Origin of the sequence: Arthrobacter sp. N199823 (assembly GCF_002929705.1) — a bacterium.
GTDB lineage: Bacteria > Actinomycetota > Actinomycetes > Actinomycetales > Micrococcaceae > Specibacter.
Genome location: NZ_PJIN01000003.1, coordinates 168,750 through 223,419, shown reverse-complemented (window position 1 = coordinate 223,419; position 54,670 = coordinate 168,750). Strand labels below are relative to the sequence as shown.

At 61.2% G+C, this 54,670-nt stretch carries 58 protein-coding genes, 1 tRNA gene, 1 other RNA gene and 1 riboswitch (2 of these 61 only partly in view); of the genes, 23 read left to right on the top strand and 37 right to left on the bottom strand.

The features are described from left to right. Positions 1 to 557, bottom strand: partial view of a LytR C-terminal domain-containing protein gene (locus tag CXQ93_RS08270; RefSeq protein WP_181036094.1) — the 5' portion only. Its footprint begins 343 nt before the window's first position; 557 of the gene's 900 nt are visible here — the first part of the coding sequence; it begins with the start codon at positions 555 to 557; its stop codon lies off the left edge, out of view. A 124-nt stretch (positions 558 to 681) separates the two neighbouring features. After that, on the bottom strand, positions 682 to 981 hold the full coding sequence (locus tag CXQ93_RS08265; protein WP_104109972.1) for a type II toxin-antitoxin system VapB family antitoxin: 300 nt from the start codon (positions 979 to 981) through the stop codon (positions 682 to 684). 119 nt (positions 982 to 1,100) lie between these two features. On the opposite strand from CXQ93_RS08265, the gene CXQ93_RS08260 reads away from it, so the two are divergent. Next, positions 1,101 to 1,988 carry a hypothetical protein gene (locus tag CXQ93_RS08260; protein WP_104109971.1) on the top strand — a complete coding sequence of 296 codons (888 nt, stop codon included), beginning with the start codon at positions 1,101 to 1,103 and terminating at the stop codon, positions 1,986 to 1,988. 45 nt (positions 1,989 to 2,033) lie between these two features. Here CXQ93_RS08260 and CXQ93_RS08255 read toward each other — a convergent pair whose 3' ends face one another. The 3 genes from CXQ93_RS08255 to CXQ93_RS08245 form a co-directional block, all read right to left on the bottom strand. Next, entirely contained in the window at positions 2,034 to 2,513 is a 480-nt protein-coding gene (locus CXQ93_RS08255) for a glutathione peroxidase (RefSeq protein ID WP_104109970.1), read from the bottom strand. 385 nt (positions 2,514 to 2,898) lie between these two features. Beyond that, positions 2,899 to 2,986 (bottom strand) — tRNA-Ser (locus tag CXQ93_RS08250). Between the two features lie 383 nt (positions 2,987 to 3,369). Further along, entirely contained in the window at positions 3,370 to 3,627 is a 258-nt protein-coding gene (locus CXQ93_RS08245) for a hypothetical protein (RefSeq protein WP_146073195.1), read from the bottom strand. A gap of 129 nt (positions 3,628 to 3,756) precedes the next feature. Between CXQ93_RS08245 and ffs the strand changes: the two genes are divergently transcribed. The 3 genes from ffs (at position 3,757) to recR (ending at position 8,151) form a co-directional block, all read left to right on the top strand. Continuing rightward, positions 3,757 to 3,852, top strand: an RNA gene (ffs, locus tag CXQ93_RS08240) — signal recognition particle sRNA small type. A 71-nt stretch (positions 3,853 to 3,923) separates the two neighbouring features. Continuing rightward, positions 3,924 to 7,502, top strand: coding sequence for a DNA polymerase III subunit gamma and tau (locus CXQ93_RS08235; protein WP_258068758.1), 3,579 nt, complete (start codon positions 3,924 to 3,926; stop codon positions 7,500 to 7,502). Positions 7,503 to 7,551: 49 nt separating this feature from the next. Next, complete coding sequence (gene recR / locus CXQ93_RS08230; RefSeq protein ID WP_104109967.1) at positions 7,552 to 8,151, top strand: recombination mediator RecR; 600 nt, start codon at positions 7,552 to 7,554, stop codon at positions 8,149 to 8,151. Between the two features lie 92 nt (positions 8,152 to 8,243). On the opposite strand, the gene CXQ93_RS08225 is transcribed toward recR, so the two are convergent. Then, a complete protein-coding gene (locus CXQ93_RS08225; protein ID WP_104109966.1) occupies positions 8,244 to 9,077 on the bottom strand; it encodes a helix-turn-helix transcriptional regulator in 834 nt (277 codons plus the stop codon). Between the two features lie 79 nt (positions 9,078 to 9,156). Here CXQ93_RS08225 and ilvD point away from each other — a divergent pair, with 79 nt between their 5' ends. Then, positions 9,157 to 11,052 (top strand): dihydroxy-acid dehydratase, encoded by a 1,896-nt coding sequence (gene ilvD / locus CXQ93_RS08220; protein WP_104109965.1) that lies wholly within the window; start codon positions 9,157 to 9,159, stop codon positions 11,050 to 11,052. Between the two features lie 72 nt (positions 11,053 to 11,124). On the opposite strand, the gene CXQ93_RS08215 is transcribed toward ilvD, so the two are convergent. Beyond that, a complete protein-coding gene (locus CXQ93_RS08215) occupies positions 11,125 to 12,339 on the bottom strand; it encodes an ABC transporter permease (RefSeq protein WP_104109964.1) in 1,215 nt (404 codons plus the stop codon). Next, positions 12,336 to 13,325 carry an ABC transporter ATP-binding protein gene (locus CXQ93_RS08210; RefSeq protein ID WP_104109963.1) on the bottom strand — a complete coding sequence of 330 codons (990 nt, stop codon included), beginning with the start codon at positions 13,323 to 13,325 and terminating at the stop codon, positions 12,336 to 12,338. Before CXQ93_RS08210 ends, CXQ93_RS08215 begins: the two co-directional genes overlap by 4 nt. 331 nt (positions 13,326 to 13,656) lie before the next feature. Between CXQ93_RS08210 and CXQ93_RS08205 the strand changes: the two genes are divergently transcribed. Further along, the gene (locus CXQ93_RS08205; RefSeq protein ID WP_104109962.1) at positions 13,657 to 14,943 is read left to right on the top strand and encodes an aspartate kinase; all 1,287 of its coding nucleotides are present in this window, start codon (positions 13,657 to 13,659) and stop codon (positions 14,941 to 14,943) included. 207 nt (positions 14,944 to 15,150) lie between these two features. Here CXQ93_RS08205 and CXQ93_RS08200 read toward each other — a convergent pair whose 3' ends face one another. Beyond that, complete coding sequence (locus CXQ93_RS08200; protein WP_308470612.1) at positions 15,151 to 15,381, bottom strand: hypothetical protein; 231 nt, start codon at positions 15,379 to 15,381, stop codon at positions 15,151 to 15,153. Positions 15,382 to 15,487: 106 nt separating this feature from the next. Beyond that, positions 15,488 to 15,712 (bottom strand): hypothetical protein, encoded by a 225-nt coding sequence (locus tag CXQ93_RS08195; RefSeq protein ID WP_104109961.1) that lies wholly within the window; start codon positions 15,710 to 15,712, stop codon positions 15,488 to 15,490. 100 nt (positions 15,713 to 15,812) lie between these two features. On the opposite strand from CXQ93_RS08195, the gene CXQ93_RS08190 reads away from it, so the two are divergent. Together CXQ93_RS08190 and CXQ93_RS08185 are read left to right on the top strand one after the other, a co-directional pair. Beyond that, positions 15,813 to 16,340, top strand: coding sequence for a MarR family winged helix-turn-helix transcriptional regulator (locus CXQ93_RS08190; RefSeq protein WP_104109960.1), 528 nt, complete (start codon positions 15,813 to 15,815; stop codon positions 16,338 to 16,340). Between the two features lie 4 nt (positions 16,341 to 16,344). Next, positions 16,345 to 17,256: a 3-methyladenine DNA glycosylase gene (locus tag CXQ93_RS08185; protein ID WP_104109959.1), complete on the top strand. Its 912-nt coding sequence runs from the start codon at positions 16,345 to 16,347 to the stop codon at positions 17,254 to 17,256. A gap of 191 nt (positions 17,257 to 17,447) precedes the next feature. Here CXQ93_RS08185 and CXQ93_RS08180 read toward each other — a convergent pair whose 3' ends face one another. Next, complete coding sequence (locus CXQ93_RS08180) at positions 17,448 to 18,428, bottom strand: GDSL-type esterase/lipase family protein (protein ID WP_104109958.1); 981 nt, start codon at positions 18,426 to 18,428, stop codon at positions 17,448 to 17,450. A 111-nt stretch (positions 18,429 to 18,539) separates the two neighbouring features. After that, on the bottom strand, positions 18,540 to 21,209 hold the full coding sequence (locus CXQ93_RS08175) for an exo-alpha-sialidase (protein WP_104109957.1): 2,670 nt from the start codon (positions 21,207 to 21,209) through the stop codon (positions 18,540 to 18,542). 352 nt (positions 21,210 to 21,561) lie between these two features. On the opposite strand from CXQ93_RS08175, the gene purS reads away from it, so the two are divergent. The 3 genes from purS to purL are packed head-to-tail and all read left to right on the top strand — an operon-like array spanning position 21,562 to position 24,887. Beyond that, positions 21,562 to 21,813, top strand: coding sequence for a phosphoribosylformylglycinamidine synthase subunit PurS (purS, locus tag CXQ93_RS08170; RefSeq protein WP_038465086.1), 252 nt, complete (start codon positions 21,562 to 21,564; stop codon positions 21,811 to 21,813). A 2-nt stretch (positions 21,814 to 21,815) separates the two neighbouring features. Next, complete coding sequence (gene purQ / locus CXQ93_RS08165) at positions 21,816 to 22,568, top strand: phosphoribosylformylglycinamidine synthase subunit PurQ (protein WP_104109956.1); 753 nt, start codon at positions 21,816 to 21,818, stop codon at positions 22,566 to 22,568. Between the two features lie 9 nt (positions 22,569 to 22,577). After that, the gene (gene purL / locus CXQ93_RS08160; protein WP_104110294.1) at positions 22,578 to 24,887 is read left to right on the top strand and encodes a phosphoribosylformylglycinamidine synthase subunit PurL; all 2,310 of its coding nucleotides are present in this window, start codon (positions 22,578 to 22,580) and stop codon (positions 24,885 to 24,887) included. Positions 24,888 to 25,066: 179 nt separating this feature from the next. Here the strand turns inward: purL and CXQ93_RS08155 are convergent, their stop codons facing one another. The 5 genes from CXQ93_RS08155 to CXQ93_RS08135 all read right to left on the bottom strand — a co-directional run bounded on the left by CXQ93_RS08155 (position 25,067) and on the right by CXQ93_RS08135 (position 28,123). After that, positions 25,067 to 25,645, bottom strand: coding sequence for a DUF1990 family protein (locus CXQ93_RS08155; protein ID WP_104109955.1), 579 nt, complete (start codon positions 25,643 to 25,645; stop codon positions 25,067 to 25,069). Continuing rightward, entirely contained in the window at positions 25,629 to 26,039 is a 411-nt protein-coding gene (locus tag CXQ93_RS08150; protein ID WP_104109954.1) for an MmcQ/YjbR family DNA-binding protein, read from the bottom strand. The genes CXQ93_RS08155 and CXQ93_RS08150 overlap by 17 nt, the downstream gene beginning before the upstream one ends. Continuing rightward, the gene (locus tag CXQ93_RS08145; RefSeq protein ID WP_104109953.1) at positions 26,036 to 26,629 is read right to left on the bottom strand and encodes a dihydrofolate reductase family protein; all 594 of its coding nucleotides are present in this window, start codon (positions 26,627 to 26,629) and stop codon (positions 26,036 to 26,038) included. The genes CXQ93_RS08150 and CXQ93_RS08145 overlap by 4 nt, the downstream gene beginning before the upstream one ends. Positions 26,630 to 26,689: 60 nt before the next feature. Further along, a complete protein-coding gene (locus tag CXQ93_RS21070) occupies positions 26,690 to 27,580 on the bottom strand; it encodes a polysaccharide deacetylase family protein (RefSeq protein WP_258068750.1) in 891 nt (296 codons plus the stop codon). Positions 27,581 to 27,706: 126 nt separating this feature from the next. Next, positions 27,707 to 28,123 carry a CoA-binding protein gene (locus tag CXQ93_RS08135; RefSeq protein WP_104109952.1) on the bottom strand — a complete coding sequence of 139 codons (417 nt, stop codon included), beginning with the start codon at positions 28,121 to 28,123 and terminating at the stop codon, positions 27,707 to 27,709. Between the two features lie 135 nt (positions 28,124 to 28,258). After that, positions 28,259 to 28,371, top strand: a riboswitch (SAM riboswitch). Positions 28,372 to 28,377: 6 nt separating this feature from the next. Between CXQ93_RS08135 and CXQ93_RS08130 the strand changes: the two genes are divergently transcribed. From CXQ93_RS08130 to CXQ93_RS08120, 3 genes are all read left to right on the top strand, one after another. After that, on the top strand, positions 28,378 to 29,223 hold the full coding sequence (locus CXQ93_RS08130; RefSeq protein WP_104109951.1) for an ABC transporter ATP-binding protein: 846 nt from the start codon (positions 28,378 to 28,380) through the stop codon (positions 29,221 to 29,223). Between the two features lie 62 nt (positions 29,224 to 29,285). Beyond that, positions 29,286 to 30,323 carry an aliphatic sulfonate ABC transporter substrate-binding protein gene (locus CXQ93_RS08125; RefSeq protein ID WP_104109950.1) on the top strand — a complete coding sequence of 346 codons (1,038 nt, stop codon included), beginning with the start codon at positions 29,286 to 29,288 and terminating at the stop codon, positions 30,321 to 30,323. Then, on the top strand, positions 30,323 to 31,231 hold the full coding sequence (locus tag CXQ93_RS08120) for an ABC transporter permease (RefSeq protein WP_104109949.1): 909 nt from the start codon (positions 30,323 to 30,325) through the stop codon (positions 31,229 to 31,231). The genes CXQ93_RS08125 and CXQ93_RS08120 overlap by 1 nt, the downstream gene beginning before the upstream one ends. A 40-nt stretch (positions 31,232 to 31,271) precedes the next feature. Here the strand turns inward: CXQ93_RS08120 and CXQ93_RS08115 are convergent, their stop codons facing one another. From CXQ93_RS08115 to CXQ93_RS08105, 3 genes are all read right to left on the bottom strand, one after another. Further along, positions 31,272 to 31,820 carry an SUKH-4 family immunity protein gene (locus CXQ93_RS08115; protein ID WP_146073194.1) on the bottom strand — a complete coding sequence of 183 codons (549 nt, stop codon included), beginning with the start codon at positions 31,818 to 31,820 and terminating at the stop codon, positions 31,272 to 31,274. 40 nt (positions 31,821 to 31,860) lie between these two features. Continuing rightward, the gene (locus tag CXQ93_RS08110; protein ID WP_104109947.1) at positions 31,861 to 32,667 is read right to left on the bottom strand and encodes a carbon-nitrogen hydrolase family protein; all 807 of its coding nucleotides are present in this window, start codon (positions 32,665 to 32,667) and stop codon (positions 31,861 to 31,863) included. 157 nt (positions 32,668 to 32,824) lie between these two features. After that, positions 32,825 to 34,117: an adenylosuccinate synthase gene (locus CXQ93_RS08105; protein WP_104109946.1), complete on the bottom strand. Its 1,293-nt coding sequence runs from the start codon at positions 34,115 to 34,117 to the stop codon at positions 32,825 to 32,827. Between the two features lie 387 nt (positions 34,118 to 34,504). On the opposite strand from CXQ93_RS08105, the gene CXQ93_RS08100 reads away from it, so the two are divergent. Together CXQ93_RS08100 and CXQ93_RS08095 are read left to right on the top strand one after the other, a co-directional pair. Next, positions 34,505 to 34,999, top strand: coding sequence for a MarR family winged helix-turn-helix transcriptional regulator (locus CXQ93_RS08100; protein WP_104109945.1), 495 nt, complete (start codon positions 34,505 to 34,507; stop codon positions 34,997 to 34,999). Between the two features lie 34 nt (positions 35,000 to 35,033). Then, positions 35,034 to 35,834: an SDR family oxidoreductase gene (locus CXQ93_RS08095; protein ID WP_104109944.1), complete on the top strand. Its 801-nt coding sequence runs from the start codon at positions 35,034 to 35,036 to the stop codon at positions 35,832 to 35,834. A gap of 87 nt (positions 35,835 to 35,921) precedes the next feature. On the opposite strand, the gene CXQ93_RS08090 is transcribed toward CXQ93_RS08095, so the two are convergent. Further along, positions 35,922 to 36,647, bottom strand: coding sequence for a metalloregulator ArsR/SmtB family transcription factor (locus CXQ93_RS08090; RefSeq protein WP_181036093.1), 726 nt, complete (start codon positions 36,645 to 36,647; stop codon positions 35,922 to 35,924). Positions 36,648 to 36,920: 273 nt separating this feature from the next. Between CXQ93_RS08090 and CXQ93_RS08085 the strand changes: the two genes are divergently transcribed. Both CXQ93_RS08085 and CXQ93_RS08080 read left to right on the top strand, forming a co-directional pair. Then, complete coding sequence (locus CXQ93_RS08085; protein WP_104109942.1) at positions 36,921 to 37,106, top strand: CsbD family protein; 186 nt, start codon at positions 36,921 to 36,923, stop codon at positions 37,104 to 37,106. An 81-nt stretch (positions 37,107 to 37,187) separates the two neighbouring features. After that, positions 37,188 to 37,448: a GlsB/YeaQ/YmgE family stress response membrane protein gene (locus CXQ93_RS08080; RefSeq protein WP_104109941.1), complete on the top strand. Its 261-nt coding sequence runs from the start codon at positions 37,188 to 37,190 to the stop codon at positions 37,446 to 37,448. Positions 37,449 to 37,619: 171 nt separating this feature from the next. On the opposite strand, the gene CXQ93_RS08075 is transcribed toward CXQ93_RS08080, so the two are convergent. The 3 genes from CXQ93_RS08075 to CXQ93_RS08065 form a co-directional block, all read right to left on the bottom strand. After that, complete coding sequence (locus tag CXQ93_RS08075; protein WP_181036092.1) at positions 37,620 to 38,312, bottom strand: sigma-70 family RNA polymerase sigma factor; 693 nt, start codon at positions 38,310 to 38,312, stop codon at positions 37,620 to 37,622. Positions 38,313 to 38,533: 221 nt separating this feature from the next. After that, positions 38,534 to 38,839 carry a hypothetical protein gene (locus CXQ93_RS08070; protein ID WP_146073192.1) on the bottom strand — a complete coding sequence of 102 codons (306 nt, stop codon included), beginning with the start codon at positions 38,837 to 38,839 and terminating at the stop codon, positions 38,534 to 38,536. After that, complete coding sequence (locus tag CXQ93_RS08065) at positions 38,839 to 39,111, bottom strand: hypothetical protein (protein WP_146073191.1); 273 nt, start codon at positions 39,109 to 39,111, stop codon at positions 38,839 to 38,841. Before CXQ93_RS08065 ends, CXQ93_RS08070 begins: the two co-directional genes overlap by 1 nt. A gap of 85 nt (positions 39,112 to 39,196) precedes the next feature. Here CXQ93_RS08065 and CXQ93_RS08060 point away from each other — a divergent pair, with 85 nt between their 5' ends. Continuing rightward, on the top strand, positions 39,197 to 39,841 hold the full coding sequence (locus CXQ93_RS08060; RefSeq protein WP_104109937.1) for a response regulator transcription factor: 645 nt from the start codon (positions 39,197 to 39,199) through the stop codon (positions 39,839 to 39,841). A 674-nt stretch (positions 39,842 to 40,515) separates the two neighbouring features. Here CXQ93_RS08060 and CXQ93_RS08055 read toward each other — a convergent pair. The 5 genes from CXQ93_RS08055 to CXQ93_RS08035 form a co-directional block, all read right to left on the bottom strand. Beyond that, positions 40,516 to 40,752, bottom strand: a complete 237-nt coding sequence (locus CXQ93_RS08055) for a hypothetical protein (protein ID WP_104109936.1) — start codon at positions 40,750 to 40,752, stop codon at positions 40,516 to 40,518. A gap of 488 nt (positions 40,753 to 41,240) precedes the next feature. After that, entirely contained in the window at positions 41,241 to 41,666 is a 426-nt protein-coding gene (locus CXQ93_RS08050; RefSeq protein WP_104109935.1) for a DUF3151 domain-containing protein, read from the bottom strand. Further along, positions 41,667 to 42,689: a class II fructose-bisphosphate aldolase gene (gene fbaA, locus CXQ93_RS08045; RefSeq protein ID WP_104109934.1), complete on the bottom strand. Its 1,023-nt coding sequence runs from the start codon at positions 42,687 to 42,689 to the stop codon at positions 41,667 to 41,669. 169 nt (positions 42,690 to 42,858) lie between these two features. Next, positions 42,859 to 43,572 (bottom strand): dTMP kinase, encoded by a 714-nt coding sequence (locus tag CXQ93_RS08040; protein ID WP_104109933.1) that lies wholly within the window; start codon positions 43,570 to 43,572, stop codon positions 42,859 to 42,861. 204 nt (positions 43,573 to 43,776) lie between these two features. Continuing rightward, positions 43,777 to 44,481, bottom strand: coding sequence for an RNA methyltransferase (locus CXQ93_RS08035; protein ID WP_104109932.1), 705 nt, complete (start codon positions 44,479 to 44,481; stop codon positions 43,777 to 43,779). Positions 44,482 to 44,578: 97 nt separating this feature from the next. On the opposite strand from CXQ93_RS08035, the gene CXQ93_RS08030 reads away from it, so the two are divergent. Beyond that, entirely contained in the window at positions 44,579 to 45,373 is a 795-nt protein-coding gene (locus CXQ93_RS08030) for an HAD-IIA family hydrolase (protein ID WP_104109931.1), read from the top strand. Between the two features lie 87 nt (positions 45,374 to 45,460). On the opposite strand, the gene CXQ93_RS08025 is transcribed toward CXQ93_RS08030, so the two are convergent. The 3 genes from CXQ93_RS08025 to pyrE all read right to left on the bottom strand — a co-directional run bounded on the left by CXQ93_RS08025 (position 45,461) and on the right by pyrE (position 47,759). Then, a complete protein-coding gene (locus tag CXQ93_RS08025) occupies positions 45,461 to 46,333 on the bottom strand; it encodes a hypothetical protein (protein ID WP_104109930.1) in 873 nt (290 codons plus the stop codon). Positions 46,334 to 46,430: 97 nt separating this feature from the next. After that, on the bottom strand, positions 46,431 to 47,057 hold the full coding sequence (locus CXQ93_RS08020) for a thymidine kinase (RefSeq protein ID WP_104110292.1): 627 nt from the start codon (positions 47,055 to 47,057) through the stop codon (positions 46,431 to 46,433). Positions 47,058 to 47,192: 135 nt separating this feature from the next. After that, positions 47,193 to 47,759, bottom strand: coding sequence for an orotate phosphoribosyltransferase (gene pyrE, locus CXQ93_RS08015; RefSeq protein WP_104109929.1), 567 nt, complete (start codon positions 47,757 to 47,759; stop codon positions 47,193 to 47,195). A 62-nt stretch (positions 47,760 to 47,821) separates the two neighbouring features. Between pyrE and nadE the strand changes: the two genes are divergently transcribed. Continuing rightward, on the top strand, positions 47,822 to 48,643 hold the full coding sequence (nadE, locus tag CXQ93_RS08010) for an ammonia-dependent NAD(+) synthetase (protein ID WP_104110291.1): 822 nt from the start codon (positions 47,822 to 47,824) through the stop codon (positions 48,641 to 48,643). A gap of 117 nt (positions 48,644 to 48,760) precedes the next feature. Here the strand turns inward: nadE and CXQ93_RS08005 are convergent, their stop codons facing one another. The 3 genes from CXQ93_RS08005 to CXQ93_RS07995 all read right to left on the bottom strand — a co-directional run bounded on the left by CXQ93_RS08005 (position 48,761) and on the right by CXQ93_RS07995 (position 51,855). Continuing rightward, entirely contained in the window at positions 48,761 to 49,651 is an 891-nt protein-coding gene (locus CXQ93_RS08005; protein WP_104109928.1) for a glycine betaine ABC transporter substrate-binding protein, read from the bottom strand. A gap of 84 nt (positions 49,652 to 49,735) precedes the next feature. After that, positions 49,736 to 50,587, bottom strand: a complete 852-nt coding sequence (locus CXQ93_RS08000) for a proline/glycine betaine ABC transporter permease (RefSeq protein WP_104109927.1) — start codon at positions 50,585 to 50,587, stop codon at positions 49,736 to 49,738. Continuing rightward, positions 50,587 to 51,855, bottom strand: a complete 1,269-nt coding sequence (locus tag CXQ93_RS07995) for a glycine betaine/L-proline ABC transporter ATP-binding protein (RefSeq protein ID WP_373418327.1) — start codon at positions 51,853 to 51,855, stop codon at positions 50,587 to 50,589. Before CXQ93_RS07995 ends, CXQ93_RS08000 begins: the two co-directional genes overlap by 1 nt. Positions 51,856 to 52,485: 630 nt before the next feature. On the opposite strand from CXQ93_RS07995, the gene CXQ93_RS07990 reads away from it, so the two are divergent. After that, the gene (locus tag CXQ93_RS07990; RefSeq protein ID WP_104109926.1) at positions 52,486 to 53,289 is read left to right on the top strand and encodes an exodeoxyribonuclease III; all 804 of its coding nucleotides are present in this window, start codon (positions 52,486 to 52,488) and stop codon (positions 53,287 to 53,289) included. Between the two features lie 3 nt (positions 53,290 to 53,292). Further along, positions 53,293 to 54,135: a hypothetical protein gene (locus tag CXQ93_RS07985; protein WP_146073190.1), complete on the top strand. Its 843-nt coding sequence runs from the start codon at positions 53,293 to 53,295 to the stop codon at positions 54,133 to 54,135. Positions 54,136 to 54,205: 70 nt separating this feature from the next. Here the strand turns inward: CXQ93_RS07985 and CXQ93_RS07980 are convergent, their stop codons facing one another. Together CXQ93_RS07980 and CXQ93_RS07975 are read right to left on the bottom strand one after the other, a co-directional pair. After that, the gene (locus tag CXQ93_RS07980) at positions 54,206 to 54,532 is read right to left on the bottom strand and encodes a hypothetical protein (protein WP_181036091.1); all 327 of its coding nucleotides are present in this window, start codon (positions 54,530 to 54,532) and stop codon (positions 54,206 to 54,208) included. A 69-nt stretch (positions 54,533 to 54,601) separates the two neighbouring features. Next, positions 54,602 to 54,670 carry the end of a hypothetical protein gene (locus CXQ93_RS07975; protein WP_104109923.1) on the bottom strand. 552 nt of this gene lie beyond the right edge of the window, so the window shows 69 of its 621 coding nt (coding positions 553-621); its start codon lies off the right edge, out of view; the stop codon is at positions 54,602 to 54,604.

Sequence of the window (54,670 nt, the reverse complement as noted above, 5' to 3'; positions counted from 1 at the left end):
CCAGCGGCACCCTCGACGCTGCTGCCATTGTAAACATTGACCACGACAGTCTTGTTGGCTGGGTACTTCAACATTTCAGCGGGGCAGGACAGGGGTGTTGGGCTGGGCTTTCCGGCACCTAATTTCAGCTCCAGCTCGCCCCTCTGGACCATGCCGACTAAGACCACCCCTGCCACGACGAGTGCCAACAGCAGCACCAGCACCACTGCGTGTGTGATGCGCCGGTTCACGGTGCTTGGCAATAGTTCAGGGGTCTCTGGTTCCGGGAATGCCTCCGCCAAGCCACGGCTGTCCACGATATGGTGGCCCCGCCAGGTGGTGCCATCCTTGGCCTTCTTACGCTGCCTGCGCAGCTCGTAGGCTTCATCCTTGGCCTGACGGCGCTCTTCACGCTCGGCACGGCGACGCTGGCGGGTGGTGAGCAGAACATCATCGTCTGCTGCCTCGTCCACCGGAGCATCACCGTCAGCCGCCTCATCTTCTGCAGCATCCTCTAACGCGGGTTGCGTCGACGACGGGCGCGGCGGCGCAACGCCATGCGGCGGCTGGCTGGGCATGCCCGGCACCTGGGCTGGCGTCTCCGGCGTCGTGCTTCCTACGGGAGAACTTCCCGGAGCAGCAAAAGGTGGTGTTGCATCGGGATCATCTGCGGGATTACCCAAGGGCGGACCCGCAGGCGTCCTAGTCATCTATCACCAAGACTCGGGCGTGCAAGATAGTGCGCTGATGCAACGCTGTGCGCACGGCGCGGTGCAGGCCGTCCTCGAGGTAGAGCTCGCCCCGCCACTGGACCACATGGGGGAACAAATCGCCAAAGAAGGTGGAATCCTCAGCCAGCAGCGCCTCCAAGTCCAATTTCGCCTTGGTGGTGACCAGTTCAGCCAGGCGGACCTGGCGCGGCGCTACGGACGCCCAGTCCTTGGGCGTGATGTAGCCATGGTCCGGGTAAGGGCGATTGTCGCCAACAGCTTTGAAGATCACTTCCCCAGACTAGGGACAAGTGGGTGTGAAAGGAACTGTGCCACCCCCAGCGGCCCGGCGTGTTGCGAAATGGTTACCTAAAGTGGGTCATCTTTGGCCCTTACTGAGAACATGGGGACATGACAATCGCGCATCCTCCCCTTGCCCTGCTCCTCGATGTTGACGGCCCGCTGGCCAGCCCCGTCACCCGCCGGGTCTCCCCCGGCATCATCAGCAACTTGATCGAATTGGTGCGTCTGGGTATCCCCGTGGTTTTCAATACCGGCCGATCCGACGCCTTCATTGCCGAGCAGCTGATGGTCCCCATGCTCCAGGCCGGCCTGCCCGAGGGCTCCATTGTCCACGCCATCTGCGAGAAGGGTGCCGTCTGGTTCAGCTTCACACCTGAGGGCCCAGGCACCGTCCACGTCGACAAGTCGTTGGCCATGCCCGCCGGTTTTGGCGAGGACATCCGCAATCTTGTGGCCGATTCCTACGCCGAGCACATGTTCTTTGACGAGACCAAGCGCGCCATGGTCTCCGTGGAACAGCACATTGAGGTGGAGAGCAGTGTCTACCTGGGCGAGCAGGAAAAGTTCGACGCCGATGCGTTGACTTTGCTGGCCATCCACGACTTAGGTGCCGTGCGCCTTGAGCACCGGGCCCCCGGGTCAGCGGGCCGCATCGACTACCGGGTTGACCCCTCCATCATTTCCACCGACATTGAATCGGTGCGCTTGGGCAAGGATTTGGGCGCCAGCCGGGCCGTGGAGCTGCTGGCCGCCCAGGGAATTGTTCCGGAGGCCTGGCGCACCGTGGGCGATTCCCGCACCGACTACGCCATGGCTGACTGGCTCTTCCACCAGGGCCACGCCGTGAAGCACATCGATGTCCGCCCGGCCGAAGGCGTCCCGGAAAAGCCCTACCCGGTGAAGACCGCCGCGGATCTGGAACTGGGCGACGATGTTGTCAATGACTTCGCTGGCGCAGCATTCCTGCAGTTCTGGCTGGACGGTTTGGCCAAGTAGCTCCCAGCCGGGAGCCAGCCTGTGGCTCCCGGCGGCCAGCCATCCTTAGACGAGGGCAGCTTCTACGGCCGCTACCAGCTCGGCTGAGTCAGGCGTAACAGCAGATTCAAAGCGGGCCTGCACGGCGCCGTCGTGCGTGATGAGGAACTTCTCAAAGTTCCACTTGATGGGCTCGGCGCCGTCACCGGTGAGCAGGGCGTAGATGGGGTTGGCGTCGGGTCCATTGACCTCGGTCTTCACGGCAAGGGGGAACGTCACGCCGAAGTTCTTGCGGCAGAACTCAACGATTTCTTCTTCAGTGCCGGGCTCCTGGCCGCCAAACTGGTTACAGGGAACGCCAACAACACTCAGACCCTGGTCGCGGTATTTGGCGTGCAGGGCTTCGAGGGCGTCGTACTGCTTCGTGAAGCCGCATTTGGAGGCCACATTAACGAGCAGAACAGCTTTGGGAGCCAGCTCGGGCAGCGTTGCAGCAGTACCGTCGCTGAGGGTGAGGGGGATGATGTTTAAGGTTTGCGTAGTCACAGGGTGAGTCTAGCGCCGGGCGGGGCGCTGCAGCGATCACTGGGAAACAAGTCGACTTCTGCTCGACTTGTGCTCGCGGGCTCTTGGATTCGGGGGTAGAAGTTACCATTCGCGGCCGGTACGGACACGCTCCTCGTGCCCGGGGGTAGTTATTACCTTTCGCGCACGGCCAGCCAGGCGCGAAAGGTAATAACTACCCCCGGACCTCGGGTGAGCCCCGCAAACCGGCCCGCGAACCCCCGAAAGTGGAAGAAGCCACTGACATGCCCGGGCTGTACACACATTTTGGCCGCTAACCCCGACTTGTGGTCGACGGCTGGTCGCCACGGCGCCCTAGTGATTAACGAGAAAAGACCCGGAATCTTGTGCGATTCCGGGTCTTTCTTGGCGGAGGATGGGGGATTTGAACCCCCGAGGGCGTTAACCCAACACGCGTTCCAGGCGTGCGCCATAGGCCGCTAGGCGAATCCTCCAGCTTGCCGTGCGAAACACGGCAGGTTCAAGAGTACCTGACAAAGTACCGAAGTCACGAATCGTGGTTTCCCCCGACTCCCGACAGAGTGACTCAGGAAGGCTTTTGGGCAGAAAATAGGGGCAGCGTGGCCCCGTTCAAGCCCCACTACCCCTATGTCTCATGCGGTTCATTCCGGAAGGCAGTCCTCGCATAAAGGTGAGGCGCACAAGGCGCCAGCGCCACAATCAGGCATTCCTGCCACGCTGCGGCACCCTGCCAACTTTACAACATTTGTCATACGAGGTGACGTTCCTCACCTCAGGTGCGTGTCGCGGTGATCTGCCGGGAAATTAACCCCACATCGGGGCCACATCGGAGCCCGATCCTTCTCCGCAGGGTCCATCACATGGTGGCGCGCATGGCCATGACCGCTGTGACAAAGCCGCACACAGCAAAAACCACCGCCAGAATAATCAAGAGCGATTGCTGACCGGCGTGCCGATGCGTCCGTTGAGATGAGTGAGAGGAGAGGACTTCACTGCGCATGAGCACCAAAAGTCCTGTTCCAATGGCCAGCACCCAGAAAACCCATTCGAATAGTCCGTAGCTAAACATGACTACCTCTTCCTTGGCGGCCCGGGCAACGCAGGGCGAAATCATTGCGGGACCTGCATAAAAATGGCCTTGCGCCCTGTATGTGGCGAACGTACCACCGTCGGTCGAAAATTGATATGCCCACCATGAGAACCGCCGGATTCGCACGCACCGCCCCTGTCAGGTAAGCTGTTTGACGGCCCCTCATGTGGCGTCACCCTGTGAACTCCCCCAGGACCGGAAGGTAGCAAGGGTAAGCGGGCTCTGGCGGGTGCATGGGGGGTCTTTATTTATCCCCAGATGCCCCCAATATGCGCGCATCGTGCGGCAATTTGTCAGGCGGATTAGATAGGGTTTCATTTGTGAGTGCACCAACAGCCCTGTATCGCCGGTACCGTCCCGATTCCTTCGCCACTGTCATTGGCCAAGAACATGTCACCGCCCCGCTGATGACTGCCCTGGACAAGAACCGCGTCAACCACGCCTATCTCTTCTCCGGCCCCCGCGGCTGCGGAAAAACCACCTCGGCTCGCATCCTTGCCCGGTGCCTGAACTGCGCCAAGGGCCCCACTTCTCATCCGTGCGGGGAGTGTGACAGCTGTGTTGAACTGGCCCGCGGCGGCGCCGGCTCCCTGGATGTCATTGAAATTGACGCCGCCAGCCACGGTGGTGTTGACGATGCCCGCGATCTCCGTGAACGCGCCACTTTTGCTCCCATTCGTGACCGCTACAAGATCTTCATCATTGACGAGGCCCACATGGTCACCTCGGCAGGCTTTAACGCGCTGCTGAAGATTGTTGAAGAGCCTCCGGAACACATCAAGTTCATCTTTGCCACCACTGAACCCGACAAGGTCATTGGCACCATCCGCTCCCGTACGCACCATTACCCCTTCCGGCTGGTGCCCCCGGAGCCGCTCATGGCCTATTTGGCACAATTGTGCGAGCAGGAAAACGTTGCCGTTGCTCCCGGCGTTCTGTCCCTTGTAGTACGTGCCGGTGGCGGTTCCGTGCGCGATTCCCTCTCGGTCCTTGACCAGTTGATGGCCGGCGCCGCTGCGACAGGCCTGGATTACGATCTAGCCGTGGATCTGCTGGGCTACACCCACTCCTCCCTCTTGGACGACATCGTTGAGGCGCTGGCTGCCAGTGACTCCGCCACGGTTTTCAAGTCCGTGGACCGGGTCATTCAGACAGGACATGATCCCCGCCGCTTCGTCGAGGATCTGCTGGAGCGCTTCCGCGACCTCATCATCGTTCAGGCCATGCCGGAAAGTGCCCACGCAATCCTGCGCGGCACCCCGGATGAACTCATTGCCCGCATGCAGACTCAGGCAGCCCAGCTCGGTGCCGCCGAGCTCTCCCGTGCAGCGGACATCACCAACGCAGCCTTCAACGAGATGACAGGCGCAACCTCTCCGCGCCTGCACCTTGAACTGCTGGGGGCCCGCCTCCTGCTGCCGGGGGCTGACGCCTCCAGCCGCGGCATGGCCACCAGGCTCGACCAACTTGAACGCCGCATCAACTACGCCGGCACCCCGCTGGCCGCCCCCTCGGCTGAGGCCCCCGCCGCGGTTCCCGCCCAGGGAATGCCTTCCCAGAATTTCCCCGCCCCAAGTGCTGCGCCGGACTCGTACGATTCCGCTCCTGTCACCTCCGGCAGTGCTGGTTCCGGCGGCGGTGCTAGTGGCGGATTGGCCGCTGTCAGGGCTCAGCTGGCCCGCGCTAAGGAAGCCGCCGGCGCCGAAGTCGCGGCCCGCCAAACCCACGATGCCAGCCCCGCAACGGCACAGGTAGCTCCGGCGGCACAGCCGTCAGCCTCTTCGTCGACGCCTCAGTCAGCTCAAGCGGTTCAGCCAGTTCAATCCGCTCCGGCAGCTCCGCACGTTGAGACTACCCAGCAGGGCCAACCAGTTCAGCCAGTTCAGTTTGCTGACACAGCTCAGCCTGCCGACACAGCTTCGCCGCAACAGGTGCCTCGCCCTGCCCGCACCTGGGACGATCTGCCCACGCCTACTGGTGATGCTGCTTTTGTTGCCCACCAGCACGAAGCCCCGGCCGCTACAACCACTACAAACACGGCCCCTGCTCAGGCTCAACCGCAGGCTCAGCCAGACCAGCCAGCACCAACACAGCCCACACCGCCTGACGCTGCCGTAAACTCCGGCGGCGCTCCCGCTGCGGGTACGTCTGCGGGCACCTCAGCCGGTGGCACCTCCGGCATTGAAGTCATCCGTCGAGCGTGGCCGGAAATCATCGGTGCACTGCGCAATATCCGCATGGCCTCGTGGGTTATTGTCAACCAAAACGTGGTGCCGCAAACATTTGACGGACAAGAACTGCGCGTCGGACTTCCCTCCACCGGCCTCATTGCAGCCTTCAGTAATGGCGGGCACCTGGCGAACCTCCAGCAGGCCATCAACCAGGTTCTGGGCCTTAACGTCCAGATCCTCCCCGTCGACGGCGAAGCCCCGAAGGCGAGCTCTGAACCAAACCCAAAAGTTCAAACCGGTAACCCTTCACCACAGGGTGGAGGGCCTGGCAACAATGCCACCCCGAGGGCAGAAAGTGTCACCAGCCAAGGCCAGATGACTGCCCCCGCGCAGGCTGCCCCGGCTCCCGTTTCTGCTCAGCCACAGGCACAGGTTCAGACACAGAGGCCGGCGTCCTCCCCAGCATCAGCCCCGATTCAAGCATCCGTTCAGCCAGCAGCTCCGGCCGCGGTTCAAGCATCGGCGCCCTCATCAGCCCCGGTTCAAGCATCGGGCCAAGCGGCAGCGCCCGTTCAGGCACAGAATTGGCAGCAGGGCGCCCCCTCACAGGGGCAGCCTGCCGCCGCCGTTTTGCACGATTCTTGGGGACTGCCCGTGGAGCCGGTTTCAGCGCCCGCACCAGAGGCGCCGTCACCCGGCCCTGCAACGCAACAGCAGGCTGCGCCCTCCTCCGCTGCTGTTCCCTCCTCCGAATCAGCGGCGACCACAGCACCCACAGCCGCTGTACCCTCCCCTGCAGTCACGTCCGCTATGGAGTCAGCTCCCTGGGATGGTCCACTGGAACCCAGCGATCCTTGGGATGAACCCCACGCCGAGTTCGTTCCTCCGGCGGATCCCTACGATTCAGGCTCGGCGTACCCGCCGCAAGACTCGTACCTTCCCAGCGACGCTACCCCGGCCACTAGCCCGGCTTCCGCCCCGGCCCCGGCGTACACACCGCCCAAGATTTCACCCATTGCGGCGTGGACCACGGGCTGGGACACACCTGCGGTTCAGGAGCCCGTAGCCGCACCGGCCTTGCCCGAGACACCGCGCCGCAGTGAACTGCTCGCCCAACAGGTGGCGCAACAGTCCACCCAACAAGCTCCCGCAGACTCCGCTCAGGACTGGGGAGTTTCGCTGGGCCAGGCCCGTCGATCCGATGTGGCCGATCCCGGTTGGGGTGACGTGTCTGCCGCACCCGATTGGGCTCAGCCGGGTACGGCAGATTCGGGAACTGCAGGACCCATCGACTCAGAATCCAGCCCAGCTGGTTCTGGCACAGCTCATTCCACAGCCCCGCTATCCCCTGCTCCCACGGCAGAACCGGCCGCACCTGCGGCAAGCCCCGAGCCGACACCGGCACCGGTCAGCACCGTCGCACAAGCGCCACGTCCCCCCAGCCAGGGCGAACCCTCGGTGACGGCTCCAGCTCAGGAGGATCCGGCGTCGAACGGGCCAGAGGCCGGGGAGAAGCTGAGCATGTATCAGCGCCTGGCCAACAGTCCAGCGGCTCAGGCAGCGCGCGTCCAGACACCGGCCGCCGCGGCCAACACTCCGTACGTGGAAGACGTCCCCAGCCCGGACGATGTCACCATCGAAGAATCCGGCGTGGTGGGACAAGCCGCCGTCGAGCGTATTCTTGGCGGAGTACTCATCGAGGAACGCCCGCTCAATAATTCACATTGAGCTAGCCCCACCACCATTTTGAAATAACCAGCAATAGACAAGAGGCAGTGTGTACGAGGGAGCAGTTCAGGAGCTCATTGACGAGTTGGGGCGCCTGCCAGGGATCGGCCCGAAATCGGCTCAGCGGCTCGCCTTCCACATCCTTGAAGCCGATAAGGATGACATGGTGCGTCTGGTGAGCGCAATCACCACTGTCAAGGAACGCGTCAAGTTTTGCACGGTCTGCTTCAACGTCACGGAGGCGGAACTGTGCAATATCTGCCGCGATGAACGCCGTGACCCCACCATCATTTGCGTGGTGGAAGAGTCCAAAGACGTCCTCGCCGTGGAGCGCACCCGTGCTTTCCGCGGCCGCTATCACGTGCTGGGCGGCTCCATTAATCCGATCGCCGGGATTGGCCCCGATCAGCTGCGCATCCGCGAACTGCTCACACGCCTCAACGATGCTCAGATCCAAGAGATTATCATCGCCACCGACCCCAACCTCGAAGGCGAAGCGACAGCAACATACCTCTCACGCATGCTGAAAACTCTGGGCATTGCCGTGACGCGCCTGGCATCAGGTCTGCCGGTGGGCGGCGATTTGGAATACGCCGACGAGGTCACCCTGGGCCGCGCCTTCGAAGGCCGCCGCAACGCGCTGACGTAGAGCCCTCCGCGAAATCGAGGTGACACTTTATGTTGATGTTGCTGCTCAACATCAACATAAAGTGTCACCTCGATGAGCAGGGGCCGCGTTATTTACGCTCCGCCCGCCGCGATCTGCGCCAATCGCTCCTTGGTGGGCGTCCCTGCCGTGGGCACGTACATGACAAAGTGCAGGTTCGGGACATCGGCGGGCACCAGCCGTTGCTGCTCAAACGTCAGCTCCCCCACGATCGGATGAACAAAAACGCGCCGTCGGGAGGAAAAGTTCAGCACTACGTGCTCAGCCCAGATGCTCGCGAACTCCACGCTGGCGCCTTGAAGTTTCGCAACTAGGGCCGTGTGGGACGCTGATCCCAGCCGGGAGCCGGACTCGGCCCGGAATTCCGCCACAAAGTTCCGTGAGGTGATGTCCCAATCGGGCAACATTTGGCGCAGCACCGGGTCGGTAAAGACAAGCCACAACAGGTTGCGTTCGGCCGGTGACACCTCAGCAATGTGTGAATACAGCGCCTGGTAGGCGCTGTTCCAGCCCGCAATCCCCCAGTCCGGAGACACCGCAAACGCCGGAAAGTCCACGGCATCGAGCAGTGCTTGCAGGTGCGCCGGGACCGATTCAATGGCAACCACACCTGGCGCCGGGACAGCTCCGTGGCCACCCAACGCCAGCACATAGGACTGTTCTGCCGGGCTGAGCCGTAACACCCGACCAATGGATTCCAATACTTGGCGGGAAGCGTTGATGTCCCGACCCTGTTCCAGCCACGTGTACCAGGTGACGCTGACGGCGGCGAAGGCTGCAACCTCTTCACGGCGCAGCCCCATAATCCGGCTGCGGCCAATGGGCGGCAAGCCGTGTTCCGCCCGAAGCAGCCCAGCCCTGCGGTCACGGAGAAACTGGCCCAGCTCACGCCGTCGTTCTTCATTCATTTCACCAAATCTAGCACTGCCACTACTAGTATTAGCGCCGTCTTCCAGAACTGCACCGAATGCTGGTTAACTGGGTGTCATGCCTCCATTACGTTCACGCACAGTCACCCACGGCCGCAATATGGCCGGCGCCCGCGCCCTCATGATGGCCTCCGGCGTTGCCAAGTCAGACATTGGCAAGCCGATCGTCGCCGTCGCCAACTCCTTCACCGAGTTCGTCCCGGGCCACACGCACCTTGCTCCCGTAGGCCGGATCGTCTCCGACGCGATCCACAAGGCTGGCGCCATCGCCCGCGAATTCAATACCATCGCCGTGGATGACGGCATCGCCATGGGCCACGGTGGCATGCTCTACTCGCTGCCTTCCCGCGACCTGATTGCCGATTCCGTCGAGTACATGGTCAACGCGCATTGCGCCGACGTGCTGGTCTGTATCTCCAACTGTGACAAGATCACCCCCGGCATGCTCATGGCCGCGCTGCGCCTGAACATCCCCACCGTGTTTGTCTCCGGCGGCCCCATGGAAGCTGGCCGCGTCACCATGACCGACGGTTCCATCCGCTCGCTGGATCTGGTTAACGCCATCTCCGACGCCGTGGACGCTACCGTCTCCGACGAAGACATCGAGCTCATCGAAGACAACGCCTGCCCCACGTGCGGCTCCTGCTCCGGCATGTTCACGGCCAACTCCATGAATTGCCTCACCGAAGCCATCGGCCTGTCACTGCCGGGCAACGGTTCGCTGTTGGCCACGCACACTGCCCGCAAGGAACTCTACGAGCGCGCCGGTGCCACAGCCGTCGAGATCGCTAAGCGTTACTACGAGGACGACGACGCCTCCGTGCTGCCGCGCTCGATCGCCTCCTTCGAGGCGTTCGATAACGCCATGGCCCTGGATATCGCCATGGGCGGTTCCACCAACACGATCTTGCACCTGCTTGCCGCAGCGCAGGAAGCCGGCCTCAAGTACGATCTCGAGGACATTGACGCCAAGTCCCGCCAGGTGCCGTGCCTGGCCAAGGTGGCCCCAAACGTTGCCGGCAAGAAGACCTTCTACATGGAGGACGTGCACCGCGCCGGCGGCATCCCCGCCCTGCTGGGTGAGCTCAACCGTGGCGGCCTGCTCCACACCAACGTCAAGTCGGTCCACTCTGAGGGCCTCACCGATTGGCTTGACGACTGGGATATCCGCGGCGGCAAGGCTACTGACGAGGCTCAGGCTCTGTGGACCGCCGCCCCCGGTGGCCAGCGCTCTTCCACCGCCTTCTCACAGTCGGCCGAGTGGACCTCGCTGGACACCGACGCGGCCGAAGGTTGCCTGCGCGATGTGACCCATGCGTTCTCCAAGGACGGCGGCCTGGGTGTGTTGCGCGGCAACATCGCGCTCGACGGCGCCGTGGTCAAGACCGCTGGCGTGGACGAGTCCATCTGGACATTCGAGGGCCCGGCCGTGGTCTGCGAATCCCAGGACGAAGCCGTTGAAAAGATCCTGTCCAAAACGGTGAAGGCTGGAGACGTGGTGGTCATCCGCTACGAGGGCCCCCGCGGTGGCCCCGGCATGCAGGAAATGCTCTACCCCACCTCATTCCTGAAGGGTCTGGGTTTGGGCAAGGTCTGTGCACTGATCACGGATGGCCGTTTCTCCGGCGGAACCTCCGGCTTGTCCATTGGCCACGTCTCCCCCGAGGCGGCTGCCGGTGGAACCATCGCGTTGGTTCAGGACGGAGACCGCATCCGCATCGACATCCCCAACCGGTCCATGGAACTGCTGGTGAGTGAATCCGAGCTGGATGAGCGCCGGGAACTGCTCGAGTCAACCACGGGTTACCGTCCGGTGGGCCGCGTGCGCGAAGTTTCCGCAGCTCTGCGCGCCTACGCCTCCATGGCCACCAGCGCCGACAAGGGTGCCATCCGTCAGGTTCCGGCCGATGAGGTCCTGATGAAGGCCCCGCGCGCTCAGGTTCCCGTCGCGTAACTCCCTGTAAATGTCCGACGGCGTCCGGCCCACCTAGGTGAGCCGGACGCCGTCGTGCGTTAAGGAAGAGGGTTAAGCCACCCGGGTTCCCTTGGGCAGCTTGCCAGCCGGGGTGCGCAGCGCCCGCCAGCCGAGGGCCAGGATTGCCCCCGCCACCAGCAATTGCAGCCCCAAGCCCAACGGCCAGAGCGGCACCTGCTGGTCAAACCGCGACGCCGTGACCTTGCCTCCCGCGCACTGGAACGTAGCATCTGGCCCCGCTTGGGCGTACCGGGCACCCTGGCTGATGTTCTCAAACACGCCGTTCACACCGTAGGACTGCTCTTGGGTGGTCCGCGCTGGGTAGGGAATAGCGTCGGCCACCACCACGAACGGGTTCATGGCCAGCAGCCACGCCACCCGTTCGGTCCGGCTCACCGATTGCGGCTGCAACGGCCCGTAGCACGCGTATTCGTCGTTTTGATCCGTGACGTCCGTAGGAAGCGGCACCGGTGGATAAATCTCCGTGTCCTGAGCCGGGGCCTGCTCATCCGGGTACATCTCCATGCCCTTATAGAAGGGCTGATTAGCCTCCACCGTGCCGTTGCTGACGGCAGCGCCCAGGGCGAAGGCGATCAGCGTTCCAAAGGTCAAAACGGCCACTGTCAAATACGTGACCACAATCGAAAAGAGCGGCCTGTTGGCCAGCGCAGAAATCCCCACGCCCAGGGCACACACCACGCCGAGTTCAAGGGCCAGCATGAGCAGGGCAACCAAAATGTAGCCGACACCCAGACCACCTTGGGCGATGCCGAAAATCAGGAACGGCACACTCACCACCAGAAACGCCAGGCTGACAACCCACGAGGCGAGGAACTTCCCCCACAAGAGCTGCCCCGGACGCAGCAGGGTCACCTGCATGATGGCCAGTGTTCCGGCGGAACGGTCGCCGCTAATCGCATTGGCCGAGAAGGCGGGCGCAACCAGCAGTCCGAACAGCAAGACAAAGGCACACACCGCCTCAAAAATCAGCGGTCCCGGACTCACCCTGCCAAATCCGGGGTCAAAGTTGTAGCCGGACTGCGCTTTCCAACTCATCCAGACCAGAGCCGTCACGAGCCAGATCAGCGCAAACCAGATCCCCAGCATGATGTACCAACCACGCGAGCGCAGCCGCTGGCGTAGTTCCATGCCAATGACAGCGGTGATCCCTTCAAGGTAGCGACCAGCTTTACCGGGAACGCCCTTCGGGTCCACCGTTGGGGACTGTTGATTCTCGGGTGCCTGTTCATCATGGAGCGTTGTCATGGCTGTTCCACCTCCATACTTAGATACGTTTCTTCCAAGGCACCCGTGGCGGGGCCAAAATCGGACACGGGAACACCGGCGGTGATCAGCTCTCGCAGCAAATTGGCTGCGAGAATTTCGGAACCGAGAGTGACCACCACGGCATCGCGCCGACCAAAGCCGGGGACAAAGTCAACACCCAAGGACGCCAGCGCCGCGGACAAAGCGGGGGCATCGAGCGCCGCAATGGAGTACTTGCGTCCTTGCGCCACTGCCTGCTCCACCGATTGCAGCAGCACCGTCCGGCCTTGATTGACAAACACAGCGCCGTCGGCAATTTCATCAAGCTCAGCCAACACATGCGATGAAACCACAATGGCCTTGCCCTCGGCAGCCAGGCCACGCAGGATGCTGCGCAACGCAACACGCGATCCTGGATCCAGCCCGGAGGCCGGTTCATCCAGCAACAACACCTGCGGATCATGAAGCAGCGCCCGCGCCAGACTCAGCCGCTGCTGTTGTCCACGCGAAAGCACCCGTGCTTTTTGGTCCGCGAGTGCCGAAAGATTGACCCGTTCCAGCAGTTCCGTCACCCGGCTGGCAATGGTGGACTTGGGCAGGTGGTAAAAACGGCCCATGGTGGTCAGGATTTCCCGCGCGGTCAGCGCCTCCCAAACGCCCAGGGTGTCAGGCATCCACCCGATCTTGGCCCGCGCCGCGGACGGGTTCTTGACCGGGTCGATCCCCATGATGCTGATCGCTCCGGTGTCCGGGGCCAGCAGCGACGCCAGCATCAGCAACAAGGTGGTTTTGCCGGCCCCATTGGGACCGATGAGGGCTGTAACCTGCCCGGCAGGAGCGTGCAGTGTCATATCTACGACGGCGTGCACTTGACCAAAGCTGCGGGACAGCCCGGTGGCGCTGAGCCCGTGAAAGGGCTCCGGCGGAATGGCTTCAGGCGTCTCGACTTCAACTTCAACAGGCGGCGGTGGCTGGTCTTCGGTCATCGTTACCTCCCTAGGCGCCGCAGTCGCGGTCTTGGGATCAGCCTAGGCCTCGGCAAGCGTCCCGTCATCATCCCGCCGTCGGAGATTTTAGGGGTTCGCTGCAAATCTCTGCACAGCCCTGACATAGCCTTGACGTAAGAGCCATGACTTAATAGACCACCATGTGGACACGACAATTCCACGTTGGCACCCCTCCGCGCTAAACTTGCCTGAACTGCCCTCCGCGCTGACGACGCCGCACTTGGCCCAGCGTAAGGTGCGGCCCGGCGTGAGCGGCAGCAATTTTCCTCTCTCCTAGTGTTGCGTTAGGTAAGTCAATGAGTGTGCACCCATGAGCCTGATTGTTCAAAAGTATGGCGGTTCCTCCGTGTCCGACGCCGAGGGCATTCTTCGCGTCGCCCGCCGGGTTGTTAGCACCCAAGCGGCCGGCAACGAGGTCGTCGTCGTCGTTTCAGCCATGGGTGACACCACCGATGAGCTGCTGGATCTGGCCGCCCAGGTCTCCGAGCATCCCCCGGCCCGCGAGCTGGACATGCTCATGACCGCCGGTGAGCGTATTTCCATGGCCCTGTTGGCCATGGCGATTAGCTCGCAGGGTGGCGTGGCCCAATCCTTCACAGGCAGCCAGGCCGGCATGATTACCGATGGCATTCACGGCAAGGCCCGCATCATCGATGTGGACCCGCACCGCGTGCGCACCGCCCTGGACAAGGGCAAGGTGGCCATTGTTGCCGGTTTCCAGGGCATGAGCCGTACAACCCACGAGATCACCACCATGGGCCGCGGCGGTTCCGACACCACAGCTGTTGCACTGGCCGCCGCCCTGAACGCTGACGTTTGCGAGATCTACACAGACGTCGACGGCGTGTACACGGCCGATCCGCGAGTGGTCCCCAGCGCTCAAAAGATCGACAAGATCTCCAGTGAGGAAATGCTGGAAATGGCCGCCTCGGGCGCCAAGATCCTGCACCTGCGCTGCGTGGAATACGCTCGACGTTTTGGACTGCCCATCCATGTGCGGTCATCCTTTAGCGACAACGAGGGAACCTGGGTTCTGCCCAGCCCCGATGACAAAATCAAAATCTCAGAGGGAGTTGCCTTGGAGCAGCCAATCATCTCCGGCGTGGCGCACGACCGGTCCGAAGCCAAAGTAACAGTTGTTGGCGTGCCGGACATCCCCGGCAAGGCCGCCATGATCTTCGGCATCATTGCCGGGGCACACAGCAACATTGACATGATCGTGCAGAACATTTCCACCCACGGTTCCGGCAAGACGGATATCTCCTTCACGCTGCCCATGGTTGAGGGCGAGGACGCGCTGGCTGCCCTGCGCGCCCGCCAAGAAGACGTTGGCTTTGAGGACCTGATCTACGACGACAAGATTGGCAAGTTGTCACTGATTGGTGCCGGCATGCGCTCCAACCCGGGCGTCTCCTACAGCTTCTTCAAGGCCCTGTCCGACGCCGGCGTGAACATCGATTTGATCTCCACCTCCGAGATTCGCATCTCCGTCGTGACCCGTGCGGACCTGCTGGATACGGCAGTTCGCGCCGTTCATAAGGCTTTTGGCCTGGACACTGACGACGAGGCAACGGTCTACGGCGGCACTGGCCGCTAGGCCCCACCGGCTCCCCCTGCTCGCAAGCTCGCAGCGGGTCCCTCGCCGTCGTGGGCCCAACCTCGCCATCCCAAATCGCTGACGCGATTTCCTAGGAACCTGATGAGCGTGGGCCCAATCGGCCCCTCGCCGGCGTGGGCCCATCACTATGGCCCAACGCCAAGAAGCTGAGCTGCAGAATTCTGCAGCTCAGCTTCTTATTTGGCGCTAATGTTCTTCGGCTGGTTCTTCGTCCTTGCGGATTGCGTAATGGTGGCCTTCTGAATCTGTCCGCTCTTCGAAGTGAGACAACTGCTCTTCGCTGTTGTCCTCGAATTCGTCATGGCGATGTACCACAGGGGAATCCATGTCGCCCTGGTCAGCAGCCCCATAGACCTTCTTGAACTTCTCGGTGGCATGCATGAATTTATCCACGAACCTTTCGCCGTTTGTCATCATCAACACCCCCCTCCACAAGAGAACCTTAGTGCGCAAGATCCCTCCAGTTTACGCCTCAGGGCGCCAATGGCACACATGAATGTACTGCTGCGCACACAGAGGCGAGCTAGCGAAGGGACTGATCCTCCGGGTCACGTGGCACCAAATACGTGCTGCCATCGGGCCTGGTTGCGGTGATGAACGCTTGGGACGCGGCCTTCTGGGATGCCAACAGCGCCTTGTTCTCAGGCGTCATTTCATGATCCAGCGGGCTGCTTACTGCAGGGCCAAAAATAAAGCGCAGACGGCCCGTGAAGCGCATCATTCTATGAACAAAAGGAGTCTTGGGCATAGCTGGCAGTCCTTGCGGTGAGGGGTTGTAAGCATGCTTTCAACCCGATCGGTTGTGGCGACAGTATCCATAGTACTCTGATACTTAGTGCACTAACTAAATGAGGAGCAACACCGTGACTGCCGTCGAGAATGATCTGCTGCTGGAGCGCCAGCTGTGCTTTGGCCTCAGCGTGGCCTCCCGCAGCGTGATTACCGCCTACAAGCCAGTCCTCGCCGAACTCCAGTTGACCCACCCGCAGTACCTGGTGATGCTTGCCCTGTGGGAGCAGGCCCCGCGCCGTGTCAAGGACATTAGCGCCGCGCTTTTGCTGGAATCGGCTACCCTCTCTCCCTTGCTCAAGCGACTTGAAGCACTTGGTTACCTCACCCGCACCAAGGACGGCGCCGATGAGCGCGCACTTGCCATTGACCTCACCCCAGCCGGCGCGGCCCTGCGCGAGAAGGCCCTCTCCGTGCCGGGGACCATGATGGCCCGGCTCGGACTGACTCGCGAAAGCGCCATGGTACTGCACCACTCAATGATGACCCTGATCGATGCTGCCACCCACGCGGACGCCGGCGCTGTGCCCGACACGGCGATGACGGGCACGCCCGCCCATGACACCGCCGCCATGGCGGATAATTGAGATCATGACCCCAGCCCTACTTTCCCTGCCTGAGAGTGCGTGGCAGGCTCGGGCGGCCGCGCACCAACAACGCGTTGACCGGTACGCCGCCCCGTACCTGGCCCGCCGCTCGGCAAATCAGAAACACCCTGTGGAGGATTTCCTCTTCACGTATTACACGCAGAAGCCGGGCCAGCTTTCCCGCTGGCACCCTGGCGCCGGTGTAGTGCTGACGGGTGCCGCCGCGGCCGAGCGCCTGGGCTGGAAGTTCTACCGCCCGGCTGCCGGGAACGAGCTCGAGGAGGCGGGGGCACCCACGGAGGGGTCCGGCGTCGTCCTTGATCTTGAGAAGTTTCTGGAAAAGCGCAAGGAAGCAGTCGATTTTGCCCGGATCATCCTGGGCCGCACGGCAGCACGCCCCGCGCAATTTGGCTGTTTCGGGCTGCATGAATGGGGCATGGTGTACCAGCAGGAAGCCAATGCCGTGCGGCACGAATATCTCGAGCTGCGGCTAGGCTCGGCCGGAACGGATAGGACGGTGGAGGAGAACCGCATCCGCTGCACGCATTTTGACGCCTACCGTTTTTACACGCCGCAGGCTTCCGGACTCAATGAGTTGCGACCTACGCGTGAGAACCAGCGCGATCTGGAGCAACCGGGATGCCTGCACGCCAACATGGACCTCTACAAATGGGCGTACAAGCTGTCTCCGGCGCTGCCCAGCGAACTCGTCATGGACTGTTTTGAGCTGTCGTGGCGGATCCGGGCCATGGACATGCAGGCCTCCCCATACGATCTCGCCGCGTGGGGTTACCCTCCCATTCCCATTGAGACGGCGGCGGGCAAGTCAGATTACGTGGCACACCAGCGGGCATTCAGCGCGGAATCAGCGGTACTGCGGGAGCGGCTGCGGGTGGCAGTGGACACCCTCCCGTAACGCCGCACCACCGATTGGGGCTTTCTACCCGACGCCGCACCAGCGATTGGGGCATTCGGGCCGACGCCGCACCACCGCACCTGGCCTGCGATTCATCCACTGCGGAAGCGTCGGTCAAAAATGCCCGAAAGCTGATGGAGGGTCCGGGAAAAGACCCCGAAAGGTGAGGGAGGGTCCGGCAGCGGGGCGGGTCAGGGGAGGAAGGCTGCCAGCTTCGGGGACAGCCGCTGCGCCATGAGCGCGTAGCCCTCGGTGTCGGGGTGCAGGGTGTCGGGCATACGCTCCGCCGCTTCCTGCGCCGTGAGCACTGTGGCGCCGTCCACGAGGTGCAGCCAGGAATCACCCTGGGCCTGCAGGTGCGTCACAACATCGGCCGTGGCTTGGCGGTAGTCGGCCAGTGTCCAGCCCACCGCGTTGACCTTGTCCTCACGCGGCAAGGAAAGAACGGGTGTGATGACCACCAGGGGCACGGCGGGATGCGCGCGTCGCACCGTGTTGATGAATCCCTGGAGCGCCGGGCCGTAGCTGCGCTCGGAGAAGACGGCCGCGTTGTAGCTGTTGATGCCAACGCACAGGGAGATGATGTCCGCCGGGGTTTGGGCAATGGTGTCAGCGGCTATGGGGTCCAACTGGCACTCCCCCGCCAAGCCCAGGTTGCTCAGCCGCCACCCATTGCCGTTTGCCACGAGCGCTGGCCAGGCCTGCGTTGGCCCGTCGGCCTGCTGGCAGTGCGTGATGGAGCTGCCGTAGGTGATCCACCGCGGACCCTCTTCACCCACTGAGGTGACGGATTCGCCGTCGAGCGTTGCTTGGCTAATGGTGAGGTCACCAAAGTGCGGCAACCACAGCTGGACTAGGGAATTGGGGGCGAGCTCTGTCAGCTCGAGCACATATCGGTGGGCGCCGATGGCGGGCAGGCGATGGGTGCGAAGTCCGTTGACGAGCACATCATAGGGTGCGCAATCCTCGGCGCCGTGGCCCTCAAGCGTGAGCGTTCCGCCGTCGCTGCGCCAGGCTGCGCGAATGCCAGCGGCCATGGCCGCACGATTGGCCAAACCGTCAGTGAAGGGCGGCAGATACCCGGTGGGATCAAGCCTTTCGAAGCTTTGAGCGCCGTCCTCGCTCTCGTGTATCGAAAACATTCCGGACCACTTGGCAGCAACTGAAGTCATGATGCAATGATATCGATTTCCCCCGGCGTCCCGGTGATTAGGTGACGCTGGGCGGCTCCGCTAATACGCGGAACCACCCAGCAGTCTCTTCTACGTGAGGACTAGCTGCGCTTAGTTGGCAGGCGTGACGTGGAAGGTACCGAAGGACAAGAATTCGCCGTTCTGATCGGAGACGACCAGGGTGTCCTTGCCGTTCTTGGTTCCCTCAGGAACGATGAACGACGCAGTTCCCTGCGCATCGGCCAGGAACCAGCCAATGCGGGCCCCGTGCTGGTTCAGGTGCACGTAGCTCCATTTATTGGCCGGCAAGTTCCTTACGGTGACGGTGTCGCCGATGCTGTACTTGCCGTCGCGCAGACCCAGGTCAATGGGAGCCTGGCTGTTCAAGTTTTCACGCTTGACGGACGGCTCAAAGTCAGGCATCGCCGGGAGCACGGGCAGCTCAACTGCCTGCACGACGACGTCCTGTGCCGCATCCTTGGTGCCGTTGACTGCGGCGAGCGCAACGGTACGCTCCGACACGGCACCTGCGGCAATTTCCGCCGTCGAAAGTTCACGGGTTTCCGTGAAGGTGGCGGATTCACCAACGGCCAGGGTGCCGTGGTCGGTGCCGAGCCCGGCAACTCCGGTCAAGGTGACGTTGCCGGAGTTGCCGGCCGTGACGGTGGTGGTGAGCGTGTCACCGGCGCTGGCCAACGCGTTGCCGTCCACATCGTTCCACACGGAAACCGCGGTGGCCGACAATTCGGGGTTGCGCGCCAACACATCAACTTCGCTACCCGTGATGGTGAACGTCTTGCTTGCCAAGCCGGTACTGGTGACGGACCAGGTGGTCAGCGGGATGAAGAAGCCGTTGGCCAGTTCATCAGCCGTGACCGCGTGGCGGGGCGTGCCACAGGTGTAGTTCGCCCACATGGCCAGGTTGTTCCAGCGGCAGTTGCCGCCAGCCGGGGGCAGGAACGGGTCAAAGTTGCCCGCAACAGGGGCCACATTGGAGGTGACATTGCTGAGGCTGGTGACGGCGAACTGGTACGGGAGCTTTTCGCCAACTGTGTAGGGCGTGGCGGCAAGGTCGCGGCTGCTGTCGGTGCGCGAGCCCACGACGCCGAGGCCGATGGTGGGTGCAGCGCCGCCGGTGACGGTCACGGGAACCACTGCGCTGAATTCGCTGGTGCCGTAGCTGACCTTGGCCGTGACCGAATAGCTTCCGGCCTTGGCGCTGGCGGGGATGGTCACCGGGACGGTGACGGTGGCGGACGAGCCGGCGGCAACGTCGGCGAACGCAGAGGTTCCGAAGGTCCAGGCGTTCTGCGCCGCGAAGGAGGCCTTGGCTCCGGTGATTGCCTTCTCGCTTCCGTTCACCAGGGTCAGTTCAGCCTGCACGGTTTCACCGTTGGCGCCCGTGACAGCCTTGGCGGTGAGCTCAACGCCGCACTCGATGCCCAGCCATTCTGTATTGAACTTGCCAAACGTCATGGTGTTGCTGTCGCCCTCGTAGAAGACACCAAATGTGCCCTCGCCTAGGGGCGTGACGGTGGAGTAGCTCATGACGCCGGCTTTGAACTGCTTGCCGGCGCTCCAAGTGGCACCGTCGTCGCAGGAGTAGCGGATGGTACCGTTCTGGCGGCCGGTGGTGCTGTTGGCGTTGGAGAAGAGCAGCATCTTGGCTTCATCCGAGCCCTGTGCCACATCCGGGTACATGCGCGCAATGGAGGCGTTGTTGACGGGGTCAGCCAGGCGGGTGTCCACCGTGACTGGGCCGAACGTTACGCCGCCGTCCTTGGAAATGGCCACCTTGCGGCCGCCGTTGCCGCCGCTGCTGGCCCGGGAGTTCATCATGACGTCGCCGCTGGACAACTCGACCGTCTTGTTTTCATCCATGCCGGTGCCGACAAAAGCCCCGCGCTGCCAGGTCTTTCCATGGTCGTCGGAATAGAGGCTGTAGGCCTGAATGAGTGTGCTGCCGTCAGCCTGCTTAACCTTGCCAGCAAATTGCTGAATCAGCCTGCCCTTGAACTGGCCGTACTTGAGTTGGATACCTTCCCCGGAGGAGGCGAACATACCGGCAACCCCTCCCACATTGCTCACACCATTGACGGTTGAACCCACCGGCTTCGCGACAGTGGTGACCAGCGGTCCGTCAAAGTCGGCATAGGGTGAAGACGCCGGGTAGCTCGCCACAACAGGCAGCGCTGGCCCACGGTCCGGGTCAGTTGACCAGCTGATTCCACCATCAGTTGAGACGGAGACCTGAGCGCTGATGACCTGCCGGTTGGCATCGTCATTGCCGAAGATACTGCCTCCGAAGCCCTGGTCCTTGGAGTAGACATGGAAGTTGAAGACCGTGCCCGTTTCTTTGTCCACCACGTAACTCGGATCGCTGAAACCATAGCGCTGTACTCCGGTGGCCGTGACTTGACCCCGCGCGATAAACGTCGCCGCGCCCCAAGTCTTGCCACCGTCGGTGCTGCGGCGCTGCACAATCGAGTTTGGTGACGGAGAATCTCCGCCATCAGGACGGCCATCATAAGAAGCCAGAAGCACTCCGTTGCCCATGTCAGCCAAAGCTGGGATGCGATAGGACTTGCCGAGCACCGGGTCAATGGCGTTGTCGCCGTTCTTGGCGAGCACCTGCTGTTCGTAGCTGGGAGTCTCGGAAGCCGGAGCGGCCTGCGCAATTGCGGGGGCGAGCATGCTGGTCAAGAGGCCTGTCGTCAGCATCCCGGCAATTGCTGCTGCCCGGGGTGCTTTCCATCGGCGCTGGAAGTCGGTGGAATTCATGTGGTCCTTTCAAAGCGGCCCTCATTGGCCGCGTGGCTGTCCCCAATTCAAGTACATTCCACCGTAAATCTGTGACTTACAGGACATGGAATATCCCACCACCGTAGCGTGTCGCGGGTCACAAAACAACCCTTCGCAGGTCAAGGTCTGCCGATTGAATCAGTCACCGCCCAGAAGTTAAATGCGAGCTGCGCCACTGAAATTCCTGAGTTTGGAATCACTGCGTAGAATGGAATGGCAAGCTCGCGGAGCGCCTTCTCATGACATTTCAGGTCAGCAACAAGTGACCCGATAAGTTGGCGTAAGACGGCACCTCCGCGGCACCCTCTCTTAAACACCAGGAGTTCCTTCGATGCCTCGGATCGTTGTCGACGTCATGCTCAAGCCCGAAATTCTGGACCCGCAGGGAAAAGCCATTGTTGGCGCACTTCCCCGCTTGGGCTTCACCGCATTCTCCGCTGTCCGTCAGGGCAAGCGCTTTGAATTGACCGTGGATGGCGAGGTGACCGAGGAGATCCTGGCCCAGGCTCGCGAAGCAGCGGAAACCATGCTGTCCAACCCGGTCATCGAAGACGTTGTCAACGTTGAAGTTGTGGCGGACTAGCCGTGACTGAAACCCCCTTGATTGGCGGGGCCACACTGGCCCCTGTTGACTCCCGACTGGCCGGCGCCCGCATCGGCGTGGTGACCTTTCCCGGCACCCTCGATGACCGCGATGCAAGCCGCGCCGTCCGCCTGTCCGGCGCCACCGCCGTCGATCTTTGGCACGCTGACACCGTCCTGGCCGATGTTGACGCCGTCATCATCCCCGGTGGATTCTCCTACGGCGACTACCTGCGCGCCGGTGCCATTTCACGCTTTGCGCCGTTGATGTCACAGATCATTGACGCCGCCAACTCAGATGCGAAACTGCCTGTTCTGGGTATTTGCAACGGCTTCCAGATCCTGACCGAATCGCACCTTTTGCCCGGTTCCATGATCAAGAATGACCACTTGAAGTTCCTGTGCCGCGACACCGTGCTGCGCGTTGAGAACAACAACACCGTCTGGACCAACGCCTACGCGCCGGGCGCGGAGATCACCATCCCGTTGAAAAACCAGGATGGCCAGTACATTGCTGACGAGAAAACCCTTGACGCCCTTGAAGCCGAGGGCCGTGTGGCATTCCGCTATGTTGGCACCAACCCCAACGGTTCACGCCGCGATATTGCCGGCATATCCAACGCTGCCGGCAACGTGGTGGGCCTCATGCCGCACCCCGAGCACGCCGTTGAAACAGGTTACGGCCCCGGTCACACCGGCACCGATGGACTGGGTTTCTTCACCTCAGTTTTGAACACCCTTCTGGGAGGCAAGTAAATGTCCGAGATTTCAACAGAGCCCGCCAAGAAGTTCAACATTGACACCGTTGCTAACGCCGAAGTGACCCCCGAGGTTGAATTGCCGTGGGCCGAGCTTGGCCTGAAGCAAAACGAGTTCGACGACGTCGTGAAGGTTTTGGGCCGACGCCCCACCGGCGCTGAGCTGGCCATGTACTCCGTGATGTGGAGTGAGCACTGCTCCTACAAGTCCTCCAAGAACCACCTGCGCCAGTTTGGCGACAAGGTCACCGAGGAAATGAAGAAGGACATGCTGGTTGGCATCGGCGAAAACGCTGGCGTCACCAACTTGGGCGACGGCTGGGCCGTGACGTTCAAGATCGAGTCCCACAACTCGCCCTCGTTCGTTGAGCCGTACCAGGGTGCCGCAACAGGCATCGGTGGCATTGTCCGCGACATTATCTCCATGGGTGCCCGCCCCGTGGCAGTCATGGATCCGCTGCGTTTTGGCGCCATCGATCACCCGGACACCGCCCGCGTCATGCACGGCGCGGTTGCCGGCATTGGCGGCTACGGCAACTCGCTGGGCCTGCCCAACATTGGTGGCGAAATGGTGTTTGACTCCATTTACCAGGGCAACCCGCTGGTCAACGCTTTGGCTGTTGGCGTCATGCGCCACGAAGATATCCGCCTGGCTAACGCCTCGGGCAAGGGCAACAAGGTTGTTTTGTTCGGTGCGCGCACCGGCGGCGACGGCATTGGCGGCGCCTCGGTGCTGGCCTCGGAGTCCTTCGATGACACCAAGCCATCCAAGCGCCCCGCCGTGCAGGTGGGCGACCCCTTTGCCGAGAAGGTGCTCATCGAGTGCTGCCTCGAGCTGTTCAAGGGATCCCTTGTTGAGGGTATTCAGGACCTCGGCGCCGCAGGTATTTCCTGCGCCACGAGCGAGCTGGCCTCCAACGGCGACGGCGGCATGGAAGTTGAACTGACCTCCGTTCTGCTCCGCGACCCCACCCTGACACCGGGTGAAATCCTGATGTCCGAGTCGCAGGAACGCATGATGGCTGTTGTCACGCCGGAAAACATGGCTGCGTTTGAAGCTGTCATGGACAAGTGGGCTGTGGAGTACTCCTGGCTCGGCGAAGTCACCGGCACCGGCCGCTTGATCATCAAGTGGGAGGGCGAGGTAATTGTCGACGTCGATCCCCGCACCGTGGCTCACGACGGCCCGGTTTACGACCGCCCGTTCGCCCGCCCCGAGTGGCAGGATGCCCTTCAGGCTGACGTGTTCAATGGTTCAGCTGCCGATGCCAGCCGCCCTTCCGCTCCGGAAGAACTCAAGGCCGCCGTGCTGGAACTCATCGCCTCCCCCAACATGTGCTCGAAGGACTGGATCACCAACCAGTACGACCGCTATGTTGGCGGCAACACGGCGCAGGCCTTCCCGGACGACGCTGGTGTGATCCGTGTGGACGAGGAAACCGGTTTAGGCGTTGCCCTGGCTACCGACGCCAACGGCCGTTACACCTTCCTTGACCCGTACCACGGCGCACAGCTGGCGCTGGCCGAGGCCTACCGCAACGTGGCCACCACGGGCGCAATCCCCATGGCCGTCAGTGACTGCCTGAACTTCGGCTCCCCCGAGGATCCGGATGTCATGTGGCAGCTCGCCGAGGCTATCCGCGGCCTGTCCGACGCCTGCATGGTGCTGGGCATCCCCGTCACCGGCGGTAACGTCTCGCTGTACAACCAGACGGGCACCACCCCGATCCACCCGACCCCTGTGGTTGCGGTATTGGGCAAGTTCGACGACGTTGCTCGCCGCACGCCGTCAGGCTGGGCTGAGGATGGCCAGGCCATTTACCTGCTGGGCACCACGGCTGATGATCTGGATGGCTCCGAGTGGGCCAACCTGCGCGGTCACTTGGGTGGCTTGCCGCCCAAGGTTGATCTGGCGATCGAACGCGAATTGGGCGAAATCCTGATCAATGCTTCACGCGACGGCATGATCGATGCAGCTCACGATCTCTCCGAAGGTGGCCTCGCGGCAGCTCTCGTTGAATCCGCCCTCCGCAACAACACCGGTGCCCGCGTGGCCCTGGATGAGGTTGCTGCGCGCGACGGCGTGGACCTGTTCACCTTGCTGTTCTCCGAAACGCAGGGACGTGCCATTGTGTCCGTTCCCCGCAGCGAAGAAGTCCGCTTCAACGACATGTGCACGGCCCGCCGTTTCCCGGTGTCCCGCATTGGTGTTGTTGACGCAGCCGGCAACGCTTTGGATCTGCAGGGCCTGTTCAGCGCTCCGCTGGACGAGCTCCGCGAAGCACACGAAGGCACGTTGCCGAAGTACTTCGGCTAGTCCCCACTTGCCGGCCGGGGAAATCGCTGACGTGATTTCCCCGGCCGGCAAGCCTGGGCCCAACGGTTGGGGCCCCTCGGAGCTGTGGGCCCACCAAACGCAAAAACCCCGGTCAACTCATTCACGAGTTGGCCGGGGTTTTTTGTTACTCCACCGTCAAAACAGCCCGGCCAAAGCGCCTAAAAGCCGCCCGTCAGCGTGCGTGCCGCCTGCTGGTAGGAGCGGGTGACTCCCGCCTGAGTCAGCTTGGTGACGGGGGCGCCGAGTGCGTAAATCAGACCTGCAGGCTTACTGAAGGCCAGCAGCCTGAAGTACACGCCGCCGTCGGGCTGCATCATGGCGATGAACGCTTCCTCGCCCAGAGCCGGGTGCCCAGGTAGTGTGCCGTAGCCAAACCCTGCCAGCTGAATATCCCGCCCGTCGGGGCCCGGAACCCACTGCGGTTCCATGGCCCACACCACCTCGCACGGCACGGGCAGGCGCAAGTTTCCCACTCCAAAACCGCTGACCACCTGAGCCCCCACCACTGCCCGCGGCGGCGCTTTCACGTGAAGCCCGGCCCGGCGCTGTATTTCCCAGCTCATGATGCCCGCAGCTAACGCGTCGAATGCCGCCTGACCAACCCCGACGGCGAGCGTCTTATCCACATGATCAAAACCCTTGGGCCATTCGATGGTGTCTGCGGATTTTTCCACAGCCAGCCTGGTCAGGCCCAGAAAAGGGTAATCAAGGGGGCCACGCCTAGCTTTTGGCGACATATGCGCTCCACTCCAATGCAACTTGTTGATACTTGGGCAGCCCCGACACCACAAGATCGTACGAATCTTCCAACATCTCCAGCACCATTTGCTGCTCCACCACAGATGTGTCCACGGTGTTCCAGTGCCTTTTATTCAAGTGGTAGCCGGCAGTGATTCCGGGGTTGGCTTGGCGTAGTGCTGGCGCCAGCTCGGGATCGCACTTGTAGCTGATCCGCATCGGTTCGGCGTCAAGATCGCCCAGCGCAAACACCTTACCCGCCCGCTGCGTTCCGCCGCTACTGGGGGCCTTCACCTTGAAAACACTGGTTTCGGGCCCGAAAGGGAAGTCCTCATAGGCTCCCGTCAAAGCTAGCGCCGCGGCACGCAGATCATCGGCTCCAACGTAACTCACGGTGTACCGCCTTCAGCGCTCTGCGTGCTGCCTTCCCTGCCACGAACTCCGTAGGTCAGCACAGCAAATTCACCCTGTTTCTCAGCGCTGCGCAGCACCAGAGAATCGACGCCCACGTTGCGTGGCAGCAGGGGCGCCCCGCTTGTCAGGGCGGCCGGAGCATAGGTGACAACCAGTTCATTCAGCGCCCCGCAATCGAGGAACTGGCCGGCCAAATCGCCACCACCCACCACCCAAACGTTCAGATCTCCGGCAGCTGCTGTGATCTCTTCCAGGACCCCGGCCACGTCGCCACTGACAAAGCGGACATCGGCGCCGTCGGGCACGGGCAAGGTCCGGGACGTGAACACATAGGTGGGTTTGCTGCCGTAGTACTGCTGCCATTTGGCTGGCTCCGCCAACAAATTCTCAGCCTTAAGTATCCACTCGTAGGTGGATGAGCCCTCGACGAAAACGCCCGCGCTGTCCATGAAAGCGGCAATGTCCGGAGATCCTGCGGTATCCACGGCAAAGAGCCAGTCCAGGGAATGGTGTTTATCCGCCAGAAACCCGTTCAGCGTTGATGCGGTGTAGTACACGGTCTTGGTCATGGAATCTACGCTACCGCCTGAGCAGGCACCCTGCACCTGCGCGCCGAAGCCGGTCAGGAGCTACGGAGTTGCCAGATAGTCCTCGAGCAGCACCACCTTGAGCCCCGCCGCCTTTTGCGCCTTCAGGAAGGCCGCAAGGTCCCGCGGGAACTCCGGACGGAAGTGCATCAGCACAATGTCGCCCGGACGCAACCCGGCACCCACTTGGTAGTCCATCCCGCCAGCATTAGCCTTCGTTTCCCAGTCGACGATGGCCTTCATGCCACACTCCGCGACTGCCTTGCGAATGGCCATCGTGTAGGGACCGCCGGGAGGGCGAAAAAAGACTGGCCGGCGCCCGAACTGCTGTTCCTCGAAATCGGCCATCCCACAAATCTCCGCTTTTTGCTGCTCGTAGCTCAGGTGAATAAAGTCCAGATTATGGGTCATGGTGTGGTCCTCAATGAGGTGCCCGGCCGCCGTGTATTTCCTGTAGAAATCCGAACTTCCTGCAATGAAATTGTGCGCCAGGAACAGCGACGCCTTGATCCCGTTCTTCTCCAGCAGTGCCAGGTCCGAATCCCGTTTGATCGCGCCGTCGTCGATTGTCAAAAACACCACTTTTTGTTCGGTGGGGACCTTGGTCAGCACGGGCACCATCCCGTTTTCAATGGGCGGGAGCACATAATCCGGCACCAGCCCGTCCAGCGTGTCCACCCGCCCGGTTGCCGGATTCGTGGGCGCCAGAGTGGGCGGGGCAGTGGTTGGAACCTCCGACGCCGGAGCATGCGTTGGCGACTGCGCGTCACTTTCCGCCGGGGTACTTACCGGGACGCCAGTGTCCGTAGGTGCAGTGTTGCTTGCTGCCTGGGCACTCTGATCGGGCGCCCCTGAAACTGCGCTGGAAAACTGTGAACTGTTGGAGGTGACCCACCAGACGCCCGTTGCCACGAGGGCGATGGCTAAAATCATGACTGACCATGCCACCCAGCGGCCTCGGGATCGGGAATTGGCAAAGTGGCGGGGCATATCGGCTGTCCTAATTTATTCGCAGTTACTTGGAAGTTGGGGTGCTAGGGCACTCGATGCCGGCGTCGGTTAAAGTCCGAGCTTTGCTGCTTCAATCTTGGGGCAGGTGTTCATGACTACCTCAAGACCGGCATTCTGCGCGCGCTGGGCCGCATCCTCATCAATCACGCCGAGCTGCAGCCAAACAGCCTTGGCACCCACGGCAATGGCTTGGTCAACCACCGCACCCACTTTGTGTGAGTTCACAAAGCAGTCCACCACATCGATGCGCCCGGGTATCTCGGCGAGGGTCTTGTACCCCTTGGCACCATGAACGTCGTCCCCCTTCAGGCTCACGGGGATGATCTCATGGCCCAGCTGGCGCTGGAGGAACAAGGAAACACCCACGGCCGGTCGCAAAGGGTTACCGGAGAGGCCAACCACTGCCCAGCGCGCGGGGGTGGTCAGTAGTCTGTGAATCACCTGCGGGTCATTAATATGTTCCATCTCATGAGCTTAGGCCCGGCGCCCACCGATGCCACTACGCTTGCCCGGCGGTTCGCCAACCACAATTGTTACGTCTAGAGAACTGCGCACCTCTGACAATTTCAGCTGGTTCATCCCCAGGACCTAGTCTTAGAGCGACCATCCCGAGCGGCCGAGAGATCTGGCTCAGCGACGCCGCAGCAACCCTGGTTGACACCCCGCAAGAGGAGTCATCGCCGGCAGGGTGCTACCGCCAGGAACGATGGAGTGTTTTCATGTCTGCTTTGCTTTCGCGAACGGTGTCCACTGATTCGGCGGCGCCACCAACGGCAGTTTCCGATCCCCAAGGGACTGCGGCCATGCCTGTCTCTTTTGAGGCTCTTGGCCGGTCCTTCAGCTCCAAGGCTGGCACTCACACGGTGCTCCGTGATGTCAGCTTTGACATCCAGGCAGGGGAAATCGTGGCCCTGCTGGGCCCTTCCGGTTGCGGAAAGTCCACCCTTCTACGCGCCGTAGCCGGATTGGATGCGCCCAGCACCGGCACCGTGAGCATTGACGGCACCGCCGTATCCGGCATTGATTCACGCTGTGCCGTGGCCTTCCAGGAACCCCGTCTCCTGCCGTGGAAATCAATCGCCAGCAACGTGGCGGTTGGGGTTCCCTCCGGCGCAGACGCTGCCCGGCGGCGCCACGTGGTGAAAAACCTCTTGGAGCTGGTGGGCCTGTCTAAATTCGCCGGTCACCGCCCGCGGGAGATCTCCGGCGGCATGGCCCAGCGGGCCTCACTAGCCAGGGCCTTGGCCCGCAATCCCGCGGTTTTACTGCTAGACGAGCCGTTTGGTGCACTGGACGCGCTGACCCGAATCACCATGCAGGACCTGCTGTTGGACGTGCATGCGGCAGAGCCCACCACGGTGCTGCTGGTCACCCACGATGTGGATGAGGCGCTGCAGCTTGCAGACCGGATCATCCTGCTCGGCTCCGATGGAACGGACACGCCGGGGTGCACCATTGTGCGCACCGTCAATGTACCCGGACCCCGCCCCCGCGACCGGGCTTCCAGCGAGCTGGCCGGACTACGCAGCTCGCTGCTCGCCAGCCTCGGCGTCGACGGCCACTAGCCCCTCTCCTTCTTTCTTCTTCTTCGTTCATCTCTCCACCACACCCATTTTTGAGGACCATCATGCCTAATGCAGCTATTTTCAACCGCCGTTCCTTCCTTGGTTTCACCGCCGCAGTCTCCGCCTTGGCCTTGGCTGGCTGCGCTGGCGAGAACGCAGCTACCGATGCCGCCGGCAAGGATGGCGCAGCCAGCACCTTGACCATCGACTTCGCCACCTACAACCCGCTCAGCTTGGTCATCAAGAAAAAGGGTTGGCTGGAAACAACGCTGGCTCCGAAGAATGTCACAGTAAAGTGGCTACAATCCGCCGGTTCCAACAAGGCCAACGAAGCATTGCGCGCCGGCGCCATCGATGTCGGCTCCACGGCAGGTTCCGCCGCACTACTGGCACGCGCCAACGGCTCACCCATCAAAACGATCTCCCTGTACTCCCAGCCGGAGTGGGCGGCACTTGTCACCAGCAAGGGATCGGCCATCACCTCGGTTGCCGATCTGAAGGGCAAATCGGTGGCAGCTACCAAGGGCACCGATCCCTACTTCTTCCTGGTCCAGGCCTTGGAAAAGGCAGGTTTGAGCACCAAGGACGTGACGGTGGAAAACCTCCAGCACGCTGACGGTCGCGCAGCCTTGGCAAACGGCTCCGTGGACGCGTGGGCTGGATTGGATCCCATCATGGCCACGGCCGAGCAGGAGGGCGCTACCCTCTTCTACCGCAACCTAGACTTCAACACCTATGGCTTCCTAAACGCCACCGAATCATTCCTCAAAGACAAGCCCGAGCTGGCACAGACAGTGGTTGACACTTATGAGAAGGCCCGTGTCTGGGCCGCCGCCAATCCCGAGGAAACGGCTCAAATTCTGGCAGATGCTGCCGGCCTTAAGCCAGAAGTTGCTACCACTGTCATTCTCAAGCGCAGCAACCTCGATGTCTCAGGCATTCCAGGTGAGAAGCAGCGCGCAGTCTTGGCCAAGATCGGGCCCACCTTTGTTGAGCTCGGCGACGTCAAGTCTCAGGCCGAGGTAGACACAGCTCTGGCCAGCCTGCTGGATGATTCCTTCGCCCTGAAGGCAAATCCCGAGTCAATCAAGGAATCCTGATGACCAACCTGGGCAACCCGGGGGCAACAGGCAATTCCGTGTTCCCCACTACCACTGAAGGGTTCAGCGCTATGGGCGTCACCACCCTGACGCCGGGTGCTCCAGCACCAGGATCGCGGCCCGCACAGGTTTCCACGAACAATGGCTCTCGCTGGAGCAACGGTTGGGTCAAGTTGGGCTTGGGGATGATCCTCCCGGCGTTGATCCTGCTGGCCTGGCAGCTGAGCACAGCAGCAGGGCTCTTCTCGCCGGTGCAGCTGCCGTCACCGCGTGCAGTGTTTGAGGCCGGGACCGAGCTCATTTCCCGCAATGAACTGTTCAGCCATGTGGCCATCTCCACACAACGCGTGCTCCTGGGCTTCCTGGCCGGGGCGGCACTGGGTGTCTCTTTGGGTGCCCTCGTGGGGCTGTCAAAGATCGCCGAAGTACTGCTGGGGCCCACTATCGGAGCACTACGCGCTGTGCCGTCGCTTGCTTGGGTGCCGTTGTTGATCCTGTGGATGAAGATTGGCGAGGATTCAAAGGTCACGCTGATTGTAATTGGGGCATTCTTCCCGGTGTTCACCACGGTGTCGCTGGCTCTGCGCCATGTGGACAAAAACCTCGTGGAAGCCGCGCGAGCGTTCGGTTTGCAAGGGCTCAAGCTGCTCACCACGGTGCAACTGCCTGCCGTAGTACCGGCCATTTTCTCCGGGCTCCGGCTGGCACTGGCCCAGGCGTGGCTGTTCCTTGTGGCGGCTGAACTGATTGCCTCATCCATGGGTCTGGGATTCCTATTGACCGATTCACAAAACAACGGCCGCACCGACAGATTGCTGCTAGCTATTGTGCTGCTGGCAGTTCTCGGCAAAGCCACAGATGCCTTGCTTGGCCTCGCGGAGAAGTGGGCCGTTCGCCGCTGGTCCTAACAACCCGGCGCTAGAGACTGGTACTTACGCCCGGCTCAGCTCAGGCGTCCACGAATGAATCGGCGGCGCTGGGCCGATCGTTGTCTCCGGAGTCGGGCTCCTGCTCGTCCTCTTCCTCGGCGTCGTCATCATCGTCGAAGTCCACGTAGTCCTGGCTGGTCAGTTCCTCGGTGTAGCGGTGCCAAAATTCATTGGCACCCGCTGCAGCCGGATCAATTTCCAAAAGCAACGTTTCAAAGCTCTTGGCGACGGCGGAAAAGTCATCGTCGTCTTCGGGCCCAACGGTGTCGCGGTCAATGGCTCCCCACGCCGCAACAATGGCGGGCAGGGTCTCCAGCGATGAGGCCATGAGGGTTTCTTCGTCTTCACAAACGAACAGCACTGCTCCGGTTTTCCGGTCCACTACAACGAATTGAAAATCCCCGTCATTGCAGACAATGGCCCGGCCGCTGGAATCGTCGGCAAAGGGCGGTTCAAGCCATTGACCGTCCAAGGGAACGTCCTCCAGGGCAACCGGGTACATGCCCTTTAACACGGACCAAATCCTGGTGTCGTTCATGATGTCCTCCTGCCGTAGGTCCATAGTCATGACACTAACCACAGCCAGTTGCCCCGTCAACGGGAACTTTCTAACCGGCAGGAACTACCGCTGAACTGCCCTCAAAGCGCCTGTTGCGCAGCACCGGCAGGAACTCCCGGACTTCCTCAATACGGCGATGCGTGACATCTGTGGTGACCACACCCTCAGCCTCGTCATTGAGGAAGTCAAGGGCAATACCCATGGGATCAAGAATGGCTGAATGCCCAATGCAATGCTTGCTGGAGGTTCCCGCAGCCGCCACCCAGCAGGTATTTTCAATGGCCCGCGCCTTGAGAAGCGTCTCCCAATGGTCAATCTTATGTTCGCCCTTGAACCAGGCCGCAGAAACACAGATCATGTCCGCCCCAGCCAACGCCAACGCTCGCGCCAGTTCCGGGAAGCGAATGTCGTAGCAGGTCATGATGCCTACCTTGAAGCCGCCAATTTCCACGAGGGTGATGCCGCGGTCGCTGGGCTTGATGCGGGTCGATTCTTGGTATGAGAAGGCATCGTAGAGGTGCAGTTTCCGGTAGGTTCCGAGAATTTCACCATCATCACCGAGGGCTACAACGGTGTTGTAGGGGCGCGCCTCACCACTGGTTTCATAGCCACCAGCAATGACGGCGATCCCCACCTCGGAGGCAATCATGGACAGCCCTTGCACAAAGGTGGTCCAGTTGGCGTCCACTGTTGCGGCAAAATCGCCCTCGATGCGGCCCACGGAGAACATGGCTTCTTCAGGGAACACCACTAGTTTGCTGTCTTCTTGCGCGGCAGTCACAGCAAGTCTGCGCATGGTGGCCAGATTCGTGACGACGTCTCCGCCTGGGTTGAATTGTCCAACGCTGACCTTCATGGCAATGGTCCTTCCGCTCGATTCTCTGTGGAACCAGACTAGCCCGTCCCGCCCTTACCGTGCCGCCCTCACCCAGCCAGCACGCACAAAAAAGAAGGACGACGTACGGAAGTTAAGTTCCGAACGTCGCCCTTCCCTAATACTGTGGACCAGTGAGCTACTTGTCGTTGATGAGGTCGTGGCGCACGATAGTCTGATCGCGGTCCGGGCCCACGCCAATGGCGGAGATCCGGGTGCCTGACATGCCCTCAAGCGCAAGGATGTAGTTGCGCGCGTTCTCGGGCAGATCTTCCATGGTGCGGGCCGTGGTGATGTCCTCGGTCCAGCCCGGGAAGTACTCGAAAATGGGCTTGGCGTGGTGGAAATCGGTCTGCGTCATGGGCATTTCATCAAAGCGCACCCCGTCCACGTCGTAGGCAACGCATACCGGAATCGATTCGATGCCCGTGAGCACATCCAACTTCGTGACGAAGTAATCCGTGAAGCCGTTGACGCGGGTGGCGTGGCGGGCCAAGATGGCGTCGTACCAACCGCAGCGGCGGGGGCGGCCGGTGTTGACACCGAATTCGCCGCCGGTTGTCTGCAGGTAAATGCCCATGTCATCGAAGAGTTCCGTGGGGAACGGGCCGGCACCAACACGCGTGGTGTAGGCCTTGATGATGCCCACGGAGCGGGTGATGCGGGTGGGGCCAATGCCTGAACCAACCGAGGCGCCACCGGCGGTCGGGTTGGAGGAGGTGACGAACGGGTAGGTGCCGTGGTCCACGTCCAGGAACGTTGCCTGACCGCCTTCCATGAGCACTACTTCGCCGCGGTCCAGCGCCTCGTTGAGCACAAATGTTGCGTCAATGACCATGGGGCGTACGCGCTCGGCGAAGCTCAGGAAGTACTCCACCACCTCGTCCACTTCCACGTCACGGCGGTTGTACACCTTGACCAGAAGTTGGTTCTTTTGCTTGAGCGAACCCTCCACCTTCTGACGCAGGATGGACTCATCAAAGAGGTCCTGAACGCGGATGCCCAGGCGGGCCACCTTGTCCATGTAGGCCGGGCCAATGCCGCGGCCCGTGGTGCCAATGGCGCGCTTGCCAAGGAACCGCTCGGTGACCTTGTCCAGCACCTGGTGGTACGGGGCCACCAGGTGGGCGTTGGCGGAAATGCGCAGCTTGGACGTGTCCGCGCCGCGAGCTTGCAGGCCCTCGATTTCCTCAAACAACGCCTCAAGGTTCACGACGCAGCCGTTACCGATGATGGGTGTTGCGTTGGGGCTCAAAATGCCGGCAGGAAGGAGCTTGAGCTCATACTTCTCACCGCCTACGACAACGGTGTGCCCGGCGTTGTTACCGCCATTTGGCTTCACCACATAGTCGACCAGGCCACCCAATAAATCGGTAGCCTTGCCCTTGCCCTCGTCGCCCCACTGGGCGCCGACGATCACGATTGCTGGCATGGGATCCTCCCCCTTGCTCAAAAAGTTGAGCCGGGCGCTGCATCATTCAGCGGTTGTTCCGCCGTACACCGTCCGGACACGAAAATGCCCCTTGGAAACCACTTGCCTTCTCCAGCGTCGCTGCAGTCTGCGAGTGATCAAGGGGGTCTTACCAGTTGAGTTTACCGGAATGCTCCAGCGCACGCACATTTGCCCCTTGTGGCGCGCGTCTTGAACGTACGACGACGTCCCCTCCTTGCGCTGCACCTCCCGCTGCGCGTCGGCATAGCCCCCTGCCGCTCCCAGACGTCCACTGGGAAATAATTTTTGCTTTATTGCTGTCTGTCGGAAGCCAAAAGAGATATACTGTCCTTAGGACATTAAATTTATCATCGGATCCAAGGAGAAATGATGCTTTCCAACGACTCGAGCACGGCATCCACTTCGGATGGCGCAGCGCTCATCGCCTCGCTCACCCGCGTGCTGGCTGAATGGACGGCACCGGAATTTCTCACGGCAGTCGCAGCCCGTGAAGGAGTGGACCTTGACCCGGGAGCCATCACCCTGGTGACGATTCTGTCCCATGACGGGCCGTTGCGGCCGTCCCATATCGCCACCAAGATGGTGACGGGAGCCTCCAATATCAGCAAGATTACCGCCCGGCTTTCCAAGGCCGGCCTCGTGGGGCGAGTCTCAGACCCCAGCGACGCCAGGGCACAGCGGGTGCAGCTGACCGCCGCCGGGCACCAGATTGCCGCGAAGTTGGTCCTCGCCGGCAACGGCGTGGTTGGCGATCTTCTCAATGGCTGGCCAGAGAAGGACCGGGCCGAGTTCACGCGCCTTCTGGCGAGGTTCGAGTCCTCCACCATCATGTTGTCCAATCGGCTGGGCAACAAAGCCTAATTTTTATCCACACCATTTACCAAGGACACCTGACATGACTAGCAGCACCACAACCCCCCGCACCTACGTTGTTACTGGTGCAGGATCCGGAATTGGCGCCTCCACCGCAGCCCTTCTGCGCGACCGTGGCGAGATCGTCATTGGCGTTGATTTGAAGGGTGCCGAGATCGAGGCGGACCTCAGTACCACCGCCGGGCGCAAAACCGCCGCCGACCGGGCCATTGACTTGGCTGGCGGCAGCATCGACGCCGTCATCGCCTGCGCCGGCATCGCAGCACCCATCCCCCTGACGGTGAGCGTTAACTACTTCGGCGTCACTGAATTTTTGGAACACTTGGCCCCCGTCCTGGCCAAGAGCCCGGCGCCGCGTGCCGCCGTCGTCAGTTCCGCGGCAACACTGCAGAACACGTCAGCGGAACTGGTTGATGCCATGCTGGCCGGAGACGAAGCCAAGGCCTTGGAAATTGGTGCCGCACTGGCCGCCCAGGGACCTGCCGGCTACCTGAACTACCCCTCAAGCAAGCGCGCCCTGAGCCGCTGGGTTCGTCGGGAATCCATCACCGAGCGCTGGGCCGGGGCACACATCCCCCTCAACGCCATTGCTCCGGGAACCGTCATTTCACCGATGACCGAGCAGCTGCTCGCTACCGAAGAGGGCCGGAAGATGGTTGATGACAGCATGCCCATGCCGTTGAACTACCACTCGGATTCCATCGTGCTGGCTCGACTGCTCGCCTGGTTGACCAGCGAGGAAAACACGCACGCCACGGGTCAGACCATCTACATCGATGGTGGCGTTGACGCAACGCTGCGCGGAGACAACATCTGGGACTGATTCCTCAACTCCGAATCAAGCACACGTGCTTGCGCAGGAGCGTAGATTTGGGTTTCTGTAGTTTTCTCAGTCGAGGCGTCACCCTTGTCATGGGGTGACGCCTCCGGGCAGGTGCAGCGTACAGAATCCGGGCCCGACAAAGGGTAGGAGTAGTACGTCCTGTTCCGGCAGTCCGCTACCCGAAAGCAGTTCCTTCGCCAAGCCCAGGTGGACGGCACAGATCACGTCAGGGTTTCCCTTGGCCACCTCCACAAGGGGGCAGGTGGTGAGCCTCAACTCGGTTGCGTCATGATTTCCTTGAACCCCGAATCCGGCTTGGCCAAGCGCCGTTGCCACGCGCTGGCGCGCAACCTTGCCACGGGCCTTGCCGGGAACTTCTTCTGCTGCAACCGTTCCGAGACGCGAAGTACCAGGCAAGGCCCTTGCCCAGCTCCGTCCGGCACTCTCACCTGCGGCGGCCGGGTTGGCACTGGTGGCGGCAAGATGCTGAGCTAGGGCCGCAGCAAGGGCCACGTAGCCAACGGGACCGGCCGGCGTGGCAGTGGCCTGATACAACCACGCAGGCCTGCCCCGGCCTTCCTTGGGCGCAGCTGTTTTGGTCGCATAGCCATCCCCCGTCAGTGCCTCCAGATGTTCCCTGACGGTGTTGGCATGCTGGCCGGTCGCTGTTGCCAACTGCTCAACGCTCAACGTGCCGTCCAACTGGCGCAGCCGTTCAAGCACAGCGGCACGCGCCTTGGAAATGGACGCTACGGGTTCAGCTCGGCCCGGCTTGGGACCCATAGGCAGTTCCGTGAAGCTCAGATTTTCCACGGAATTAAGTGTAGTAATATCCTCTCCGGATCTCCACTTTTCTCGTGATTTTGGCGGTGAAAGGCTGTCCCGTGAAGACTCTTCTCCCCACAACATCGCTGGATGCAAGATCCCGAACCGGTTGATTTGTTTGGGCGTCCCGCTTTGAGGGAAATGTAGTGAGTGAGGCTCGCGGCACAGTGTCGCACTGCCGTGCACCGAACGTGCATCGGACAGGGATGAGGAGGGACGCATTAGTTCCTCTTCCGCTCTCACAACGAAAAGGAGAAGGCAATGGGTATCGGAGACAAGATCGGCAACAAGGCCGAGGAGCTCAAGGGCAAGGCCAAGGAGCACATCGGTGCTGCCACGGATGATCGAGGACTCGAAGCCGAGGGCAAAGTGGACCAGGCCAACGCCGGTATCAAGCAGGCCGGCGAGCATGTTAAGGACGCTGCGAAGGACGTCAGCGGCCACTGAGTCTGGCGCTGACACCTGGGCGGGCCCATAAGGGCTTGCCCTGACTCGACTTGAGAAGTCGAACCGAGAAGGAGTTATTTCATGAGTTTTATCGCGTTCCTGATACTGGGACTCATCGTTGGTGCGATCGCGAAAGCCATTCTGCCAGGCCGTCAAAGTGGCGGCATCCTGATCACCATGCTTCTGGGAGTCGTGGGTGCCTTGCTCGGCGGTTGGATCGGTGGGGCGATCTTCGGCGTCGGCCTTGAGAACTTCTGGAACTTACAAACATGGCTTGTCGCCATCGTGGGCTCACTCGTTGTCTTGGGCGTTTATGGTGCCGTTGTCCGCCGCCGCGCCTGAAATGACTGAAGATCCCTGGCCCGTTCAGCGGGCATAGCGACACCGAGGACCGCCGGGGCTTGAATTTCCGCCCAGTCCCCATGGTGTTCGGGCTGTGGATCCGATCCCGTCCTGTTTCCTCTGCAGAGGGAGCGGGACGGGATCGCTTCGAGGTGAGTCCAGTGTTGTTGGCTAGTGCTTGGCAGGTTCGGTCAGGCGGCGCCGGAGGCGGTCGAGCAACTGCTTGAGTTGTCGGGAAATCTGCATCTGGCTGACGCCGAACTCTCGGGCGATCTGCCCTTGTGACAGCTCCAGGACAAAGCGCAGATGAAGCAGCCGCTTATCTTCCTCGCTCGCGTCCCAGAGCACTGCTTCCACCGTCAGCTCTTGGTCAATACGTTCATACCCGGGGTCATCCACCGCTAAAATAACGTCGGGCCCTGGCCCCTTGGACCACGTTGGCGCGTCACTTTGCTCGATTTGTTGGGCGATCATGGCCATCTCCGCGTGCAGGGCTAGTGTCGCTTCCACGACTGATATACCCGCCACGGAGCTAAGCTCGGCGGTTGAGGGCTCACGCCCCAGGCGCTGCGTCAGTTCGGGGCGTACTTGCCTGATCCTGAGCCGCGCTTCCTGGATGGGCCTCGGTGGCCTTACCGCCCAGGAATGGTCCCTGAGGTATCGCTTGAGTTCCCCGGTGATGGTCGGCACGGCAAAGGCCATGAATCCATGATTCTCCGCCTCGCAGTACCTCCTGGCGGCCTTTACGAGTCCGAGCCTGGCTACCTGCTGAAGGTCGTCGACCTCACATCCCGCGGCAAAATAGCGGCGAGAGAGAGCATCGGCGAGCCCCATGAACTGAAGCACCAACTCATCAGCGCTCATCCCGGCCCCTGACCTTGCTGGTCCTGGCGAAAGGGGAATGCCTAAAGACGAGGGGCCTGGAGCCATGGTTCGGCTGATTGATTCCTGCATCGCATTGCCGGGAGTCGTGCCACGGAACGGTGGAGAAGTTCTGGTGTTTTCATGGCTTGCGGCCAGATCTTTTTCGCGGAGTAACGGGCTGCGGGGTCGGGCGTACATGAGGTCGGTCACGTCCCGCCCGGTCAGCGGGCTGCCTGACGAATTACGGAGAGCTGCTCATCAGTGATGACGTATCCGTCCCAGCGGCGGTTGTTGCCTGGCTGGAAAACCGTCTCAGCTGTGACAGTGCGCTGGCGGTGACGACCGGACGCTACCGCCCACACGACACGGACGTGATTCCCCTCCCGGGTAACCACGTATCCGTGGATCTCGATGCCGGCATCGCTGACTACCACCTTCGCGGCCCCCGCCTGCAGGTTGGTCGATGAGCGGGTATGAGCGGGCTCCGCCTGACACGGACTTGCAGGCGGAATGGTTGTCGTCGCCACTACTCGGCCACCATGTCTTCAACGGAGCAAGCGGCTATCGATGGCTCAAGAGATTTTGAATTGCCCCGGCCATTGAGTGCGAGTCCATTCCGGTGCAACGCCACCACTATTGCCTGCTCGCGCCGCACAAGGAATGCGGTCCGTTCGGGGTTGGCGACATTTCTGAGTTCGTCCTCGGTCAGGGCCAGTTTCACAATAAGTTCCCGAACAGTCGCCTGGCCCAGATCGTCGTCCCCCGGCGTGGCTCTGTTCATGGTTTGAGTTGATTCCATCCTCGAAGCCTATTTCTCGGAGGGGGTTACCTTCTTCACCCCTAGGGGTGGACTTGTCTGCCCATAACTGACTTACAGTAGGGGTATGGAAAGCCTTCGCATTGCCCTGGTGGATGACTATGAAATTGTGCTGCGAGGGCTGGAGATGATGCTTCGGTCCTACGGGGACACGCTGGAAGTCGTTGAACTCGACTTAAACAAAAATGTAGACACACCCGTCCACCTCACGCTCTACGATACTTTTGCCGCGACCCCAGGAGACGGCGCGGACGTTCACGAACTGGCAAGCAATCCGCTGGCCGGCAAAGTCGTCGTCTATTCCTGGGACCTCGATGAAACACGGGTCCAGGCGGCACTTGCCAACGGGGCCAGCGGATATCTTTCTAAAGGCTTGCCCGCAGCCCAACTGGTCAGCGCCCTCCACGACATCCACCGGGGAGAAGGCAAAGTCTTCCAAGGATCCAGCAGTCAAGCGAAAACGAGCCTAGGCGACTGGCCCGGCCGCGAAGAAGGCCTAACCCAACGGGAGGCCGAGGTCCTCGCACTGATCACCCAGGGTCTAAGTAATGCCGAGATCGCCGACAGGGCCCGGTTATCAATCAACACCGTCAAGACCTTTATCCGAAGCTGTTACCGCCGTATCGGGGTAACTGACCGCTCCAACGCCATCCTCTGGGGTCTTGCACACGGGTTCTTCCCGGACCACAAACGCGTTCAACCGCACCAGTGAGCGCCTGTCATTTTCCGGAGCCGAGTGCAATAAAGTAACGAGTCGCCTTCACTCCTCTGATTCTTCAGACTTGCCCTGCACAGAATTTCAGAAGCCGACAACTCCGAAGGGGGAACGTTCTGCGGGCACCTCAAATGCCGGGCCAGTCCGCGTCCCGGCGGTCAAGAGAATTATCGTCCGGGTGGAGCGGAAGCTGCGCGTTTGACCCTCCGATTGGAGGAGGGGCAATGATAGACGTCTGTCCACTATCGGCGAGTTCGCCCAGCTGACTAAGATCCCGGTCAAAGCCCTCCACTACTATGCCGATGTGTGATTGGGTCGGCCTGCAGAAAACGACCCTTCAAGCCGGTACCGCAGTTATGCAGCCGCTCAGCTAGGACCTGCACTGCTGATTCGAGCTCTTCGAGAGGTAGACGTTCAACTGAAAGAACTGGCCGACGTCGTGGATGAAGAGACTGCCACTGTGGTGCTCGAGCGACGCTCCGTTCCGGCGAACGCGAGTCGATCGATCAGGGGCTGAGTTGCAGGCTGGACAGTGTCCGGCAGATCAATAAACCCCATGGTGGTGTTGAAACAGCCACCGCCTGAAAGCGCTTAGGAGCCCGCAAACCGAACGTTCTGCGGGACTGCGTGCCTCGTTGATGTCAGGCGACGGCAACCCGAATTTGGATCGGCTACTCGCTCACAGAGGGTTCGTCGTTCGCTATTTTCTCTATCCAGTCGGTTGCTTCATCCGAGAGGTAAAATTCCTCTGGAACGTTAGATCCAACCCAAGATGTATCTGCCGTGGGGTGGCCTGCCTGAGCAATGATCTGACTAAGGGTGGATGACGGCACAACGTCTCCGTTGTTGTTGATCAACCATTGCTGGGTCGATGAGTCCAGAAGGGGCCACCAGTTCTCTATGTCCATGGCCTCATTCTGACACTAGGGCGCCTGGTTGGGGAGGGCCGAGCGTGAAGTCCCGCAAGGGGTGCCCCCTTTAGCCATGGACAAACTGTCGCGCAAAGAATCTCCCGGGCCTTATCCGGGACAGAACTTCCGTCCATATGAGCCCCTCTTCTCACTCTGAAAATCGTCAGGTCGATGCTCGCCAATATCTGACTAATCCAACTGGTTTGGGCGCAGCAACCAGAGCAGGCCACAGTCGCCCTCATCAACGCCAAAGCGTCTGCAGGAAAGTGACACGAAATTGAGACTGTTGGTGACCTTGCCAGAACATCACCGCAGCTCAGAGCGTCCTGCTGGTACTAGCCAGCTCTGGATCCATCGCTGGAGGAAGCCACTAGTCGGCCAGCTACGAAAAATGACACCGATTCCGCTTTCGAAATCCGAGATATAGGTGCCCGAAAGCGGAATCGGTGTCATTTCTTTTGGTGTGCAGCGCCCACCATAAAACGTTAGAGTGCGGCTTCGATCGCGGCGGTAGCCAACGGGTCGGAGTCGTTCAGGAACGTGGCAATGCGAGCCGCTTCATCGGATTCGCCGATAGCGCCTGCGGCACGGCCCAGAGCGTAGAGTGCGCGCAGGAATCCACGGTTGCCCTCATGCTCGAACGGGACAGGACCGGTTCCGCGCCAACCGTTGCGGCGCAGCGAATCCAAGCCGCGGTGGTAGCCGGTGCGTGCGTAGGCGTAGGACTCGATGGTGCGGCCTTCGGCGTACGCTTCGTCGGCCAAAATGGCCCACAGCAGCGACGACGTCGGATTGCCCGCAGCCAAATCAACTGCTTCATCCCCAGCGTCCAAGCGAGCCTGAACATCCACCTCGGCCGGGAGCAGTGTGGGCTCCGGGCCGAGGAGATTCTTGCGGAAATCGTCAGACATTTACTTGAACGTCTTGCCTGCGGAGCCGAGCTGCGAGGCAGCCTCAACAACGCGTGCAGCCAGGCCCTTTTCGGCCGAGGCGCCCCAGACGCGGGGATCGTAAAGCTTCTTGTTGCCTACTTCGCCGTCAACCTTCAAGACGCCGGAGTAGTTGGAGAACATGTGGTCAACAACCGGACGCGTGTAGGCGTACTGGGTGTCGGTGTCGATGTTCATCTTGATGACACCGAAGGAAACAGCGTCGGCAATTTCCTGGTTGGAGGAGCCGGATCCGCCGTGGAAGACCAGGTCAAACGGGTTTTCCTTGCCGATCTTGGCACCAACAGCGGCCTGGATTTCCTTCAGGATTTCCGGGCGCAGCTTGACGTTGCCGGCCTTGTAGACGCCGTGCACGTTACCGAAGGTCAGCGCGGTGATGTAGCGGCCGTTTTCGCCGGAGCCAAGGGCTTCAACAGTGGCCAGGCCGTCTTCGATGGTGGAGTACAGCTTGTCGTTGATGGCGTTCTCGACGCCATCTTCTTCGCCGCCAACAGCGCCGATTTCAACTTCGAGGATCATCTTTGCTGCGTGTGTGCGTGCCAGCAATTCGCGGCCAATGCGCAGGTTTTCCTCGAGGGTTTCGGCGGAGCCGTCCCACATGTGGGAGTTGAAGATCGGGTCGCGGCCAGCCTTGACCTCAGCCTCGGAAGCAGCCAGCAACGGCAGTACAAAGCCGTCCAGCTTGTCCTTCGGGCAGTGATCCGTGTGCAGAGCAACGTTGATGGGGTAGTTCTTGGCAACTTCGCGAGCAAATGCTGCGAAGCCCAATGAACCGGCAACCATGTCCTTGACGCCAGCGCCGGACCAGTAGGCGCCGCCACCGGTGGAAACCTGGATGATGCCGTCGGTTCCGGCGTCGGCGAAGCCCTGCAGGGTTGCGTTCAGGGTCTGTGAGGATGTCACGTTGACCGCGGGGTAGGCGAATCCGCCAGCCTTGGCGCGGTCGATCATTTCGGCATACTTGTCCGGTGTTGCGATGGGCATGAAGAGCTCCTCTGGGCTGAACGGTACAAAAGGGGCTGACAACAGGTCAGTCCCGCATGGCTTCCTCCATCTTAGCGAGTGCGTCCACCGTGACGAACAAGATGAAGTCAACGTTCAGTCTGTGGACTTTTTTAAGCACGACGGCGGACCCGCCCGCAATGCCGTGACGTTAGGGAGTGGGGCTGGTGGACCGGGAATGAGATTTTCCGCCAAAGGCTAAATGCAAAGCTGAGCTGTTGCTTGTCGCGGCCCGTCGGGTCTTGGCGGCGACCTGTTGCGGCGTGCCTGATCCGTCGATGATGTGCCAGCCTCTGGACAACGCAAGCTCCAGGTACTCCTCGCGCGACGATCTCAGATAGGCGAGGGTCTCGCTGTCTTCCCCGCGGGCAAGGATCCTGGCATGAGCAATATCGGCCGGGACATCAATCAGGATGACCGCATCCGGTTCCGGCAGCTGGGAAAGCAACCACGGCATCAGCACCCCCTGGGGCAGCCCGCGGACCGAACGCAGGACCAACTGGCACGCCACATGGCGATCCATGACGGTGGTGCCGGTAAATCCCGCAGCCCGGACGTGGGCCGACAGCACGTTGAGGGAGCGCACAACTGACTCCAAGCGATTGGCCCATACTGGCGTCAGTACGATCCCGAAGCGTGCGGCCACGCGCGACATCCAGCGGCGTCCAGCCGGGTTGCGCAGTAGCTGGGCAGGCGTCCCGGATTCCCGGATTTCGGCCACGAGCGCTGTCCCGACCGTGGTCTTGCCAGCCCCGTCGATGCCCAGCAGCACGATGGAGCGGGGGCGGGACGGGTCAGCCGAACGGGCATCGGCCAGCCTTGGATTCGGTGGCGTGGCGGTTGTTGTGGGCGCTGTCGTGGACATGGTTGGCAAAGGGCTCCAGAGGGTTGGGCTGCAGTGGGTCTCTACCCGCTTCAACGACCATTCCCGGAGAATCGATGCCAGCGTCGTACTGTGCGTTCCCTGTGAATGGATCTCGGCCGGTTCCGAAGCATGCGCCGCGTCCAGGCCGACTTTGAGTCCCCGAGTGGGGTCCGGCGATGGTCGCTCAACTTCACGGCATTGGGACTAGCTGACCCGCTGATCAAACACGTGCCGGCGGATCCAGGCATGCATGGCAATACCGGCGGCTGAGGCGGCGTTAATGGACCGCGTTGAACCAAACTGTTCAATTGACAAGGTGGTTTCCGCGGCGGCGTGTACTTCGTCGCTGAGCCCCGGGCCTTCCTGGCCAAACACGAAAACACAGTTGCGGGGCAATTCGTACGTTTCCAGCTGCTCGGAGTCCGGGAAAATATCGATGCCGATGATAGTTAGACCCTCGCCCTTCGCCCAGGCAACAAAGTCCTCAACGGTGGGGTGGTGGCGGACGTGCTGGTAGCGGTCGGTGACCATGGCGCCGCGCTTGTTCCACCGCCGTCGTCCAATAATGTGCACTTCCTTGGCGAGGAAGGCGTTGGCGGTGCGCACCACGGTGCCAATATTCATGTCATGCTGCCAGTTTTCAATGGCGACGTGGAAGTCGTGGCGGCGCGTGTCCAGCTCGGCCACGATGGCGTCCATGGACCAGTACCGGTACTCGTCCAAAACGTTGCGGCGATCGCCGTTGGCCAGCAATTCGGGGTCCCAGTGATCGCCCTCGGGCAGCTCGCCCTCCCACGGGCCAACACCTACTTCATGGTGGGGCTCTAAATATTCGCTCGCCTCAACGGGCGCGGCACCTTCCGGGGCGGTGGAATCGGCAGGGGAAGGGATCTGACTGGAATTGCTCACCGTTTTACTTTAGCCGGTGTGACTAGGCCCCATTCCCGCTGCTTGCGTGAATCTGCAAGACTGAGGGTAGGGCATCCGGCCACTTTCAGGAGGAATCATGACCACTGTGCAACAACGTCAACCCGCTGACATCGAATGCTGGCTCACTGACATGGACGGCGTGCTCGTCCATGAAAACAAGGCTGTGCCCGGCGCGGCCGAACTGATCCAACGCTGGGTAGACACCTCAAAGCGCTTCCTGGTTCTGACCAACAACTCCATCTACACACCCCGCGATCTCGCCGCCCGACTCAAGCAGTCTGGCCTGGATGTCCCTGAGGAGAACCTCTGGACATCGGCCTTGGCAACCGCCCAGTTCCTGAAGTCTCAAATGCCGCATGGGCGCGCCTATGTCATTGGTGAGGCCGGATTGACGACGGCGTTGCACGAGGCAGGCTTCATTCTCACTGATCAGAAGCCTGACTACGTAGTGCTGGGCGAAACCCGCACCTACTCCTTCGAAGCCATCACCAAAGCCATCCGGCTCATTGGTGCCGGCGCCCGTTTTATTGCCACGAACCCGGACGCCACAGGCCCTTCCGCCGAGGGTCCGTTGCCTGCCACCGGCGCCATCGCGGCGTTGATCACCAAGGCCACGGGGCGCGAACCCTATATTGTTGGCAAGCCCAACCCCATGATGTTCAGATCAGCTATGAACCGCATCGAGGCTCACTCGGAAACCACTGCCATGATTGGCGACCGTATGGATACCGACATCATTGCGGGCATGGAAGCGGGCTTGCACACGGTGTTGGTGTTCACCGGGATCACACAACCTGAAGACATCGAGGCCTACCCCTTCCGTCCCGACCAGGTGATGAATTCAGTGGCAGATCTGATTCCGCACATCTAGCGTCGAGGGATCCTGACATTTAGACACGCAAAAGGGTGCCGCGCCAAAACATGGCGAGGCACCCTTTTGCGTGACAGTCCGTTGCCTCTAGAGTGCAGGTTTTAATGAATCAACGATGGAGGTCAGGGTGGCTTCATTGCTGGCCCATTCGGCATCTAGGGCTTCCACAGTCATTCTGTGCGACACACCCGAGGTGTCGTAGGCAACGAGATATTCCCCTGTGATGTTGCCTTTATAACTAGAGCAGGTGTAGCCGTAGCTATAGCCGTACAGGCCATCCCGCTCAACAATGACGGGTTGGCTGGTGTACGCAAAATCCTGCAGGCACCCGAAAGCTGATGTGCTGCGGTAATAGACCAGATCCTCTTGAGTGGCCGCACGCTGAGCGGCCAGACCCTGATCGATCGCTGCATGGATCTTCTCCGTGGTGACGTCACCTGTTGGCGTATCGCCGGCCTCGTACACCATCATGGAAGTCGCTGGATCGCTATTATTCACGGCACTGAAGCGTTCAGCAGGCCGGCTGCCGTCTTCGTTAATAATGGTGGCGTTCTCAGCGGTTCGGACCCAGCCTTCCGGGTATTGGAAGGAGGCAGAGGTGGTGGGCGCATCCACCATATTGGCCTTGTTTCCGCCCGCAATTAGTCCGGAAAGCAGCACTACAACCGTCACCACGACCGCCAGCACCACGACTCCCCCACCAGCGAGGATCCACGGCAGTGCGCTCTTCTTTTTCGGGGCGAGGAGCATTCCGCCGGGCATGTTGTAGTACGGCTGGGCGTTGTATTGCTGGGAGCCGTACGGATCTGCTGGCGGCTGTTGGCCGTACTGTTGCTGGCCATAGTGCGGCTGCCCATAGGGGGCCGCAGGTGGTTGCTGCGGAGCGTAGTGACCGGGTTGCTGTTGTTGCGGTTCCGGGTCGGATCCGGGCCCACTTGGCCACGGCGGCTGCACTGACATATGAGGACTCCATCCATCTGCGCAGCCCGGACAGGCAACGCTTTGGTGTGAGCTTAGCGCTCCCCAGCAATCGTCGCGATGGGGAGAACTGCCCGCGTCAGAAGCCCAGCGTGCCGCCCGAGGCTTCCAAATAGCAATTACCGCAGAGAGATTCATACCAAACTTCGGCGCCCTCAATGGCGACCTGATCGCCGTCGAACACTATCTCGCTACCCACCCGGCGGGTGTTGAACATGGCCTTCCGTCCACAGCGGCAAATGGTTTTGAGTTCCTCTAGGGAGTGCGCAATTTCCAGCAGCCGGGCCGCGCCGGGGAAGGCCTTAGTACGGAAGTCGGTGCGGAGACCGTAGGCAAGCACCGGGACCCGGTCCAGCACGGCGATGCGGAACAGACCATCAACCTGGGTAGGGTCCAAAAACTGCGCCTCGTCAACCAGCAGGCAGGCCACCGGGGCCATGTCCATGTGCTGGAGAAGCGCATCGGGTGCATCGCCGGCAGCTTGCGCCGCGAACAGGGCGCGGACGTCCGAACCCGGAGGGATGACAAAATCGACCTCACGACTGACGCCAAGCCTGGAGACAATTGAGCTTTCGCCCTTCGTATCCACGCCCGGCTTCGCCAGCAGAACCCGCTGACCGCGCTCCTCATAGTTGAACGCCGCCTGCAGCAGCCCCGTGGACTTGCCCGAGTTCATGGCACCGTGACGGAAATAAAGCTTCGACAAGACAGACCCTTCAAATGGTTTCATGCCGCCCACACCGGTGTTCCCGGAAGGCGCGGCAAAGGAGATCCCGCAGACCGCCCCCGGCCGATGAAGCGGAAAGTCGCCGGGGAATGCCGTTGTGTGTGGACCGACGTGTCAGTCCAGGCCGAGCTCGTCTTTGCCGAAGATGAACAGATACGGGACGTTTGCCTCGGCCTCGATGCGTTCCTTGGCTCCTGTGTCGCGGTCAACGATCACGGCCACTGCCTGAATGTTTCCGCCTGCCTTGCGCACACCTTCAACTGCGGTCAGTGCCGAGCCGCCCGTGGTAGAGGTGTCTTCCAAGACAACAACCTTGCGGCCATCAACACCGGGGCCCTCAACCTGACGGCCCATGCCGTAGGACTTCTGTGCCTTGCGGACCACGAACGCGTCAATGGCACGGCCAGCGTCGCCGGCGGCGTGCATGAGGGCGGTTCCGACGGGATCGGCGCCCATGGTCAGGCCACCGGCGGTTTCAAACTCAATGCCGGCGTCGTCCAGCATGGCCAGCATGACGCGGCCGGCGAGGCGAGAAGCCTCGTGGTGGAGCGTGATGCGACGCAGGTCGATGTAGTAATCGGCCTCCTTACCGGAGGACAGGATTACCTTGCCGTGAACTACGGCCAGCTCCTTAACAAGTTCGAGTAGGCGGGCGCGGTCAGCAGCAAGTGTTGAGGTCATGGGATCCATTCTAAATGGGCGCACGCAACACCGGCGAAACATGCACCAACTATGCTGATCACATGCGCGAACTACAGGCACAGATCATTGCAGAACTTGGCGTCCAACCCACGATTGACCCGGCTGCGGAAATTACCCGCCGTGTCACGTTTCTAAAGGACTATCTCAAGGCCACAGGCACCAAGGGTTATGTGTTGGGCATCAGTGGCGGACTGGATTCCTCCTTGGCTGGCCGGCTGGCCCAGCTAGCGGTTGAGGAACTGGCCACGGAGGGCATCGAGGCGAACTTCATCGCCGTGCGCCTCCCCTATGGCATTCAGCACGATGAAGCCGATGCCCAGGCAGCCCTGAAGTTCATCAACGCCAAAAATGAGCGAACCTTCAATATCGCTCCGGCTGTGGACGGTTTTGAGGCAGAATTCGCTAAGACCGCAACGGAAGACGTCACCGATTTCAACAAGGGCAACATCAAGGCCCGCTCCCGGATGATCGCGCAATATGCCTTGGCAGGCCACGACAACTTGCTCGTCATCGGAACCGACCACGCAGCAGAATCTGTCACCGGTTTCTTCACCAAGTTTGGCGACGGCGGTGCCGATATACTGCCACTGTTCACCTTGAACAAGCGCCAGAACCGGGCACTGCTGCGGGAACTCGGCGCCCCGGAACAGCTGTGGGCAAAGGTTCCCACCGCCGACCTTCTCGACGGCGTGCCCGGCCGCACCGACGAGGACGAACTCGGGATCACGTATGACGACATTGACGACTACCTCGAAGGTAAGGACGTCAGCGAAGCCGCCGCGCAGGGCATCGAGGGCCGCTTTCTGCGCAGCCGGCACAAGCGCACCGTGCCGGTGTCCCTACTTGATACGTGGTGGAAGTAGCCACACCCCAAACGCCTCCTCAGCAAATGGGGTTAAAAACGAAACGCTTCCGCACTTATGTGAAGAAGCGTTCCGTATTTAAGCCCCAAACCTGAGGAAGCGTCTGGGTGGTGAGGGTTACTTGGTGAGGGAGTCCACGTATTCCTGGTTCTCGCCGATCCACTTCTCAACGATCGCGGTGTAATCCTTGGTTGCTTCGCCGTTGAACATGGCGTTCTCCAACGAGGCCAGCGTCTTGGTGTCCATCTTGAAGTCCTTGAGCCAACCGTTCAGCGTGGGGTAGTCCTTCTCGAAGTCCATCCGGGAGAAGGTGTGTACGCCCTCAGCGTCGCCCAGGAGGCCCTTGGGATCCTTCAAGTCCTTGACCGGGAACGCGTCGTAGGCCCAGTGCGGGCGCCACAAGGTGACAGCGATGTTCTCGCCCTTGGTGGTGGCTGTCTTCAGCTCCGACAGCATGGCAGGGGTGGAGGAGGTCAGGTATTCCATCTTGTCCAGGCCGTAACCCGGGATGACCTTGTCCGTGGTAATTTCGGTCAGGCCGGCACCGGGCTCAATGCCAACAATCCTGTTGCCGAACTTGTCTGCGTTGGCCGCCAGCTCGTCCAGAGAATCGATCGGGGCATCGGCGTTGACGGCGATTGTCAGCTTGGCATCGTCATTCCACGCGCCCAGATCGACGAGCTTGTCACCGTACTGTTCGATGTAACTCTTATGTGTAATTGGCAACCAGGTATCGAGGGCCACGTCATAGTCACCCGTGGACAGACCAGAGTAGGCAGGTGCGACGTCGGCGCTTTGCAGCTTGACGTCGTAGCCCTTCTCATCAAGGATGACCTTCCACAGCTCGGAGGCCGCAATTCCTTCGTCCCAGCCATTGAAGACGGCAATGGTGAGGTCCTGCTTGTCACCGTTCTCCAGGGCCGCCCCCTCACTGCCCGCGCCGCAGGCACTCAAACCCAGGGCCAATGTTGCGGCAATGGCAGCTACACTCAAAAATTTCTTGTTCACGGTTCATTCCTTTCATTGGCAGCACTTAATGCATTGCTGCCGCGATTGGTTTGTAAAGCTATTTTTTGCCCCTGTTATGGGGCGTTACTTCTTGCTACGTTTTTTTGTGGCGTTAGTGCCGAAGCTTGCCGTCACGCGGTCAAGGAAGATTGCCAGGATGACCACGGCAATACCGGCCTCAAAGCCAAGCCCGGCGTCAATGCGGCTCAGGCTGGCAACAACGTCTCCACCCAAACCGCCGGCTCCGACCATGCCTGCAATGACCACCATGGACAGCGAGAGCATGATGACCTGGTTAACGCCGGCCATAATGGTGGGGCGCGCCAGCGGCAGCTGAATCTGGCGCAGAATTTTGCTCGGGCTGGAGCCAAAGGCGTGCCCTGCTTCAACAACTTCCTTATCCACGCCACGGATGCCCAGCTCAGTAAAGCGGACACCGGGTGCCATCGAGAAGATGATCGTGGCCACAATACCGGGCACCACGCCCACCCGGAACATGACAAGCGCGGGAATCAGATAAACCATGGCTGGCATGGTCTGCATGAAGTCCAATATTGGCTTGATGATGGCCGAGGCCCGATCTGAACGGGCCGCCCAGATACCCAGCGGAATGCTGATGACAACGGCCACAACTGTGGCAATGACAACCAGCGCCAAGGAGTTCATGGCGTTTTCCCATTGGTTCACGCCAACAATCACGAGGAAGCCAACTGCCGTGCCAACACCCAATTTCCAGCCGCTCGCCCACCAGGCAATCGCGGCAAACACCACAATAATTGCCCAGTAGGGAGGAGCCTGCAACAGCCACTCGAGTCCGTCATAGGCACTAACAAGAACTGTCCGCACAAGAAGGAAAAAGCCGTCCAGCGTGGTTGTCAGCCAGTCAAGGCCTACTTCCACCCAGTCGCCTAGTGGGATCCTGAAATTCGCTTCCACTATGCGTCTCCTTCGGTTTTAGCCAGTGCATCGGTGACCATTTGTTTGGGGATGGGCGCCACTGCCGTATCCACCACAGGGAATTCGCCCGTGGTGGAGGGGACGTTGCCCAAGGCGGCCAGCAGCGTCACTCGCGGCAAGGCACCCACCAGCCGGCCGGCGTCGTTCACGACCGGCAAGGGGATGGGGCTCTCCACTGCGCGGCCAAAGAGATCGTTGAGGGCCGTTTCGGGGCTGACCGGTTCAATGCTCTTGCGGATCACGGAGTTCAGGTCGGAGCTGTGCGCCTCAACCTGCTTCATGACGTCACGGTCGCGGACGGTGCCCAGGTAATTACGACGGCGGTCCACCACGAAAGCGGCCGAAACCTGCAGGTCACGCATGGTGCGCAAGGCGTTTCGCGGTCCGCCGGAGAGGTTCACAACCGCAAGCGCGGGCTCCATCACGCCGCCGGCGGTGAGCACGCGAGTCCTGTCCACGTCCTGCACAAACGCGGCCACGTAGTCATTGGCCGGGCTGGTGAGGATCTCGTCCGGAGTACCGATCTGCACGATTTCACCGTCACGCATGACGGCGATCCGGTCGCCGAGGAACATGGCCTCGTTGAGGTCGTGGGTGATGAAGATGATGGTCTTCTCCAGCTCGGACTGCAGCAGCACCAGCTGTTCCTGCATTTCGCGCCGGATCAACGGGTCGAGCGCGGAGAAGGCCTCGTCCATGAGCAGGATGTCGGTTTCTGCGCTCAGGGCGCGGGCCAGGCCCACGCGCTGCTGCATACCTCCGGAGAGCTCGCTGGGGTACTTGGCACCCCAACCTTCAAGGCCCACCAAGTTCAGGACCTTCTCGGCTCGGGCCAAACGATCAGCTTTAGCCACACCCTGCACCTCAAGTGCGTAGGCGGCGTTTTCCAGAACGGTTCGGTGCGGCATGAGCGCAAAGTGCTGGAACACCATGGAGATTTTCTGCTGGCGAACGCGGCGCAATTCCTTGTCGCTAATCTTGGAAATGTCGGTCCCACCCACCACTACAGAGCCTTCGGTGGGGGCCCAAAGCCCGTTCAGCGTGCGGATCAAGGTGGATTTTCCGGAGCCTGAAAGGCCCATGACAACGAAGATCTCGCCCTTTTTGACCTCAAAGGAGGCGTCGATAACAGCAGCTGTTCCCAGCGCGGTCAATTCATCGCGCTTCTTGCCGGCCTTGAGCCGCTTGATCACTTCGGCAGGTCGTTTGCCGAAGACCTTGTAAACATTGCTCACGCTCAGCGCAATGTCATTTTCAGTGCGCTGTGGCCCGGAATCGGGCGGAATAATCTGCGTTTCTGGTGTGACTTTGTCTGTGGATTCGTACACGTAGTACCCATCTACACGAAAGTTCAGGACCCGCTATGGCAGGTCCTCAACGAGCGCGATTGTTGATCTCGTGCTGCAGGCGTTGTTACGCGTCAAACTCTTCTCTCCCCCGCACGCCCCGGCCGGGGCTGCAAGGAAAGACGGTCTTGCCGCTCAAGGGCAAGAATCGGGAAGCTATCCCTACCGCCAGTTCGACGGCCTGTGTCTGGCTGCCACTTCCCCGGGGAACATGATTCGTCATGAACACGTACGTTGGTGGCAGTTGCCCGCAGGCTTGTCGGTCTACTGGTTCGCTTCCCACGCTAACAGAGACAATTTCGCTAAGGGCTGAATATGTCGGTTTTTGCCCGTATCCGAGCGACATCTCACACGCTGTGGCACCGCGGCTATACGGCGAGGCAACCGTTACAGTTTTGTAACCCTAGGCAACATCACAATCTCTGGGGTAGTGTCCCTCCCCACAGTTCCTTCCATGCCGCGCCCTTATCCCCTTCGGCACGACACAGCAGTGCACCGCCTATGAACGGCTTAACTTGATAGCTTGGAGGGGTGAAGATTGCTACCTGGAATGTGAACTCCCTGCGTGCCCGTGCCGACCGTGTCGAGGACTGGCTGCGCCGAACCGACGCGGATGTTCTGGCCATCCAAGAAACCAAGTGCAAGGACGAGAACTTCCCTTGGGAGCTCTTTGAAAACAACGGCTACGAGGTAGCTCACTTTGGCTTCAGCCAGTGGAACGGCGTGGCCATCGCCTCCCGTGTTGGCCTGGACGACGTGGAGCGGACGTTTTCCGGCCAGCCCACCTTTGGCAAGGGAGGTAAGGACCCCGTTCAGGAGGCCCGCGCCATCGCTGCCACCTGCAACGGTGTACGCATCTGGAGCCTGTACGTGCCCAACGGGCGCGCGCTGGACGACGAACATATGCCGTACAAACTACAGTGGCTCGACGAGCTCAAGAACCAGGCCACGGGCTGGCTCACGGCCGACCCGAACGCCCAGATCGCGCTGATGGGTGACTGGAACATCGCACCCCAGGACGACGACGTCTGGGACATCGACTATTTCCGCACCCAAGGCCTGACACACGTCAGCGAACCCGAGCGGGCAGCGTTCGCGGCGTTTGAAGCGGCAGGCTTTGCCGACGTCGTCCGCCCTTTGCACCCGGGCCCCGGCGTCTACACCTATTGGGACTACACCCAGCTGCGTTTCCCCAAAAAAGAGGGCATGCGCATCGACTTTACGCTGGCCTCACCGGCACTCGCCGCCCGCGTCATCGGCGCTGACATTGACCGCGAGGAACGCAAAGGCAAGGGCGCCTCAGACCATGCCCCAGTCATTGTGGAACTGGGCTGAGCATTGAGTAACGGGCTGTATTTGGGCGGGGTGCAACTCCCCTTCATCTCCAGCCTGCGCGTTTACTTGCCTCGTGAGGCATATACGCTCGCCGAATTCGCCTACATTGAGGGCCTGCGAACCCCCGAACAGAACGGGATCAGCGTCGATGCCGGCGAGCTGGCTGACTCCCTTGACCGGGTGAGCCGGGCCCTCCCTACCCCACTTCCGACGCCGGATGGAGACAGGGTGCGCGTGCTCACCATGGGTGCGGGGGAACAAACGTTGTACGCACCCAACCAGGTGGTGGCCCGCTCGATTGCCAGCGCCAGTGAGCTGCTGTCCGGCAACATGAAAGCGCTGGCATCGCTGATTCTTCCACAAGAACAATGGACCCGGCAGCTGGAGCACGCCTCGCATGCAAGCCATCTTGAGCTGCCTATCCAGACCCGAAATTCTACCTGGGGCATCCCCTTCAGCTGGTTCATCTTGGTATATGCCAATGACCGCATGGAAGTGGTTGAGGCCAATGGCCGGGTCCTGACGGTGCGGATCCAGGTGCCGCTGGCCACCGCCTTGGGAAGAGTGGAGCGAACCCTAGGCATGCTGGCTGCCATGGCCCCGGAGTTGGACCTCTTTGAGGAACTCCAAGATTTGGGCCACTGGCTTGCCGGATTCAATGACGCGGGCGTGGTGGAACTGGATTATGGTCCCGTGGCCAACCGAGTGCACCCCGACGATTCCCCCGCCGATGTGCACATGGGGTTGGAGTGTCTGGCCGACGGGGACCTCACCGGCGCTGCCGCAGCCTACCGCCGGCTGGCAAACCGGTGGATGCCCGTGCGTCAACTGGCTCGAGCAAACTAAAAACCCCACGACCGTCACAGCGCTGCCAGTGCAACGAGGACCGTCGTGGGGTTTTTAGATGAAGCAGTAGTTACTTGTCGTGCTTGAAGATGCCGGCAATCTTGGCGCCAAGACCCTTGGCGTGCTCCACAGCGTCCCCCGCGAATTCCTTCACGTTCTCGGCAGCGTCACCGGCAAACTCCTTGATGTTTTCACCAGCGTCGCCGGCGAATTCCTTGATGTTTTCCGTGGCGTCTCCGGCGAAGTCCTTGAGGTTTTCCGTGGCATCACCGGCAACATCCTTGGCTTTGCTGGCTGCGTCTCCGGCGAAGTCCTTGACGTTTTCCACAGCGTCCGCGGCGAATTCCTTGGCCTTGTCTACTGCTTCTGCGCCGTTGCCTGCATTGTTTTCAGTCATGATGCCTTCCTTCATGCTTTGCTATGGACCCCCAGGCTAGTCATGCTCAAGGGTAATGATGAAACGAGACTAGCGGACTCGTTCCGCTTTGGTGAACCGTGACCTTGCACCGCTGCCAATGCTCAGGAGAACCGGAAC

Excerpts from the sequence above, each read along its gene's own strand:
- CXQ93_RS08260 (WP_104109971.1), top strand. The coding sequence starts at position 1,101 with ATGACAATCGCGCATCCTCCCCTTGCCCTGCTCCTCGATGTTGACGGC.
- CXQ93_RS08245 (WP_146073195.1), bottom strand. The coding sequence starts at position 3,627 with ATGATTTCGCCCTGCGTTGCCCGGGCCGCCAAGGAAGAGGTAGTCATG.
- CXQ93_RS08225 (WP_104109966.1), bottom strand. The coding sequence starts at position 9,077 with ATGAATGAAGAACGACGGCGTGAGCTGGGCCAGTTTCTCCGTGACCGC.
- ilvD (WP_104109965.1), top strand. The coding sequence starts at position 9,157 with ATGCCTCCATTACGTTCACGCACAGTCACCCACGGCCGCAATATGGCC.
- CXQ93_RS08215 (WP_104109964.1), bottom strand. The coding sequence starts at position 12,339 with ATGACAACGCTCCATGATGAACAGGCACCCGAGAATCAACAGTCCCCA.
- CXQ93_RS08210 (WP_104109963.1), bottom strand. The coding sequence starts at position 13,325 with ATGACCGAAGACCAGCCACCGCCGCCTGTTGAAGTTGAAGTCGAGACG.
- CXQ93_RS08205 (WP_104109962.1), top strand. The coding sequence starts at position 13,657 with ATGAGCCTGATTGTTCAAAAGTATGGCGGTTCCTCCGTGTCCGACGCC.
- CXQ93_RS08200 (WP_308470612.1), bottom strand. The coding sequence starts at position 15,381 with ATGATGACAAACGGCGAAAGGTTCGTGGATAAATTCATGCATGCCACC.
- CXQ93_RS08195 (WP_104109961.1), bottom strand. The coding sequence starts at position 15,712 with ATGCCCAAGACTCCTTTTGTTCATAGAATGATGCGCTTCACGGGCCGT.
- CXQ93_RS08190 (WP_104109960.1), top strand. The coding sequence starts at position 15,813 with ATGAGGAGCAACACCGTGACTGCCGTCGAGAATGATCTGCTGCTGGAG.
- CXQ93_RS08185 (WP_104109959.1), top strand. The coding sequence starts at position 16,345 with ATGACCCCAGCCCTACTTTCCCTGCCTGAGAGTGCGTGGCAGGCTCGG.
- CXQ93_RS08180 (WP_104109958.1), bottom strand. The coding sequence starts at position 18,428 with ATGACTTCAGTTGCTGCCAAGTGGTCCGGAATGTTTTCGATACACGAG.
- CXQ93_RS08175 (WP_104109957.1), bottom strand. The coding sequence starts at position 21,209 with ATGAATTCCACCGACTTCCAGCGCCGATGGAAAGCACCCCGGGCAGCA.
- purS (WP_038465086.1), top strand. The coding sequence starts at position 21,562 with ATGCCTCGGATCGTTGTCGACGTCATGCTCAAGCCCGAAATTCTGGAC.
- CXQ93_RS08155 (WP_104109955.1), bottom strand. The coding sequence starts at position 25,645 with ATGTCGCCAAAAGCTAGGCGTGGCCCCCTTGATTACCCTTTTCTGGGC.
- CXQ93_RS08145 (WP_104109953.1), bottom strand. The coding sequence starts at position 26,629 with ATGACCAAGACCGTGTACTACACCGCATCAACGCTGAACGGGTTTCTG.
- CXQ93_RS21070 (WP_258068750.1), bottom strand. The coding sequence starts at position 27,580 with ATGATTTTAGCCATCGCCCTCGTGGCAACGGGCGTCTGGTGGGTCACC.
- CXQ93_RS08135 (WP_104109952.1), bottom strand. The coding sequence starts at position 28,123 with ATGGAACATATTAATGACCCGCAGGTGATTCACAGACTACTGACCACC.
- CXQ93_RS08130 (WP_104109951.1), top strand. The coding sequence starts at position 28,378 with ATGTCTGCTTTGCTTTCGCGAACGGTGTCCACTGATTCGGCGGCGCCA.
- CXQ93_RS08125 (WP_104109950.1), top strand. The coding sequence starts at position 29,286 with ATGCCTAATGCAGCTATTTTCAACCGCCGTTCCTTCCTTGGTTTCACC.
- CXQ93_RS08120 (WP_104109949.1), top strand. The coding sequence starts at position 30,323 with ATGACCAACCTGGGCAACCCGGGGGCAACAGGCAATTCCGTGTTCCCC.
- CXQ93_RS08115 (WP_146073194.1), bottom strand. The coding sequence starts at position 31,820 with ATGACTATGGACCTACGGCAGGAGGACATCATGAACGACACCAGGATT.
- CXQ93_RS08110 (WP_104109947.1), bottom strand. The coding sequence starts at position 32,667 with ATGAAGGTCAGCGTTGGACAATTCAACCCAGGCGGAGACGTCGTCACG.
- CXQ93_RS08105 (WP_104109946.1), bottom strand. The coding sequence starts at position 34,117 with ATGCCAGCAATCGTGATCGTCGGCGCCCAGTGGGGCGACGAGGGCAAG.
- CXQ93_RS08100 (WP_104109945.1), top strand. The coding sequence starts at position 34,505 with ATGATGCTTTCCAACGACTCGAGCACGGCATCCACTTCGGATGGCGCA.
- CXQ93_RS08095 (WP_104109944.1), top strand. The coding sequence starts at position 35,034 with ATGACTAGCAGCACCACAACCCCCCGCACCTACGTTGTTACTGGTGCA.
- CXQ93_RS08085 (WP_104109942.1), top strand. The coding sequence starts at position 36,921 with ATGGGTATCGGAGACAAGATCGGCAACAAGGCCGAGGAGCTCAAGGGC.
- CXQ93_RS08080 (WP_104109941.1), top strand. The coding sequence starts at position 37,188 with ATGAGTTTTATCGCGTTCCTGATACTGGGACTCATCGTTGGTGCGATC.
- CXQ93_RS08075 (WP_181036092.1), bottom strand. The coding sequence starts at position 38,312 with ATGAGCGCTGATGAGTTGGTGCTTCAGTTCATGGGGCTCGCCGATGCT.
- CXQ93_RS08065 (WP_146073191.1), bottom strand. The coding sequence starts at position 39,111 with ATGGAATCAACTCAAACCATGAACAGAGCCACGCCGGGGGACGACGAT.
- CXQ93_RS08060 (WP_104109937.1), top strand. The coding sequence starts at position 39,197 with ATGGAAAGCCTTCGCATTGCCCTGGTGGATGACTATGAAATTGTGCTG.
- CXQ93_RS08055 (WP_104109936.1), bottom strand. The coding sequence starts at position 40,752 with ATGGACATAGAGAACTGGTGGCCCCTTCTGGACTCATCGACCCAGCAA.
- CXQ93_RS08050 (WP_104109935.1), bottom strand. The coding sequence starts at position 41,666 with ATGTCTGACGATTTCCGCAAGAATCTCCTCGGCCCGGAGCCCACACTG.
- fbaA (WP_104109934.1), bottom strand. The coding sequence starts at position 42,689 with ATGCCCATCGCAACACCGGACAAGTATGCCGAAATGATCGACCGCGCC.
- CXQ93_RS08040 (WP_104109933.1), bottom strand. The coding sequence starts at position 43,572 with ATGTCCACGACAGCGCCCACAACAACCGCCACGCCACCGAATCCAAGG.
- CXQ93_RS08030 (WP_104109931.1), top strand. The coding sequence starts at position 44,579 with ATGACCACTGTGCAACAACGTCAACCCGCTGACATCGAATGCTGGCTC.
- CXQ93_RS08025 (WP_104109930.1), bottom strand. The coding sequence starts at position 46,333 with ATGTCAGTGCAGCCGCCGTGGCCAAGTGGGCCCGGATCCGACCCGGAA.
- pyrE (WP_104109929.1), bottom strand. The coding sequence starts at position 47,759 with ATGACCTCAACACTTGCTGCTGACCGCGCCCGCCTACTCGAACTTGTT.
- nadE (WP_104110291.1), top strand. The coding sequence starts at position 47,822 with ATGCGCGAACTACAGGCACAGATCATTGCAGAACTTGGCGTCCAACCC.
- CXQ93_RS07980 (WP_181036091.1), bottom strand. The coding sequence starts at position 54,532 with ATGACTGAAAACAATGCAGGCAACGGCGCAGAAGCAGTAGACAAGGCC.